Annotated in this window: 60 protein-coding genes and 2 pseudogenes (1 of these 62 running past the window's edge); 34 read left to right on the top strand and 28 right to left on the bottom strand. The window is 60.0% G+C overall.

Annotated features, from left to right (window positions below):
• Window positions 1-23 precede the first annotated feature (23 nt).
• The 10 genes and pseudogenes from MLC70_RS09495 to MLC70_RS09455 all read right to left on the bottom strand — a co-directional run.
• On the bottom strand, window positions 24-830 hold the full coding sequence (locus tag MLC70_RS09495; RefSeq protein WP_008170335.1) for a dienelactone hydrolase family protein: 807 nt from the start codon (window positions 828-830) through the stop codon (window positions 24-26).
• A 78-nt stretch (window positions 831-908) separates the two neighbouring features.
• On the bottom strand, window positions 909-1,475 hold the full coding sequence (locus MLC70_RS09490; protein ID WP_008170337.1) for a TetR/AcrR family transcriptional regulator: 567 nt from the start codon (window positions 1,473-1,475) through the stop codon (window positions 909-911).
• Window positions 1,476-1,518: 43 nt separating this feature from the next.
• Entirely contained in the window at window positions 1,519-2,187 is a 669-nt protein-coding gene (locus MLC70_RS09485; RefSeq protein ID WP_008170339.1) for a cupin domain-containing protein, read from the bottom strand.
• Window positions 2,188-2,250: 63 nt separating this feature from the next.
• On the bottom strand, window positions 2,251-2,871 hold the full coding sequence (locus MLC70_RS09480; protein WP_041654905.1) for a glutathione S-transferase family protein: 621 nt from the start codon (window positions 2,869-2,871) through the stop codon (window positions 2,251-2,253).
• 316 nt (window positions 2,872-3,187) lie between these two features.
• Complete coding sequence (locus MLC70_RS09475) at window positions 3,188-4,186, bottom strand: lipid A deacylase LpxR family protein (RefSeq protein WP_058091237.1); 999 nt, start codon at window positions 4,184-4,186, stop codon at window positions 3,188-3,190.
• 824 nt (window positions 4,187-5,010) lie between these two features.
• Window positions 5,011-5,373 carry a hypothetical protein gene (locus MLC70_RS09470; RefSeq protein ID WP_248183376.1) on the bottom strand — a complete coding sequence of 121 codons (363 nt, stop codon included), beginning with the start codon at window positions 5,371-5,373 and terminating at the stop codon, window positions 5,011-5,013.
• A gap of 258 nt (window positions 5,374-5,631) precedes the next feature.
• Window positions 5,632-6,195 carry a demethoxyubiquinone hydroxylase family protein gene (locus MLC70_RS09465; RefSeq protein ID WP_248183392.1) on the bottom strand — a complete coding sequence of 188 codons (564 nt, stop codon included), beginning with the start codon at window positions 6,193-6,195 and terminating at the stop codon, window positions 5,632-5,634.
• Window positions 6,196-7,250: 1,055 nt separating this feature from the next.
• Window positions 7,251-7,376, bottom strand: a complete 126-nt coding sequence (locus MLC70_RS18560) for a hypothetical protein (RefSeq protein ID WP_282448398.1) — start codon at window positions 7,374-7,376, stop codon at window positions 7,251-7,253.
• A gap of 37 nt (window positions 7,377-7,413) precedes the next feature.
• Complete coding sequence (locus tag MLC70_RS09460; RefSeq protein WP_248183374.1) at window positions 7,414-7,614, bottom strand: hypothetical protein; 201 nt, start codon at window positions 7,612-7,614, stop codon at window positions 7,414-7,416.
• A gap of 248 nt (window positions 7,615-7,862) precedes the next feature.
• A pseudogene (locus MLC70_RS09455) lies at window positions 7,863-8,051 on the bottom strand (IS3 family transposase); the annotation flags it as partial.
• Window positions 8,052-8,240: 189 nt separating this feature from the next.
• On the opposite strand from MLC70_RS09455, the gene nadN reads away from it, so the two are divergent.
• From nadN to MLC70_RS09435, 4 genes are all read left to right on the top strand, one after another.
• Window positions 8,241-10,070, top strand: coding sequence for an NAD nucleotidase (gene nadN / locus MLC70_RS09450; protein WP_248183372.1), 1,830 nt, complete (start codon window positions 8,241-8,243; stop codon window positions 10,068-10,070).
• Between the two features lie 223 nt (window positions 10,071-10,293).
• Entirely contained in the window at window positions 10,294-10,989 is a 696-nt protein-coding gene (locus MLC70_RS09445) for an ABC transporter permease (RefSeq protein ID WP_248183370.1), read from the top strand.
• Window positions 10,982-11,692: an ATP-binding cassette domain-containing protein gene (locus MLC70_RS09440; RefSeq protein WP_248183368.1), complete on the top strand. Its 711-nt coding sequence runs from the start codon at window positions 10,982-10,984 to the stop codon at window positions 11,690-11,692. Before MLC70_RS09445 ends, MLC70_RS09440 begins: the two co-directional genes overlap by 8 nt.
• A gap of 39 nt (window positions 11,693-11,731) precedes the next feature.
• The gene (locus tag MLC70_RS09435; protein ID WP_248183366.1) at window positions 11,732-12,529 is read left to right on the top strand and encodes an ABC transporter substrate-binding protein; all 798 of its coding nucleotides are present in this window, start codon (window positions 11,732-11,734) and stop codon (window positions 12,527-12,529) included.
• Window positions 12,530-12,549: 20 nt separating this feature from the next.
• On the opposite strand, the gene MLC70_RS09430 is transcribed toward MLC70_RS09435, so the two are convergent.
• Together MLC70_RS09430 and MLC70_RS09425 are read right to left on the bottom strand one after the other, a co-directional pair.
• Window positions 12,550-13,677: a molybdate transporter family protein gene (locus MLC70_RS09430; protein WP_248183365.1), complete on the bottom strand. Its 1,128-nt coding sequence runs from the start codon at window positions 13,675-13,677 to the stop codon at window positions 12,550-12,552.
• Window positions 13,678-13,721: 44 nt separating this feature from the next.
• A complete protein-coding gene (locus tag MLC70_RS09425; protein WP_248183363.1) occupies window positions 13,722-14,606 on the bottom strand; it encodes a helix-turn-helix transcriptional regulator in 885 nt (294 codons plus the stop codon).
• 117 nt (window positions 14,607-14,723) lie between these two features.
• Here MLC70_RS09425 and MLC70_RS09420 point away from each other — a divergent pair, with 117 nt between their 5' ends.
• The 7 genes from MLC70_RS09420 (at window position 14,724) to MLC70_RS09390 (ending at window position 20,313) form a co-directional block, all read left to right on the top strand.
• Complete coding sequence (locus MLC70_RS09420; protein ID WP_248183361.1) at window positions 14,724-15,422, top strand: ABC transporter permease; 699 nt, start codon at window positions 14,724-14,726, stop codon at window positions 15,420-15,422.
• Window positions 15,419-16,162 (top strand): ATP-binding cassette domain-containing protein, encoded by a 744-nt coding sequence (locus tag MLC70_RS09415; RefSeq protein WP_248183359.1) that lies wholly within the window; start codon window positions 15,419-15,421, stop codon window positions 16,160-16,162. Before MLC70_RS09420 ends, MLC70_RS09415 begins: the two co-directional genes overlap by 4 nt.
• Window positions 16,163-16,230: 68 nt before the next feature.
• Complete coding sequence (locus MLC70_RS09410) at window positions 16,231-17,037, top strand: ABC transporter substrate-binding protein (protein ID WP_248183357.1); 807 nt, start codon at window positions 16,231-16,233, stop codon at window positions 17,035-17,037.
• A gap of 65 nt (window positions 17,038-17,102) precedes the next feature.
• Window positions 17,103-17,972, top strand: coding sequence for a formate dehydrogenase accessory sulfurtransferase FdhD (locus MLC70_RS09405; RefSeq protein ID WP_248183356.1), 870 nt, complete (start codon window positions 17,103-17,105; stop codon window positions 17,970-17,972).
• Window positions 17,965-18,552: a molybdenum cofactor guanylyltransferase MobA gene (gene mobA / locus MLC70_RS09400; RefSeq protein ID WP_248183354.1), complete on the top strand. Its 588-nt coding sequence runs from the start codon at window positions 17,965-17,967 to the stop codon at window positions 18,550-18,552. Before MLC70_RS09405 ends, mobA begins: the two co-directional genes overlap by 8 nt.
• Window positions 18,549-19,082 carry a molybdopterin-guanine dinucleotide biosynthesis protein B gene (gene mobB / locus MLC70_RS09395; protein ID WP_248183352.1) on the top strand — a complete coding sequence of 178 codons (534 nt, stop codon included), beginning with the start codon at window positions 18,549-18,551 and terminating at the stop codon, window positions 19,080-19,082. The genes mobA and mobB overlap by 4 nt, the downstream gene beginning before the upstream one ends.
• Window positions 19,066-20,313 carry a molybdopterin-binding protein gene (locus MLC70_RS09390; protein ID WP_248183350.1) on the top strand — a complete coding sequence of 416 codons (1,248 nt, stop codon included), beginning with the start codon at window positions 19,066-19,068 and terminating at the stop codon, window positions 20,311-20,313. The genes mobB and MLC70_RS09390 overlap by 17 nt, the downstream gene beginning before the upstream one ends.
• Here the strand turns inward: MLC70_RS09390 and MLC70_RS09385 are convergent, their stop codons facing one another.
• Genes MLC70_RS09385 through MLC70_RS09370 form a run of 4 tightly spaced genes read right to left on the bottom strand, consistent with a single transcriptional unit; the run spans window position 20,314 to window position 24,332 of the window.
• Complete coding sequence (locus tag MLC70_RS09385; protein WP_248183348.1) at window positions 20,314-20,790, bottom strand: DUF6505 family protein; 477 nt, start codon at window positions 20,788-20,790, stop codon at window positions 20,314-20,316.
• The gene (locus MLC70_RS09380) at window positions 20,787-21,491 is read right to left on the bottom strand and encodes a biotin/lipoate--protein ligase family protein (protein ID WP_248183347.1); all 705 of its coding nucleotides are present in this window, start codon (window positions 21,489-21,491) and stop codon (window positions 20,787-20,789) included. Before MLC70_RS09380 ends, MLC70_RS09385 begins: the two co-directional genes overlap by 4 nt.
• Window positions 21,488-22,333, bottom strand: coding sequence for an Mrp/NBP35 family ATP-binding protein (locus tag MLC70_RS09375; protein WP_248183345.1), 846 nt, complete (start codon window positions 22,331-22,333; stop codon window positions 21,488-21,490). The genes MLC70_RS09380 and MLC70_RS09375 overlap by 4 nt, the downstream gene beginning before the upstream one ends.
• Before the next feature lie 19 nt (window positions 22,334-22,352).
• Window positions 22,353-24,332: a 4Fe-4S binding protein gene (locus tag MLC70_RS09370; RefSeq protein ID WP_248183344.1), complete on the bottom strand. Its 1,980-nt coding sequence runs from the start codon at window positions 24,330-24,332 to the stop codon at window positions 22,353-22,355.
• Window positions 24,333-24,479: 147 nt separating this feature from the next.
• Between MLC70_RS09370 and MLC70_RS09365 the strand changes: the two genes are divergently transcribed.
• From MLC70_RS09365 to MLC70_RS09330, 9 genes are all read left to right on the top strand, one after another.
• Window positions 24,480-25,058, top strand: a complete 579-nt coding sequence (locus tag MLC70_RS09365; RefSeq protein ID WP_248183342.1) for a DUF3305 domain-containing protein — start codon at window positions 24,480-24,482, stop codon at window positions 25,056-25,058.
• On the top strand, window positions 25,058-25,672 hold the full coding sequence (locus MLC70_RS09360) for a DUF3306 domain-containing protein (protein ID WP_248183341.1): 615 nt from the start codon (window positions 25,058-25,060) through the stop codon (window positions 25,670-25,672). The genes MLC70_RS09365 and MLC70_RS09360 overlap by 1 nt, the downstream gene beginning before the upstream one ends.
• Window positions 25,673-25,766: 94 nt before the next feature.
• The gene (locus MLC70_RS09355; protein WP_248183339.1) at window positions 25,767-26,378 is read left to right on the top strand and encodes a TorD/DmsD family molecular chaperone; all 612 of its coding nucleotides are present in this window, start codon (window positions 25,767-25,769) and stop codon (window positions 26,376-26,378) included.
• A gap of 41 nt (window positions 26,379-26,419) precedes the next feature.
• Window positions 26,420-26,611 (top strand): ubiquinol-cytochrome c reductase iron-sulfur subunit N-terminal domain-containing protein, encoded by a 192-nt coding sequence (locus MLC70_RS09350; RefSeq protein WP_248183336.1) that lies wholly within the window; start codon window positions 26,420-26,422, stop codon window positions 26,609-26,611.
• 165 nt (window positions 26,612-26,776) lie between these two features.
• Window positions 26,777-29,584, top strand: coding sequence for a formate dehydrogenase subunit alpha (locus MLC70_RS09345; protein ID WP_248183334.1), 2,808 nt, complete (start codon window positions 26,777-26,779; stop codon window positions 29,582-29,584).
• Window positions 29,585-29,599: 15 nt separating this feature from the next.
• On the top strand, window positions 29,600-30,208 hold the full coding sequence (fdh3B, locus tag MLC70_RS09340) for a formate dehydrogenase FDH3 subunit beta (RefSeq protein ID WP_248183333.1): 609 nt from the start codon (window positions 29,600-29,602) through the stop codon (window positions 30,206-30,208).
• A gap of 85 nt (window positions 30,209-30,293) precedes the next feature.
• Entirely contained in the window at window positions 30,294-31,466 is a 1,173-nt protein-coding gene (locus MLC70_RS09335; protein WP_248183332.1) for a formate dehydrogenase subunit gamma, read from the top strand.
• Window positions 31,463-31,591, top strand: a complete 129-nt coding sequence (locus MLC70_RS18555; protein ID WP_282448412.1) for a hypothetical protein — start codon at window positions 31,463-31,465, stop codon at window positions 31,589-31,591. Before MLC70_RS09335 ends, MLC70_RS18555 begins: the two co-directional genes overlap by 4 nt.
• Complete coding sequence (locus tag MLC70_RS09330) at window positions 31,584-31,835, top strand: sulfurtransferase TusA family protein (protein WP_248183331.1); 252 nt, start codon at window positions 31,584-31,586, stop codon at window positions 31,833-31,835. Before MLC70_RS18555 ends, MLC70_RS09330 begins: the two co-directional genes overlap by 8 nt.
• 25 nt (window positions 31,836-31,860) lie before the next feature.
• Here the strand turns inward: MLC70_RS09330 and cypR are convergent, their stop codons facing one another.
• Entirely contained in the window at window positions 31,861-32,889 is a 1,029-nt protein-coding gene (gene cypR / locus MLC70_RS09325) for a transcriptional regulator CypR (RefSeq protein WP_248183328.1), read from the bottom strand.
• 179 nt (window positions 32,890-33,068) lie between these two features.
• Between cypR and MLC70_RS09320 the strand changes: the two genes are divergently transcribed.
• Window positions 33,069-33,389, top strand: coding sequence for a 2Fe-2S iron-sulfur cluster-binding protein (locus tag MLC70_RS09320; protein ID WP_248183326.1), 321 nt, complete (start codon window positions 33,069-33,071; stop codon window positions 33,387-33,389).
• 26 nt (window positions 33,390-33,415) lie between these two features.
• Window positions 33,416-34,825, top strand: coding sequence for a cytochrome P450 (locus MLC70_RS09315; protein ID WP_248183322.1), 1,410 nt, complete (start codon window positions 33,416-33,418; stop codon window positions 34,823-34,825).
• 21 nt (window positions 34,826-34,846) lie between these two features.
• Here MLC70_RS09315 and rlmE read toward each other — a convergent pair whose 3' ends face one another.
• Entirely contained in the window at window positions 34,847-35,470 is a 624-nt protein-coding gene (gene rlmE / locus MLC70_RS09310; RefSeq protein WP_248183320.1) for a 23S rRNA (uridine(2552)-2'-O)-methyltransferase RlmE, read from the bottom strand.
• Window positions 35,471-35,632: 162 nt separating this feature from the next.
• Between rlmE and MLC70_RS09305 the strand changes: the two genes are divergently transcribed.
• Both MLC70_RS09305 and MLC70_RS09300 read left to right on the top strand, forming a co-directional pair.
• Entirely contained in the window at window positions 35,633-37,279 is a 1,647-nt protein-coding gene (locus MLC70_RS09305) for an NAD(P)/FAD-dependent oxidoreductase (RefSeq protein ID WP_248183318.1), read from the top strand.
• Window positions 37,276-38,004: a TrmH family RNA methyltransferase gene (locus tag MLC70_RS09300; protein ID WP_248183317.1), complete on the top strand. Its 729-nt coding sequence runs from the start codon at window positions 37,276-37,278 to the stop codon at window positions 38,002-38,004. The genes MLC70_RS09305 and MLC70_RS09300 overlap by 4 nt, the downstream gene beginning before the upstream one ends.
• Before the next feature lie 7 nt (window positions 38,005-38,011).
• On the opposite strand, the gene MLC70_RS09295 is transcribed toward MLC70_RS09300, so the two are convergent.
• Complete coding sequence (locus MLC70_RS09295) at window positions 38,012-38,932, bottom strand: LysR substrate-binding domain-containing protein (protein WP_248183315.1); 921 nt, start codon at window positions 38,930-38,932, stop codon at window positions 38,012-38,014.
• A gap of 124 nt (window positions 38,933-39,056) precedes the next feature.
• Between MLC70_RS09295 and MLC70_RS09290 the strand changes: the two genes are divergently transcribed.
• The 4 genes and pseudogenes from MLC70_RS09290 (at window position 39,057) to MLC70_RS09275 (ending at window position 42,098) form a co-directional block, all read left to right on the top strand.
• Window positions 39,057-39,929, top strand: a complete 873-nt coding sequence (locus MLC70_RS09290) for a pirin family protein (RefSeq protein ID WP_248183312.1) — start codon at window positions 39,057-39,059, stop codon at window positions 39,927-39,929.
• Window positions 39,930-40,004: 75 nt separating this feature from the next.
• On the top strand, window positions 40,005-40,625 hold the full coding sequence (ycaC, locus tag MLC70_RS09285) for an isochorismate family cysteine hydrolase YcaC (RefSeq protein ID WP_248183309.1): 621 nt from the start codon (window positions 40,005-40,007) through the stop codon (window positions 40,623-40,625).
• 170 nt (window positions 40,626-40,795) lie between these two features.
• A pseudogene (locus tag MLC70_RS09280) lies at window positions 40,796-41,161 on the top strand (MBL fold metallo-hydrolase); the annotation flags it as partial.
• Window positions 41,109-42,098, top strand: coding sequence for an alpha-D-ribose 1-methylphosphonate 5-triphosphate diphosphatase (locus MLC70_RS09275; RefSeq protein WP_248183308.1), 990 nt, complete (start codon window positions 41,109-41,111; stop codon window positions 42,096-42,098). The pseudogene MLC70_RS09280 and the gene MLC70_RS09275, both read left to right, overlap by 53 nt.
• Before the next feature lie 54 nt (window positions 42,099-42,152).
• Here MLC70_RS09275 and MLC70_RS18550 read toward each other — a convergent pair whose 3' ends face one another.
• From MLC70_RS18550 to MLC70_RS09245, 5 genes are all read right to left on the bottom strand, one after another.
• Window positions 42,153-43,460 (bottom strand): methyl-accepting chemotaxis protein, encoded by a 1,308-nt coding sequence (locus MLC70_RS18550; RefSeq protein ID WP_282448396.1) that lies wholly within the window; start codon window positions 43,458-43,460, stop codon window positions 42,153-42,155.
• Window positions 43,461-43,591: 131 nt separating this feature from the next.
• Window positions 43,592-44,308, bottom strand: a complete 717-nt coding sequence (locus tag MLC70_RS09260) for a hypothetical protein (RefSeq protein WP_248183305.1) — start codon at window positions 44,306-44,308, stop codon at window positions 43,592-43,594.
• On the bottom strand, window positions 44,305-45,093 hold the full coding sequence (locus MLC70_RS09255) for a hypothetical protein (protein ID WP_248183303.1): 789 nt from the start codon (window positions 45,091-45,093) through the stop codon (window positions 44,305-44,307). Before MLC70_RS09255 ends, MLC70_RS09260 begins: the two co-directional genes overlap by 4 nt.
• A 24-nt stretch (window positions 45,094-45,117) precedes the next feature.
• Window positions 45,118-46,341: a DUF445 family protein gene (locus MLC70_RS09250; RefSeq protein WP_248183301.1), complete on the bottom strand. Its 1,224-nt coding sequence runs from the start codon at window positions 46,339-46,341 to the stop codon at window positions 45,118-45,120.
• Window positions 46,342-46,383: 42 nt separating this feature from the next.
• Window positions 46,384-47,118, bottom strand: a complete 735-nt coding sequence (locus tag MLC70_RS09245; RefSeq protein ID WP_248183299.1) for a DUF4393 domain-containing protein — start codon at window positions 47,116-47,118, stop codon at window positions 46,384-46,386.
• Window positions 47,119-47,234: 116 nt separating this feature from the next.
• Here MLC70_RS09245 and MLC70_RS09240 point away from each other — a divergent pair, with 116 nt between their 5' ends.
• Both MLC70_RS09240 and MLC70_RS09235 read left to right on the top strand, forming a co-directional pair.
• Window positions 47,235-47,447 carry a hypothetical protein gene (locus tag MLC70_RS09240; RefSeq protein WP_248183297.1) on the top strand — a complete coding sequence of 71 codons (213 nt, stop codon included), beginning with the start codon at window positions 47,235-47,237 and terminating at the stop codon, window positions 47,445-47,447.
• Window positions 47,447-48,889 (top strand): hypothetical protein, encoded by a 1,443-nt coding sequence (locus tag MLC70_RS09235; RefSeq protein WP_248183294.1) that lies wholly within the window; start codon window positions 47,447-47,449, stop codon window positions 48,887-48,889. Before MLC70_RS09240 ends, MLC70_RS09235 begins: the two co-directional genes overlap by 1 nt.
• A 46-nt stretch (window positions 48,890-48,935) precedes the next feature.
• Here the strand turns inward: MLC70_RS09235 and MLC70_RS09230 are convergent, their stop codons facing one another.
• From MLC70_RS09230 to MLC70_RS09220, 3 genes are all read right to left on the bottom strand, one after another.
• Window positions 48,936-49,652 carry a ParA family protein gene (locus MLC70_RS09230; RefSeq protein WP_248183292.1) on the bottom strand — a complete coding sequence of 239 codons (717 nt, stop codon included), beginning with the start codon at window positions 49,650-49,652 and terminating at the stop codon, window positions 48,936-48,938.
• A gap of 145 nt (window positions 49,653-49,797) precedes the next feature.
• Window positions 49,798-50,637, bottom strand: coding sequence for an ethanolamine ammonia-lyase subunit EutC (eutC, locus tag MLC70_RS09225; protein WP_248183290.1), 840 nt, complete (start codon window positions 50,635-50,637; stop codon window positions 49,798-49,800).
• Window positions 50,634-52,034: an ethanolamine ammonia-lyase subunit EutB gene (locus tag MLC70_RS09220; RefSeq protein WP_248183288.1), complete on the bottom strand. Its 1,401-nt coding sequence runs from the start codon at window positions 52,032-52,034 to the stop codon at window positions 50,634-50,636. Before MLC70_RS09220 ends, eutC begins: the two co-directional genes overlap by 4 nt.
• A 116-nt stretch (window positions 52,035-52,150) precedes the next feature.
• Between MLC70_RS09220 and MLC70_RS09215 the strand changes: the two genes are divergently transcribed.
• From MLC70_RS09215 to MLC70_RS09205, 3 genes are read left to right on the top strand one after another with little or no spacing between them, the layout of a single operon-like run.
• Entirely contained in the window at window positions 52,151-52,927 is a 777-nt protein-coding gene (locus MLC70_RS09215) for a crotonase/enoyl-CoA hydratase family protein (protein ID WP_248183286.1), read from the top strand.
• Between the two features lie 40 nt (window positions 52,928-52,967).
• Entirely contained in the window at window positions 52,968-53,597 is a 630-nt protein-coding gene (locus MLC70_RS09210) for a metallophosphatase domain-containing protein (RefSeq protein WP_248183284.1), read from the top strand.
• A 30-nt stretch (window positions 53,598-53,627) separates the two neighbouring features.
• Window positions 53,628-54,611, top strand: coding sequence for an LLM class flavin-dependent oxidoreductase (locus MLC70_RS09205; RefSeq protein WP_248183282.1), 984 nt, complete (start codon window positions 53,628-53,630; stop codon window positions 54,609-54,611).
• Window positions 54,612-54,614: 3 nt separating this feature from the next.
• Here MLC70_RS09205 and MLC70_RS09200 read toward each other — a convergent pair whose 3' ends face one another.
• Entirely contained in the window at window positions 54,615-55,139 is a 525-nt protein-coding gene (locus MLC70_RS09200; RefSeq protein ID WP_248183389.1) for a glutathione peroxidase, read from the bottom strand.
• Between the two features lie 179 nt (window positions 55,140-55,318).
• On the opposite strand from MLC70_RS09200, the gene MLC70_RS09195 reads away from it, so the two are divergent.
• Window positions 55,319-55,599, top strand: partial view of a YqiA/YcfP family alpha/beta fold hydrolase gene (locus MLC70_RS09195; RefSeq protein WP_248183281.1) — the 5' portion only. It continues 244 nt past the right edge of the window; 281 of the gene's 525 nt are visible here — the first part of the coding sequence; it begins with the start codon at window positions 55,319-55,321; its stop codon lies beyond the right edge, outside the window.

Below are 55,599 nucleotides of genomic sequence, written 5' to 3'. Positions count from 1 at the left end.
CGGTTTGTTTGCACTCGCTTGTGTTACTGGGTGAAGATGGCCTTGTAGAAACGCATGGTGCCATCCCAGGAACGGCTGGCAGCCTCTTCATCATAACCAACCGGCATGCCGAACTCCTCGGCGATCTTGTCGGCGCCTGGGTTGGTGAATGAGTGCAGTACTCCGGGAAAGCTCACCAGTGTCAGGTCGACTTCGGCATCCTGCATCTCCTTGACCAGGCCCGCGACCTGATCCGAGGGGACCAGCTTGTCGGCACCGCCGGTGTACACCTGGATCCTGGCTTTCACGGACTCGGGTTCAGCCGTGAGGGGGCTGCCGAGCGCGCCGTGGAAGCTGACAACGCCGTCCAGATCGACGCCCATGCGCGCCATGTTGAGAACCACGGCGCCGCCAAAACAATAACCCTGTGCCGCAATTCGGGACGCATCAACACTTTCGTGGTTCTTCAGGATGTCCATCGCCTTCATGAAGCGCGCCTTGACCTGACTCATGTCCCGAGTGGCTTCCTGCATGAACTTCTGGGCGGTATCGGGATGGTCGGCTTGTTTGCCAGAGCCATACATATCCAGCGCAAACGCCGTATAGCCGGCCGAGGCAAGTCGTTCTGCCTGATTCCGGGCAAATTCATTGTGCCCCCACCATTCATGGACCACCAGAACCCCCGGACGCTTTTGCCCGAATTCATCATCCCAGGCCATGTAGCCGGTGAAGGTCTCGTCGCCGACTTGATACTCGATGGTTCTGGTTTGCGTTTCTGCCAGTACCTGCGTACTTGCAACAGTGAGTGACAGCGTGGCTGCTGCCAGTGCTGTTTTCAGGGTGCTCATCATCTGTTTGCTCCTTTTCGCTCGTTATGAGTCAATTTGCGTAGCGATTCTGTACATCAAAGCGCGATTCCTGTCCCGTCGTTACTGGCAGCGGGCGCGCAGCAGTCGCGTTGCGGCATCAAACACGGCGAGGTCTTCTTCGGTGCGCGCGGCAAGGTGGGCCCCTTCCAGCATCGCCAGGGTCGCCTGCGCTTCATCGGCGGGACCCAGGATGGCCGAGACGGATCCATCCCTTTGTCCCAGTTCAAACGTTGCCGTAATCCACTGCAGAACCATTGCGCGAACGGCGCCGACTCTGGCAATAACGGTGTCGGACAGGCTTTCGCGGCAGGTCGAAAAGGCAACGCACAGACACACGGTCTGGCCATCATGCAACGCCCCGCGGTACAGGGCAATGAGTGCCTTGAGGCGCGCGCCAGCGCTGGCATGGGCTGCGTCTATCTCGGTCAGACCCTGCTGCAGACTGGTCTGATAGCGCTCGATCAAGGCTTCGGAGAGCTTCGCCTTGGTGGGGAAATGATAATGGATCGAGGCCTTTCGAATGCCGATGGCCTCGGCCAGATCCGCGTAGCTGAACCCGTCAAAGCCCCGTGACCGGACGGTGTGCTCGGCAAGATCCATCAGGGCTGTTCTGGTATCACGGTTCATGGTTGTTCACCTGTCTGCCTTTTCAATCCCGCTATTGCCGGGCTTATACCCTCGGTGCCCCGGCAAATCGCAGGTGCCCCGTTTTCATCCAGATCTTGGCGCCGTCGTCCCCGGCCGTCACGGACAACCTGTGTCCTTCAGGGAGGCGCAGCCAGTCATGCCTGGCCAGCACCTCGCCATCCCTGATAGCCGAACCTTCGACCACCAGCAGTTCGATTCCGCCGGGCGCCTCAGAGGTCAGTGTCGCCCCCGCATCGAGCTGGCTGTAGGTCACGATCTCACGATCGTCCTCATGCAGCTTTGCGGTGGCAACGCCGCCCACTGGGGCGCCCAGCTCGGCCTCCATATTCTTGCTGAACTGGGTGCGGTCGGCCAGGTCGAACTGCCACAGTTTCACAAATATCGTACAGCCCGTTTCAGAGCCCGGAATATGTGACGTGGTTGGGGGGTTGCGCACGTAGGTGCCAGCAGGGAAGTCACCGTGCTCGTCCTGGAACACGCCATCGAGTACGATGAATTCTTCTCCACCGGTATGGGTATGCGCCGAGAAATGACTGCCCGGCGCATAACGCACGATGGTCGTGGCGCGGGCAACTTCGTCCCCGATCCGGTCCAGCATGCGCCGCTCCACCCCTTTCATGGGCGAGGGCTGCCATTCAATCTGGTCGGAATGCATAACCACCGGTTTGGAGAAATCTGCATTAATCTCCATGATATTCCTCCCTTTTGTGCCCTTCATGTTTTCAGCGCTTGCATTAAATCCGAAGGTTTCGGATTACCCGGCAATTGAAGGACGGGCTGCGACTTTTGCGCGCCAGGCCTGGAGATTGGTCAGAGACTCGGGAATGTCAACCTTCGCGAAATCCGCAAACCCCAGGCCGGCAAAGGCGGTGATGTCTGCGACCGAGAAGCTGTCGCCTGCGAGAAACTCGTTGTCCGCCAGAACGCTGTCAAGGTAGGCCATGGTTGCGCTGGCAATTTCTTTCTGTTTATTACCCCACTCAGCGCATTGCCAGGTTTCCAGATCCGGACCAAGCCCCGGGGTCGCGTGGTGGAAATAGGCACCCACGGCGTTCATCAGACCGTTTTCTGCCCGCAGATTCATCATTGCGATACGGGCACGCTCCGCTGGGGTTGTACCCATAAGGGACGGACCATCAAAGACGCCGTCGATATATTCGGTGATGGCATTGCACTGGGCGATGCAGGTGCCGTCGTCAAGTTCCAGCATGGGCACGGTGGCATCCGGGTTTTTCGTCTTGAACGCCTCGGAACGGTGCTCGCCGCCCATGACATCGACCGGGACGAATTCCACCTGGTTTGTTGCGCCTTTTTCTGCCAGAGCGATGCGAACGCGGAGCGGGTTCGGGAAGCCTTCGATATCGTAGATTTTCATTGATTGCCTCTGTTGGTCATTAAACATGCGCCAATTAATCTACCTATTAGTAGGTAGATGTGCAAGAGGCAATTTGATTGTTCTGCTTTTCTTTGCGCTGTTGACAAGACATTCCAAACGCCAAGAACAGCCCGGGCCTTCTTGCAGTACATAGCCAAACCAAAAAGCCAGCTTCTCAGTTAGACGATTTGATAAATATCGAAGTGTTTTTGTTGAAAGAAGCGTGTGCGAAAGAGCAGCCGTGAATGTTCGCTTATGTTTAACAGCAGGAACAAGCGCCACCACATCCCGTAAGCAACGGTCAAAACCGACCTTTCTATATTGCCCAAGAAACTGACAGTGTTCCAAAGCTGAAGTTGTCTTTATGGCGCTCGTCTTCGCTGGTCGAGGCACGCAATGTGACCGCGGCCAGCAGGTGATCCCACTGCCAGGTAGCACCCAGACCAAGCTGACCAATCAGCGGCCCTTTGTCGAAACGGTAAGCCCCGGCATTGTCATCGATGTAGGAATAGCCTACATACTCCAGCCCCAGCCCCACATATACTGACCAGCTACTGCCTGAATCCTTGAACGAGCCCGGCAAAGCGATGGTTGAGGATGTACCAGCGTAGTCCGGCACAAAATTTATAGGAAGGTGTCTGCCAAGCTGCCAGACCAACCCGGTTTTAGCGGAAGTCCGAAAACTCGACAGTAGTCCGGATCCAACCACCGACACACGCTGTTCAATGTTGCCGCCCTGCCCGAGTTGCAGGAGTTTTCGGCCATGCGCAGCCTGTATGCCACCCACCACATCGGTTCCAAGCTGATTCCCCCACCCTTGCGGCTTGTCGCTTCCAGTGGCTTCGTGCACCCATTTCTGAACCGACTCGGCACCGCTTTCGGGCCCAATAACGCCAATGTGAGCACCAAAGCCGGTAATCGTATCGGCGTTCCAGCTCCAGAGAGTGCCGCTGAGCGACAGGTGGCCGGCATAGGGAATGTCGTCGAACTGCGGACCTTCAACCGTAATATCTTCAGGCGTAACCATGAATTGCCGCAAACTCAGGCTTACCGCCTGCTTTGAATCAGCAGTTCCAATACCTGGCAGAAAGCGCAGCTCATCACGCAGAATCCGGGCAAATCTTGCCGACTTTCCATCGTTCTCGTCAGCGGTGTCCGTCAGATACGAAAAGCGTACCCCGTTTGTATAGCCGCGATCGGTTCCGGTAAGCAGGTCGTTATCCCAGGACAGGTTCACGACTTCAGCCTTCAGGCTGGTTGGGAAAACACTAATGACGAAAAACAGCAGGAGGGCACATCCGCAGCGACAACTCAAATCCAGTCTCTCCGGTTGATACAAGAGTTAACAAGCATGGCCTATGTCGAGTCATACCGTTACAACGGCCACTCAATCAGATGTGCAGACTAAGTCGCTTTCCCTCGCTTTTCTAGCTCCCTCCCATCGACGCAGTCAGCTTTCCGGATTAACGTGCCGCCGGACGAGATAAGAACACCCGATTACTTGGAAAAGTTCAGCTGTAGTCAATCGACCTGACAGGTACTGGCTCTTTAGCTATTGGTAGTCTGAACGCTACACTAATCGCCCCGAGTGTCAGCTATGTGGTTGCCGAATCCCCCCGTTACTCTTGATAACCTCTGATGCGGCCAACCTTGACTGTTAACGAGTGCCGATGGGTGATACTCTCTCGCAAAATATAGCTTTCTACAGGCGGACTCTCGGACTACCCCGCTCGACAACTGTCCAATTTCGGACAGTTAAAACCAGACATTTTTTCTGAGCTTGAAGTTCGCATAGTAAACTGTGAAACTGGAAAATAAGCAGTTGGAGCAGCGGTCATTCTGTCCTGTTAGAGCCATCTCTAACCTGACAAGTGTGTGCCCAAACCTGGGATAAATCGTGTAACTAGCGGTGTTAAAAGAATTTTTTTGAGCTTCCGCCCGACCTGCAAGTTACTGACGAACAACGATTTAGACCCACCGACCTCACTCCAAACCGCCCCCAATCGGCGCCCTCCGGAGGCAGAGGTCAGAGGTTCGAATCCTCTCGGGCGCGCCATATATATGAAGGACTTGCGTGGAAACGCAGGTCCTTTTTTTATTGCAGAGTAAGCAACCATCCGCTCCACCTGGTTCGGGCAATCAGATCGCCATACTGGTTGGTACGGTCAGCGCTTTGTTTTCGTCACCACCACGAGAAGCCAAGCGGCGCTCTGCCAACAAAAATACCCGGTCATTGCGCACCAAGTAGGCAAACCCTTGGCGACGCCAACTCGACACACACCAATGCACTTGGTCGTTGAGATTATTGCCCTCAGGCATCCAAAGCGTCCGGGCTAGCTGCATTTCGCCAGACAAGATGGCAGCAAGCTCTGATCGATTAAGCCCTTCCCTGCTGAACACGGCCAGCTTGCCATCAACTTTAACGAGGACTCGAATCTCGTAGTTTTCATCCTTGTCTACTGCCTGGAAGATAAGGGGCGCATCGTCTTGGTGTTCTCTCATTGTTTCGGTTAAACACTCGTTGAATGAAAAAAATGAATCTCGGCTTTGGGGTCAAGGCACCAAATTCCGCACGACACAAACAGTGAGCAATACGAGGCGCGATAAAGAACTGCCCAGGCTCGGTGTCATTATCATCGGCATAACCCGACAAGCGTGATCGCCACCCAGGATTGTCCGCACAAGGTGTGACCGTATTTGCCGGATGAGCGCATGGGTACCCACAGACAGTGGTGTGCAACACTCAATAAACAGAACCGATTAAACCGCCGTTGCAAACTTGACTGCAATCTGAGACCCGATGCGAACAAGATGCATCCACAGCCGTAGATAGAGTGGCTTACTCAATGACGATCGCTGCTTGGCGTCGTCTCTGTGGTGGACCTCCTCTAATCGACAATATTCAAACCCAGCCAACACTTCCCTCTCCGGCTCTCGCATAACGTGAGGCATGAGGACATTGATCTGGTCCCGATAGTGCTCATCCACAAACGTCTCAACTGCTTCAATCGTCGCGAAGACGGCCTGGTTTCCAACGAGCGCCGGGAGCCAACCTGTCAAAAATCCTGCAAATCGCCAAAGCGGTAGCAACAAGCTCGGACGATAACAACACTGCAGGTCGTCAAAAAACGTTAGATGCTCGGTTTCTGACCTGAGATGAGCCACCGCAAACTGATGCAATTCTGCGTCAGGGCGCGTCGCCAGAATGCCTCGGTAAATCCAACAGGCGCCAGTCTCGCCGGCATGGCTGCACCTCAGCTCTCGCTGAAATCGGACGCTCACTCCGGTGGTTTCGAGGTGCCTAAGGTGAGTTTTATCAAGCATTAACTCTGACACTCACCGCTCCTCACTTACTGCTGATACAAATAACGACAGGGCTAATCCCGTCATCCGGGTATTCGGTGATCTAAAAGAGCGACCACAACAAAAACCTCCGTCTCACTGAGTCCATGTCTGTGTCTGAATGCGTCGAGCAAGTCGGCGGTTGTTTCCTCTCGGAGCCGTCTCTCGTAGTGGTGAATATGGAGATTCTGAAGAGCAGAGAGGCTCCGCGCCGACAACAGCACGGTGATCACCGACGCTAATAGCAAAAGTGTTGCTGCTGAGAATGCGAAAGGCGCGTCAATCAGGAAGTTGACGTCACTGTATGCGTACACCAACACGCAAGGCACCGCGACCAATCCCACTATCACGCCGAGCCATTTCATACCTGTTGCCCGAATCAGCCGCTGATCCTGGAAATCTCGCAAGCGCGGGAAGGAGCGTTCAGAGGTGTGATCTCGATGGTCCATTGCTTGGCACGACCCAGACAGCTGATACAGTAACCAATACGACCGCTGACCAATTCTGGGTTAGCACTTTTCGGATCAATCGCTGACATGCTTCTGCCGGATTTCCGCATTACCGACCAGTGCTTTCGCACCACAGTGAGCCGCTCAGTATTAGTCAGGTTTGGCTCAATACCCCTGTCCACTTAACGAAAAAAAGCCGCGCTCGGGGGCGCGGCAATTAGAGAACAATCCAGACGTTTAGCACGAATCAAACAACATTACGCTTTCGGCAGTCTGGCGGATCAAAAATGCACCATCACAATGGCCCACTTTTTCATCATGAGCCGCACTCGTGGTAGTTGAGGCGAAAACTGCTCGTCGTATACAGTCCATATCATCGAAATAATGGAAAGCCTTAAACAGCTCGCCCAGCTCAAAGCACCGGCCCTCATCAAGCCTCGCTAACTACACTTCACAAAAATTGGGCCGGACGTAAGTCCGTTTCAAGTTAGGGCGAAACAAAAAAACCCTGCAAATAGGCAGGGCTTTTTTGAGTATAGCTGGAAACGACTCCACGTAGGTGTGAAGACGAATCGCTATATGGGCGTTTTAGGCAGCTTTCTTCAGCTTCTTCTTGAGGCCCTTCAGCTTACCCTCATGCTTAGCAATCTTTTCTTTGCGAGTTTTGATTGCTTTTTTGAGGCTGGTTACTTTCTTTGAAGTTTTCTTAGCCATGTCTTCACTCCTAGTGTGATGCTTGAGTTAAGCGGTCTCAGTCATCGTTATGAGTGCGGATGAAATTGCGAATGAACTTTCTCAACTCTCTGGCTGCGCTTGTATCCAGATCTTCGCACAGGGAGATGAATTCGCCCCGCTCCAAACTGTTAATCCGAATGAGTAGCTGTGAATCTTTTTTGCCCGCTTTCTTCTTTCGGGACTTCAACGGCTTTTCGGAAACACCTTCGTCTGCCATGGAAAATCCAATTCGCTGAGAACCAATTTAAGTATATACACTGTATATCGTAATGATATCGTTTTAGCCAATCGAATATCAAATCCACATAAGTATGACCTATCACAACTCACAGACACGAGGACCTAATGTCACCACTTCCTCAAATGCATCAGGTGACAGATGCCCACACCCAATTGGCAGCGTGACATTCGAATGGCCAAAGACCTGTATACATCCCTAATTCAGTTGCTCTGCTGATTGGAGTTTTCCGCCCGGTGAGTCCGATCGAAGCGCTCAACATACGAAATCTGAGTTGGTATGCCCGGCTTGATGAATACCTGCCAAGCATCGTACTACTCTGCGCGATCTGCCAAGTCAATCGAGATGAATTCCGGACCGTAATCCATGCGGAGTTTTGCGAGGTAACCGTGCCAAGCGATGATGTATTCGCGAACCGGTGTGCCCCCTCGTCGCTGCATTTTTCTGGCTCAAAACGCTGACATACCAGGGTTTCCAGCCACCGATGGGCCAAAACTCTGGGATAAGGTCAACCAATTGGTCATTCTCTTGCAATAAAACCATCACTTTACTGACTCCCAATGCGAGGAACATCAGACTCATCATCAATAAGTTGGAGTCAGCAAATGATTCATAAGTCTGTCTGGTTACTACTTCCTCTCGTAGCCTTGGTCGGCTGCAACAACGATAGCGACGATAACAGCAACACATCGGCTGCGCCGCTGAGCCTGAACATCCTTCACATCAACGATCACCACTCTCATTTGGAGGGCGACTCGCAGTCGCTGACAATTGCCGGACAGGACACTGAGTTTTCCGCCGGCGGGTTCCCCCGTGTTGCCGCCAAGATTGCCGAACGGGAGTCGGCACTGGAAAACGTACTGAAGTTGCACGCGGGTGACGCGATCACGGGTACGCTTTATTTCACCGCTTATGAGGGTGAGGCAGATGCAGAATTGATGAACCTCGTCTGTTTTGATGCGTTTGCTCTGGGCAATCACGAGTTTGACCGAGGTGATGAAGGTCTGAGAAAGTTCCTTGAATTCCTCGCCAATGGAAGCTGCCAAACTCCAGTATTGGCCGCCAACGTGGTCCCTGAGGTGGGCACCCCCCTCGCACCGACCGCTGTCGATGATTTCATTAAGCCATTCATCGTAAAAGAGGTAGCGGGCCAAAAAGTGGGTATTGTAGGCATCGACATTGGCAACAAAACCCGAAACAGCTCCAGCCCGTTGGCCAGTACCCAGTTCCTCGATGAAACCGAAACTGCCCAGTCAGCAATCAATGAACTGGAGGCAGCCGGAGTGAATAAAATCATTCTGCTTACGCATTATCAATATGAGAATGATCTGGCTCTGGCAGAAGCGCTGTCTGGTGTGGATGTGATCATTGGCGGCGACTCTCACACTCTGCTTGGTGATTTTTCCAGTTTCGGTCTGACATCCGCTGGTCCTTTCCCAACCGAGCGCACCAATGCAGACGGCGACAAAGTGTGTATAGCGCAGGCGTGGCAGTATTCTCAAGTCGTTGGCGAACTTAATATTCAGTGGAATGCTGAGGGCGTTGTAGAATCCTGCTCTGGTGTTCCGCACCTTTTATTAAGTGACGATATTATCCGCGAGGACGACCAAGGCAACGAATATTCGCCTCAGGGTACCGAGCGCCGGGAAATCCTGAATGCAATCGATGCCGCACCGCAATTAAGTATAGTGACCGAAGACCCCACAGTGGCTGGTGCACTGGCGAACTACACTCAGCAACTCGATACTTTCCGTAATGAAGTGGTCGGCACCGCTACAGAGGACCTCTGTCTCGAGCGTATCCCCGGCGAAGGCCGCAGCAACCTTCCAAGCTGTGATGGAAACACCGCAGAGCGTAGCGGTGACATTGCAAATATTGTTGCTCAGGCATTCCTGTTCCTCAGCAAGAACGCCGACGTTTCAATACAGAACGCTGGCGGAGTCCGTACCGACATTGAGGCCGGCGACATCACCATCGGTGATGCCTACACGTTGCTGCCGTTTGCGAACACGCTGGTAGACCTGACCATGACCGGAGCAGAAATTCGCCAGGTGTTGAATGAAGCCGTAACTTTCGCACATGCGCCAGACGGGTCCACAGGTGCTTATCCATATGCCGCCGGCCTTCGATGGGATGTGGACATGACCCGCAGCGACGGAAATCAGTTGTTCAACATTGAGGTCAGAGGCCGGAGTGAAACCCAGTGGCGCGCACTGACGGAGACCGAATCCTTGAATGTAGTGACCAATAGTTTTACCGGGGGCGGTCGAGATGGCTACATTACGTTTGGGACAGTAACGGAAGACGGTCGTTCGGTAGACACCTTTTTGGATTATGCCCAGTCCTTCGTAGACTACGTCAGAGCACAAACCACCATCAGCAAGCCGGCACTGGAAGACTACTCAACCCAGTCTTACATTCCGCCTGCCAAGTAATACTTCGACATAACACAATATTTACTAGCCGGCCCACAAGGTCATGGGTCGGCTCCTCGCTCAGCGTAACAGCGCAGGCCTTTTTCGTTATACCCCGGCCAGTCAGCGCCCAACTCCCTCCGCTTTCCTTTTCACCCGGGCTGACTCCGCCTCAAACCCTTGCGAATCTGGCACAAACAGCGTTCAATCGTGACCTTACTCTCGCAGGAACACAGCAATAGCAATGAACGCGTTGGCCGAAGCATTCCGACTCATCATCACGCTTGACGCAGATCTGTTCGAAATTCTCTGGTTGTCTATCCGCGTCAGTCTGATCGCACTGGCCATCTCGGCCGTGATCAGCCTGCCGCTGGGCACCTGGCTGGCGATCACCCGCTTTCCGGGGCGGAAATTCTGCATCCTTGTGCTGAACGCACTGATGGGCATGCCGCCGGTGGTGGTCGGCCTGATAGTGTATCTGCTGCTGTCACGGTCCGGACCACTGGGTTGGATGGGCCTGCTGTATACACCCACCGCGATGATCATTGCGCAGGTGATCCTGATCACCCCGATCATTGCCGCACTGTCGAACCAGGTAATCGAGAACCTCCACCAGGAGTACCACGACACCTTTTACTCCCTGGGCGTCACCGGGCGCCGGGCGGTGGTGGCGTATCTGGTGGATGCGCGCTACGCATTGACCAGTTGCATTCTCGCGGGTTTCGGCCGGGCGATCGCCGAGGTGGGCGCGGTCATCATCGTCGGCGGTAATATTGACCACCTCACTCGTGTGATGACTACCGCTATTGCGCTGGAAACCTCGAAGGGCAACCTCACCCTCGCCCTGGGCCTGGGTGCCGTGCTGCTGGTGTTGTCGTTGCTGATCAATGCGCTGGTGATCAGCGTGCGCGAATACGCGGCGAAGCGTCAGTATGCCTGAGTCACTCCTGCCCATTCGTATTCGCGAGCTGCGCCTGACCAAAGGGGATCGGGCCCTGCTCGCCGGCATAAACCTGACCATTGAGGACCCCGGCATCACCGTGATCATGGGCCCGAACGGTGCCGGGAAATCCCTGATGCTGCGTTGCCTGCACGGTCTGATCATGGCGGATCAGGGACAGATTTCACTGGGCGGCCTGGCGGTGGCAGACAGCCGGAGCCATCAGGCGATGGTGTTCCAGAACCCGGTACTGCTCCGGCGGACCGTGCTCCAGAATCTGGCGTTTGCCGCGCCGGAGGCGGCCAAAGGCAGCCCCTGGCGCTTGATCGACGCACTGGAGGCCGTACACCTTGCCGATCGGGCTGATCAGCCCGCCCGCACCCTTTCGGTTGGAGAACAACAAAGACTGGCTCTCGCCCGCGCGCTTCTCACTGAACCGGCATTACTGTTGCTGGACGAGGCGACAGCCAGCCTGGATCCTGCATCGGTGGTCCTAATCGAATCATTGGTGAAGGCACAGAGCGCCCGGGGCACCAAAGTCATCCTGGTCAGTCACGACCACAGTCAGGCTCGACGCATGGCGGACGAGATTGTATTCGTCTCTGCTGGGCGGGTCGTGGAGCAGCGCCCGGCAACGCAGTTTTTCACCCAACCGGAAACCGCGGCAGCGAAAGCCTATCTGGCCGGAGAAATCCTGTTATAGCCGTTGCATAGCCGGGAATCACATTCGAGGGGTACTGTCATGAAGCAGACCGTTATTCTGATCACACTGATGTTCAGCGTTCCGTCGTTCGCAGGCAGCATCATTCTTCAATCAGCCACCTCCACTCAGAACAGCGGCCTTTACGATTATCTGCTTCCTGTGTTCAAGAAAGACTCTGGCATTCAGGTCAATGTTGTTGCTGTTGGCACCGGGCAGGCCATCAAGAACGCCAAACGCTGTGATGGCGACGTGCTGCTGGTTCACGCCAGATCCGACGAGGAAGCCTTTGTTGCCGCCGGCTATGGTGACTACCGCCAGGACCTGATGTACAACGACTTCATCATTGTCGGCCCGGCCTCCGATCCAGCAGCCGTATCGGGCGCTCTCGATGCCATCACCGCTCTGCAGCGAATCAGCCAGTCCGGCGCACGATTTGTGTCGCGTGGTGATGAATCGGGAACTCATAAAAAGGAACGCGCACTCTGGCAAAGAGCCGGCGTCGAACCTGACACCGGATCCGGCCAATGGTACCTGGAAACTGGCAGCGGTATGGGAGCAACTCTGAACACCAGCGTGGGCCTCGGCGCCTACGCATTGAGCGACCGAGCCACATGGATCGCATTTACCAACAAACAGGACAGCACCATTGTGTTTGACGGAGGCGCCGACCTGCTCAATCAGTATGGCGTCATTCCCGTCAGTGCAGCTGCGTGCCCCAATGTGAACCGTGACGCGGCCGAGACGTTCATCCGCTGGTTGTTGTCCGAAACCGGACAGGCTGCGATCGCAGCCTACCAGTTAGAGGGGCAGCAACTCTTCTTTCCCAATGCCGAATAAGTGAGCCGGTTCTCCCTGCTTCAGGCAATCTCCTGACCCCGCAGCCAGGCAACCCGAAGCGTCTCCGCAGCCATGCCGGCCAAGAGCCCGAAAAACGGATCAGCCCAGACGGTGACCAGCGCTGTTGTCGCAATAACAGGCCAGCAAGATCGACGGGCGGACCAGAGTCGCCGTGACAGGGCGAGTTCCAGGGCGGTCACAAGCAACAGCGCCCCAAGACCCGCCAACGGAATCGCCGATATCGTTGAGAGACCGCCGGGCACGAGCGCAACCAGGAGCAAACCCGAACCGAGCAGAACGGGGGCCATGCCGGTACGCGCACCGAAGCGATAGTGTGCTGCTACGCCACCCGCCCCATGGCACATGGGCAAGGCGCCAAGCGGAACCAGGACAACATTTGCCAGGCCGGTGGACACTGACAGCCGGGCAGGCGACACGCGATACGCCTGGCTGCCGAAGTAATCCCGGGTCACCAACGCAGTCAGCACAATGGCATTGCTCAATGTGAGCGCCAACTGCGGCAACACCAGCGCAGAAACCGCGTCAAACCAGTCCTTCGGACGCGGCACCTCAGGCCACCCAAATGAAAACGAATCGACCATTGAAGGAAGCGCGAGACCCGGCGCCCCCAGCACCGCCCCGATTGCGACAGAACTGACCAGCCCGATCAGAGCCGCCGGCCAGTGAGGACACACTCTCAGAAGGAACGCCAGAATCGCCAGCGTGATCAAACCCAACGGCGCGGATGTCGCCATCAGGTCGATACTCATGCTCGCCAGCATCAAGCCGAGTCCCAGTTGCAGGCCGCTCAACACCGATCGCGGCATCAGTCGGGCCGCCCTGTCAATCCATCCGGTGGCACCGAGAATCAGTAACAGCACTCCTATCAGCACACCGCTGGCCACCAGGGCCTGGGCACTCACCTGGCTCGTAAGCAAGAGCGCCGCAACCGCTTTCATTGGCTGCACGGGGATCGGCAGGCGGTAGTACACTCCCGTTGCAATGTAGAAAACGGCAAAGCCGAGAAGTACCGGCACCGGCGCCAGACCCACCAGCCCGATGGCCCCCACCCCGAGTGGAATCAGAGTTCCTATATCACCCAGCGCACCACCGGCGTCCCTCGCAATCTTCTTTTGTATTGAAGGCACACAGCCTCCTGATGAATTGGCCTGTTTGTTGTTTTAGACGCCGATCAGGCGTTGTATACCACTTCTCCGAGTTCACTGACATCGTATCCGCCCAGGGCTTCAGCCCGGCGGACGAAGCGTTCGCTTCTGGCGAAGGCCAGCAGACGTTGCAGGGCTGGCTCGAAGTAATGGCGCCGACGCATGGCCAGATCAAAATGCTCCTGCTGCAGTGGAATGAATGCCAGGCCCTGGCGTCGCGCCGCCGCCTCAATGCCCACGCCAACATCCGCTTCCCCCTGACGGATCGACAGCGCCAGGTCATCCTCACTGAGCGACGGGTGATCAGCCCAGCGCAGCGTGCGGGCATCCATACCATGGCGAACCAGCAAACTGTGCACCAGATGGGTCACGCCGGCATCAGGCTGGCGATGCGCTACCCGAACACCCGGGCGGGCAAGATCGTCCAGCCCAGCAATCCGGTAGGGGTTATCGCCGGCCACCAGCAATCCCTGTGTGCGCTTCACCCAGCGAATCAACACCAGATCACGCATTCCACCCAGTCCCAGCATCGCGGGATCGTTGTACCGTTGGGATTCCCCATGCCAGATGTGCATCCCGGCGACCATCGCGCGCCCGGCAATCAACCTCTGCACGCCGTCGCCGCTGCCCTGGCACAGCAGCGCCAGTTCGGCGCCGCTCTCCTTCGCGGCCCATTCCAACAACGGGTCCTGGCTGCCCACCAGCACCGGCTGGGTTGGCGCACCAACCCCATCATCACCCTCCAGATGATTCATCAACCACAGATCGATACGCTGACGCGGGAACAACAGCTTTCCCGTTATCCGGACACACGGGATCATGCCCTGGCTGACCAGGTCGTAGACCTTGCGCTCTTTCAGACGCAGATACCCGGCAACTTCTGCCGTGGTGAGGTAAGTAGGGAGAGGCATCGGTCATTCCTGCTCTAGCAACGGTGCGTTTCACTGCATTTGACTGCGTATTTTTCAGGACACTGTGCAAAGCGTAGTCACAAGCGCCACGATGCTCAATATCAAGGAGACGCAGCTGTGGAAAATAATGCGTTTTATGTAGCGATCTCGCTGTTGCTGGATGTCGACGCCGCGCTTTTCAGTATCGTAGCTCTGTCGATGCAGGTTTCATTGCTGGCAGTGCTGGTTGCAGCTCTGCTGGGATTTCCGCTGGGCGCAGCGGTTGCGCTGTGGCGTTTCCCCGGGCGCGGCGGAGTGATTGTTACCCTCAATGCCCTCATGGGGCTGCCGCCGGTGGTGGCGGGCCTGACGGTGTACCTGTTGCTGTCCCGCGCCGGCCCCCTCGGCGAGCTCGGGCTGTTGTTTACCCCGGGCGCGATGGTGATTGCTCAGGTCATACTGGTGCTGCCCATTCTCGCCGCACTCTCGCGCCAGAAAGTTGAAGAATTACTCGGGGAATACCAGGAGCAGTTCATTTCCCTGGGCATGTCCCGTGCGCGCATGATGCCCACACTGCTGTGGGACGCCCGGTTTGCCCTGCTCACCATTTTGCTGGCGGGCTTCGGTCGCGCCAGCGCCGAGGTGGGCGCGGTGATGATGGTTGGCGGCAACATTGAAGGCGTCACGCGGGTGATGACAACCTCCATCGTGCTGGAAACCGGCAAAGGCAATCTGCCCCTGGCACTGGGTCTCGGCATTGTACTGTTGGCGCTGGTCATGCTGGTCAATGCGGGCGCCTATCTGGTGGGCGAGCTGGCCAGGAGGCGAACCGGGTGACCTCACTCAACACGAACATGCTTCCTTTATCTGCCCCGTCCAACACGCCGACTCTGAATTTTGAAGAGGTCGCTTTTTGCGGTCAGGAGAGGACGCTTCTCGCTCCATCCTCGTTCACTCTGGCCAGTGTCGGCCCCACCCTGGTGATGGGTCCTAACGGGGCGGGTAAGAGCCTTCTGCTGAGGCTGGCCCACGGCTTGCTCACCCCGTCTCGCGGCCGCGTCATCTGGTCAGACGGTGAGCGTCCCCGCCAGGCAATGGTGTTCCAGCAACCGGTCATGCTGCGCCGTTCTGCCGTCGCCAATGTCATTCACGCTCTGGCGGTCAACAAGGTACCTCATCGGTCACGGTCGAGGCGCGCACTCGATGCACTGGAACGTTTTGGTCTCGCCACCTGCGCGCACACCCCAGCCCGGCTACTCTCCGGCGGCCAGCAACAGCGGCTCGCTCTTGCCCGCGCCTGGGCACTCTCCCCCAGGGTACTGTTTCTGGATGAGCCGACGTCTGCCCTGGACCCGGCCGCGATCAAAGCGGTGGAGGCGGCGGTACAGGAATTCCATTGTCAGGGCACGCGCATTGTCATGACCACCCACGATATTCACCAGGCCCGTCGCCTCGCCGGCGACGTCCTGTTTCTCTCTGGCGGGCACGTCCGCGAACACACCCCGGCTGACACATTCTTTGACCACCCCGCATCGCGGGAGGCGCAAGCCTTTATCGCCGGAGAGCTGATCGAATAGTCCGGCCCTCAGACGCTTTACACAGCGTTGCCCACAGGCCGCGCTGACGACAACAAGGAGAACAAGAAATGAACAAGGTGTTAAATCTCTCACTGGCAGGCATTACCACCCTTGGCCTGACCTTCAGCGCCTCCGCTGACGAGTACATTACCCTGGCGTCGACGACCTCCACAGAGAATTCGGGGCTTTTTGATTCCATCCTTCCGAAATTTGAAGACGCCACCGGTATCGAGGTGCGAGTGGTCGCCGTGGGCACCGGCCAGGCGTTTGAGCTGGCTCGCCGCGGTGACGCCGACAGCCTTCTGGTTCACGACACTGCCGGTGAACGACGGTTTGTCGATGAGGGCTATGCCACCGCGCGCGCCGATGTCATGTACAACGATTTCGTGGTGATCGGCCCGGAAAATGACCCGGCCAGGGTCGCTGAGGCGCAAAGCGCCGCCGGGGCTTTTGCCGCCATTGCCAGTGCCGAGGCGCCCTTCACCTCACGGGGCGACGACAGTGGCACACACCGCGCCGAGTTACGCTTATGGCAAAACGCCGGCGTTGAGCCCGACGGTGACTGGTACCGTGAACTTGGCAGCGGCATGGGCCCTACCCTCAATACCGCCGCTGCGATGGACGCGTACGTTATGTCGGACCGAGCCACCTGGGTGGCGTTCGGAAACCGCCAGAACCTGACGCTGGTGTTTGAGGGTGACGAAGTGCTGTTCAATCAATACGGCAGCTTGCTGCTGTCCGCAGAGAAACACCCTCACCTCAAACACGAGCTGGCTGAGCAATGGCACAACTGGCTGCTTTCTGACGATGGCCAGCAAGCCGTTGCAGACTTCAGGGTCGACGGGCAACAGCTGTTTTTCCCGAATGGCAAATAGGCTAATCTCTGCCAATTGCCGTAACAATTCCATTCTGCGGCGCCCCTGACACGGCTCAGACAAACATGATGATTGATCCCATACTCCCAGATCCTCAAGACCCCCGGCTGTCGCGCGCAGTGGCGGGCGTTGACGAGACCGGCCAATCCAGATCGATCAGCGTGATCGAGGAGCGCCCGCTGACCATCTACCTGAACAGCCAGGAGATCGTCACCGCAATGACCATTGGCGATCATCCGCAGTATCTGGCCCTCGGTTTCCTGCTGAACCAGGGAATGCTCAAAGATACCGACCAGGTCACCGGGATTGATTACGACGAAGAGCTTGAGGTAGCCGTGGTCCGCACCGCCACAGCCACCGATGTGGAAGCCAAACTGGAAAAGAAAACCCGCACCTCCGGCTGCGCGGTGGGCACGGTGTTTGGTGACATGATGGCAGGGCTCGAGGGGCTAACGCTGCCCGACACGCCGGTACACACCAGCAGCTTTTACGATCTTTCCTACCAGATCAACCACACTCCCAGCCTGTACATGGAAACCGGCGCCATTCACGGCACCGCCCTGTGTCAGGGCCGGGACATCCTGGCTTATATGGAGGATGTCGGGCGCCACAACGCGGTCGACAAGATCGCCGGCTGGATGCACCTGAACGGCATACCGGCGGCCGACAAGGTGCTCTATACCACTGGTCGGCTCACTTCGGAAATGGTGATCAAGACCTCACTGATGGGGATCCCCACGCTGATCAGCCGCTCGGGCTTTACCGCCTGGGGCGTCGACATTGCCCGCCAGGTGGGGTTGACGCTGATCGGGCGCATGCGTGGCAGGAAATTCACCTGCCTCAGCGGCCAGCACCGACTGGTGTTCGATCAGGATCTTTCACAGGTGCCCGATGAGGACAAGAAACTGCGACGCAAAGGAGCGGCCCATGACTGACTGTGCCGTGATCCTGGCAGGCGGCCAGGCCAACCGCATGGGGGGCGGCGACAAGGGCCGGTTGATGCTGGGCGACCAGTCGCTGGTCCAGCGCGTGATTGAGCGGATCAGCCCCCAGGTCGACGCCGTGGTCCTGAACGCGAACGGTGACCCCAGCCGCTTTGATGACCTGGGCCTGCCAGTGGTGGCCGACTCCATCAGCGATTTTCCCGGTCCGCTAGCGGGCGTGCTCGCGGGCATGGACTGGGCGGCGGAACAGGGTCACGACTGGCTGATCAGCGTGGCGGCAGACACCCCCTGCTTTCCCCGGGATCTGGCGGCACGGCTGGCCGGGCATGACACCCCGGTGGTACTGGCCGCCACGCCGGACCCGGAGCGTGGCCGCCTGCCCCAGCCGACTTTTGGCCGCTGGCAGGTCGCCTTGCGGGAAGATCTCAGAGCCGCGCTGAACGACGGCGTGCGCAAGATTCGCCAGTGGACCCAGGCCCAGGGGGAGACGCTGGTGGTGTTCGGAGAAGACGACTTTTTCAACATCAATACGCCGGAAGACCTGGCCTGGGCGGAGCAACACCTGAAGTGAACGTTATCGGCATTGTGGGTTGGAAAAACTGCGGAAAAACCACTCTGGCCAGCGCACTGATTCGCGAGCTGGCCCGCCGGGGGTTAACGGTCAACGCCATCAAGCACGCCCATCATGCGGTGGATGTGGACCAGCCCGGTACCGACAGCTACAGACACCGTGAGGCCGGGGCCCGTGAGGTCATCCTCGCCGGCGGGCAGCGCTTCGCCATCATGCACGAGCTGCGTGGCGCCGGCGAACCCGCACTGGAGGATCTGCTGGCGCGCCTGGGCCCCTGCGACTGGGTTGTGGTCGAAGGCTTCAAAACCCATGCCCACCCCAAGATTGAAGTGCACCGGCGCGAGTGCGTCCGGGCCCCGCTGTATCCGGAAGACCCCAGCGTGGTGGCGGTGGCGGCGGACTATACCGCGGACTTCCAGGGCCCGGTTTTTGACGTGAACGACGTCGCCGGCATCGCTGACTTTCTTCTGAATCCTGCACACCCGGAGCGCTACAACTATGAACGGGAGAGCAATGAATCCGCTTCGTAACGACTGTTTCGCCCTGCCCCCCGGCGTGAACTGGACGCCGGTGGAAGAGGCGCTGGCGCGTTTGCGCTCGCGTTTGCATCCGGTGGTGGACGTGGAACCCGCCGTGCCCCTGTCACAGCTCAATGGTCGGATCCTGGCGAGCGATGTTCTGGCGCCCCGCGCTCACCCTCCCAGCAGCAATTCCGCCGTCGATGGCTATGCCTTTGCCGGCCCCCTGACTGACGTGCCCTGCACCCTGCCACTGGTAGATGGTCGCAGCGCCGCCGGGGAGCCCTACCGCAAGCCGGTGCCACCGGGCCACGCCATCCGCATTCTGACCGGCGCGGTGATTCCGGCGGGCACAGACACGGTGGTGCTGGAGGAGGACTGTGAGGTGGTGAACGGTGAGCTGAAACTGAACGGCACCCTGAAGCTGGGTGCCAACGCCCGCCAGGCCGGCGAGGACATCAAGGCGCAGGACCGGATTCTCAGTGCCGGCACCCGCCTGACGCCAACTCACCTCTCGGTACTGGCCAGCGTGGGCATTTCATCGGTGGACGTGTACCAGCGGCTGCGGGTCGGCGTTCTGTCCACCGGCGACGAGGTCAAAGCCGTTGGCTCGGAGGTCACCGACTGGCAGATTTACGACGCCAACCGCCCGATGTTGAGCGCGCTGGTTACCCGGCTCGGGTATGAGCTGGTGGATCTCGGCCATGCGCTCGACCGCGCCGACGACGTCAGGGCAGCGCTGGAGCGCGGCGCCGAACACTGCGATCTGATCCTGACCAGTGGCGGTGTTTCCGCTGGCGACGAGGACCATGTGTCGAAAACCCTGAAAGCGCACGGCGACATCAGCAACTGGCGCATCGCGATCAAGCCCGGCCGGCCGCTGGCGCTGGCTATGTTCAAGGGCACGCCGGTGGTGGGCCTGCCGGGCAACCCGGTGGCCGCCTGGGTCTGCGCTTTGCGGTTTGGCACGCCGGCGATGGCGCTGTTGGCCGGGGGGCACTGGTTCGAGCCACAGGCGTATGTCATGCCCGCGAACTTTTCCAAGAACAAGAAGCCCGGGCGCAGCGAGATGTTACGTGCCCGGGTCCGTGACGGCCAGGTGGACGTGTTCGGTTCCGAGGGATCGGGCCGGGTGACCGGCCTGGCATGGTCCGAGGGGCTGGTGGAACTGGATGAGGGCGCCCAGCAGATCGAGCCGGGTACCCAGGTGCGGTTTATTCCTTACGGCAGCTTCGGGTTGTAATCATTCCACACTGCCATGCACGGCGAAGGCTTCCAGCGAGGCATCCTGCGGCGCGCGGGAGCGATAGGTTTCCTCCACCCCCAAACCGGTCAGCGTGCGGCTGACCATCAGCAAGGTGTTGTCTTCGAAGTCCTCGCACATACTGCGCATCTGATCGATTTCTTCACAGGCCACCGGATAGGCGGCGTCGATATCCGGCGCGCCATAGCGGTCCACAAACGTCTGCGCCAGCGTCTGCCGCAACCGCTCGAGTTCCGCTTCGGTGATGTCGCACACACCGACAAAACTGGCGCGCCCAGCCGACTCGATGCTGTACCAGCCGTTGCTGAAGGCCTGGCGGGCCTTACCCTTCAGATCCGCTTCGGTCCAGTTGGAGAACTCGAATCCGCCCGATATGGCCCACTCACCACTGGGCGCCGGGCGCTCAAATACGTTGTCGTCGGATATGTCCAGTCTCAGGGTTCGGGCCAGTTTCATACACGCTCCGCGAATTCGATCAAACTCACTGTTTCGGTCATCACATCCCGGCGCAACAGCATCCGGCCTTTTTCATCCAACCCGACAAAGAGCCCGGGCCGGGGCTGGTCAATCTCCTTGCCGAGGGTGTCGCAGCGGGGCCGCCATTCGCTGTGCACGCGCTCGAACCCGCTGTCCATGAAATAGGTCAGCCACAACAGGGTGTGCTTGGACCAGCTCTCAAGCAGTGCCATGGGCTGAATCTCGCCACAACCTTCTTCTATCAGGCAGGTCTGGTTCGGGTTTTCGCCCGGCTCGTCGCTGGCGGGAAGAAAGGGCACATCGATGCCGATCACCAGCCAGTTGGGCGTCGCGGCCGGGTCTGATACATCCGCGGCAAAACGCACACCACCGCAGACCGCGCCATTGACCTTGATGCGATCGGGCCATTGAAAGTGCACGGGCACTTCCGGAGGTGCCAGTGCGCCCAGACTCTCGGCGAGACCGATCTGCGCCACGTAGACCGCCAGAATCGCGTCCTCCAGCGGCGTTTCCGGCGCCAGCACCAGGGCAGCGCGCAGGGTGTCGCCCTTCTCCGAGTAGAACACCGTGCCGGAATCCACCCCGGCAATGGCTCGGCTGACGGCCTTGTCGAACGGGTCGGTGTGCCTGGGTACCACTTCACCCGAGAGCAGCGGCGGAAACTGAGGTGACTCCATCATAGGATCGCCTGTGCGTAGACGTCAGAGGCAATAATGTCATCGGCGATACGCTGGAAAGACCGGGACTGAGGGCTATCAGGCTTCGACACCACAATAGGTACGCCGCCGTCCGACCCGATCCGGATATCCAGGTCGAGAGGAATTTCCCCCAGGAACGGGGCCCCCAGCTTTTCGGCTTCAGCCCGGGCGCCACCGGATCCAAAGGGATGGTGTTCTTTCCCGCAACCGTCGCAGATGAACGAAGCCATGTTCTCTATAATGCCAAACAGCGGCACCTCCATCCGGTTGAACATATCAATGCCCTTGCGCGCGTCCATCAGCGCAATGTCCTGGGGGGTGGAGACCACAACGGCGCCGGCCACGAAGAACTTCTGGCTCAGGGTCATCTGGACATCACCGGTACCCGGGGGCAGGTCCACCAGCAGCACGTCCAGCCGGCCCCAGTCCACCTGGTTCATCATCTGTTCCAGAGCGCCCATCAGCATGGGCCCGCGCCACACGATGGCCTCGTCATCCGGCGCCATCAGGCCCAGAGACATCAGGGTCACGCCGTGATTGCGCAACGGCAGGATGGTGTGCCCGTCGGGACTGGACGGGCGACCGGACACGCCCAGCATGCGAGGCTGGCTGGGGCCATAGACGTCGGCATCCAGCAGGCCCACTTTCAGCCCTTTCGAGGCCAGCGCAACCGCCAGATTGGAGGCGACCGTGGATTTGCCGACCCCGCCTTTACCGGAGGCAATGGCAATGATGCGGGCAATGCCCTTCGGGTTCTTGTCCTGCGGCCGGGGCGCATCAGTGCCGATCAGATTGCTTTTATCGGCGTTAACGTACTGAACCATGTGATGTCCTGTTTGGTTGTTAGCTGTCGAGGTAGTCGTCGCTGGTGCGAACGCGAGGACGCTCACCTCCCGCCATGGGCGAGTTTTCCCCGTGGAACTGGGATTTCACGCGACAGTCGTCACACATTTTGATGAGCTGGACATTATCCGACCTGGTGTACATCCAGTGCTGGTTTTCGAGCTTTTCGATAATCCGGTTAATGGTACTGGCCACGCCAAACGGCGTACCGCACTTGATGCATTCAAACGGCTCCTCACCATGCAGTGCGCGGGCACTCAGGGCGGCTTTCGACACATCCAGCTGAGGCACCAGCGTGATGGCGGTCTCCGGGCAGGTGCTCTCGCAAACGCCACACTGCACGCAGGCATTTTCGGTGAACTGAACCTCCGGGCGGTCCGGGTGATCGCCAAGAGCACCGGTCGGGCACAAGGAGACACAGGCCAGACAGAGCGTGCACTTGTCGGAGTTGATTTCGATGGCGCCGTAAGGCGCGCCTGCGGGCAGAGGAATGGGCGTGTCGATGCGGTCGGCCATGGCACTGACGGTCACCCGCGTAATGTCACGACGGCCGCCCACCAGCAGTACCGGATCACTCACCCGCCCAGCATTGTCGCCGGCGGCACTGAGTTCGTCGGCCGCGATCACCCGCACCCGGTCGGGCGCGTTGTGGGTACCAATGAGCATGGCGCGGGCCAGTTCCACTTCGGCGGTCACGGCTTCACGGTCAGTGTCACTGTCCGCCAGGATCAGCACTTCGGCGTAACCGGCACCGAACGCAGCCATGATCTCGGCGTGGCCGACACGGTCAACGTGCTCCAGCCCCAGCGGCACCAGATCGTCTGCCAACCCGTCGCCGTAGCGGGCCAACCGGGCGATGGCGTCACCGCCCGCACCCAGGGTATGGAACACCAGGCGCGGAGCCTCGCCGGCATGTTCGCGATAGACCCGGGCCATGACATCCATGACCTGGGTCAGGGCCTCGAACGGGGTTTCAGTCATGGTTACCGCAGAGGTCGGGCACACCGCGGCGCAGGAGCCGCAACCGGCACAGATATCCGAATCGATCTCGATGTGATCGCCCATGGAGAAAATCGCCTTCGTGGGGCAGACGTCCAGGCAACGGGTACAGCCGCTTTGGTTGGCGCGTGAGTGCGCGCACAGCGAGGTCTCCAGCCGGAAGTACACGGTTTTTTCGAACTCACCCACCCGCTCCCTGGCGGTCAGCGCAATCCGCTCCAGCTCTCCGGTTTTTGCAGGGTCGGCCCAGAAATAGCCGTTGCGTTTCTGATAACTGGGAAACGCCGGCTCACCGCCGCGCAGGTCGATGAAAACATCACATTCGCTACGGGCAGAGACCTGGACCTCACCGTACCCGAGGGCGCCACGGCCAGCCGGATTGAGCGGTTGCAACCGGGCAAATTCCAGCCGGAAGTTGCCCAACGCGCCCCGGGCGGCGGTTAACTCACCCCGGGCCATGTCATAGTTGGCGGAGGGCAGCTGTACCGGTCCGGCATCATTAACGATGCAGGTGACGCCGAGTTCGTCCCCCACCAGTTCCGCCATTCTGACCGCCTGCTCGGTGGGACCAACAATGCAACACACCCCGGCCGACTGAATGGTTTTCGCAGGTGCCATCGGCGCCGGCAGTTGGGCTGCGGCAACCAGCGCGGCCTGCTTGGCATGCAGGCGCTGCGGTTTCGCCCCGGGCGCGCTCCAGCCGGCGCGATCACGGATGTCGATGGTCGCCAGGGGTGCGGCCTGCTGAGTTTCCGCGTAGACGTCCTCGCCCAGACGCTCGAACAGAGCGGCCTGCTGGCCACAGGCGATGAGCACGTCGTGGCGGCCGCTCAGGTGTTCGGCGGCCGTACGCATCTCTGAGCCACAGAGCTGATCCACAACGACCACCTGCTCAGCGCCTGCGGCCGCCTGCAGTGCCGCCGAATCAATGGACTGGGATTTGTCGCAGGTGCATAACAGTAGGGTTTTAGGTGATGTCATCAGGGTCATACTCTTTTCGTTATTTTTATACGTATACGGTTTTGATACAGCCTGCTTTCGAGCATGCCACAGCGGTTCGGCATTGGACAATTGGATGATTGGATAATTGTTAGCCGTCTGCTAGCTTCAAATAAAAAGAGAGTTGCCATGACCCGTCGCACAGAGAGTTGGAAACGAGAGTTACTCGTGGGTGCCGTTGTTCGCCGCGCGCCGGGCGTGACCCGATGGGCGCGGGATATCTGGAAACCCGTCGCGGTGGTTCCGGGCGCCCCGGAGGCGTTCTGGAAAGAAATGGTGCGCGACGGCGACGTGGTGGATTACCACGCCGGCACCGTGGCCATGGAACTGTTCCGTGCTGACGTGGAGTCCTACCTGGTCTCGTTGAATATGGCCACGCCCTCGGTGTGGATCATCATGGATCGGGATGAAACCCGCCGCTCCCCCTCCGGCTGGTTCGTCAGCGCCATCACCGCCAGTGCCTATGAAGCTCAGGACGCGCTCGACAGTGGCGAGAGCATCGTCGAGGCGGTGCCGATTCCGGAATCCCTGGCGGCCTGGATCAAAGAATTCGTCGACATGCACTACATCGAGGAGCCCTTCAAGAAGCGCCGTCGCGACAAGCACCGCGTGGACGGCATAGAAGACGGCAAGGGCGACGCCCGCATTCGCCAGGAAAGCGATGTGTTCCGGGCTCCGTCCAATATCAAGAAACCGAGAGTGCACTGATGGCCGAATCACGCTTACAGCGCTGGGCCCGCAAAAAGGCCGAAGCCAGCAAAGAGGCCGAACCCGCTTCCTCCTCAACCATTGAAACCGCGGTACCGCCCGACGAACAGGAACTCGCGGTCAACGAAACCCTGTCCGAGCACGAATTGCTGGCAAAGTACGACCTGCCCGACCCGGACGCCATCGAACTGGGCACCGACATTACCGGGTTCATGCGCAAGGAGATTCCCGAGCTGCTGCGGCGCCGGGCGTTGCGCTCGCTCTGGAAATCCAACCCGGTGCTGGCGGTGCTGGACGGCCTGAATGACTACGACGAAGACTTCACCGACGCCGCCACCGCCGTCAAGGGCGTGCAAACGCTCTACAAAGTGGGCGAGGGACTGATCGACAAAAGCGCCCGGCCCGACCCAATGCAAGAACCGCCGACGGCAGAGCAGACACCCGAACCGGCGGAACCTCCCGCACCCCAGATGGCCGCCGCAGAAGTGGATACGCCCGGTCCGGACAACGCGGCCGGGTCCCTCCCCGCCGCCGACCAGGAGGACCCCGCGCTGGCCCGCGCTGAGGCCGAGCCGCCGCCGCGCTATCGCCCACGAATGCGTTTTGACTATTAGCCCGTTAGTCAGAATCTCTGTTGCGTGGCTGTGTGATCAGGGCTATAAATTAATGAACAAAATTTAAACAAAATAACAACACGAGAGAGACACCTTGTCCAACACGGCTGAAGTTCAGTGCCCGCGCTCGGTCAGCAACGAAGACCGGGCGCGCGCCCAGATGTACCAGTTGCTAGGCACCCTGCTCGGTAACCCCCCGTCACGCGAGCTGCTCAAGGGGCTTGCCGCCTTGCAGGGTGACGACACCCCTTTGGGTTCCGCCTCCCGGAACCTGGCCGCACTGGCAGAACGCACTGCCCCCGGCGACGCCGAACGCGAATTCAATAACCTGTTTGTCGGTCTTGGCCGCGGCGAGTTGCTGCCCTATGCCAGTTATTACCTGACCGGTTTCCTCAATGAAAAGCCCCTGGCGGAACTGCGCAGCGATCTGATGGCGCGCGGTATCCAGGCCAATGACGACGTCAAGGAGCCGGAAGATCACATGGGCACCCTGTGTGAAATCATGGCGGGCATCATCACCGGTGAGTTCCCCTGCGACAGTGAGCTGCCCTCCCAGAAAGCCTTCTTCGATGCGCACCTGGCAAAGTGGGCGGCCCTGTTTTTTACCGATCTGGAGAAAGCGCAAGCGGCGGTTTTCTATGCCCCGGTGGGCTCCCTCGGGCGAGCTTTCATGGCCATAGAGGCTGACGCGTTTGCAATTCAATAGCCGGGATCTACCCGATCCCCATACCAAGGTGGAGGTGTCCAATGGACCACCCGAAACGCGATAACAGCCGGCGCAGGTTCCTGCAGCTGGCGGCCACGGCGGTTCCCGCTGCCGTGGCCGCGGCCGTTGCACCCAACGCCGCAGCTGAGGTCGTCAAGAGTGATGCGCCGAAAAGCCGCGGTCTGCGTGACACGGAGCACACACGTAAATATTTCGAGTCGGCTCGCTTCTAGGGACGCGTGTGTCGTTCAAGGTTGCGAAAGGCCCTTGAATGACCGCACTTCCGGCTGAACGAGAACAAAAAAAGAGAGGTATGTGACATGTTAAGGAAGAAAACCAACGGGGTAGCGAAAGGCTCCCGTGCGGGATCTTTACTTTCATCCCTCGCTGCAAAGACGATGGACCGACGCGGTTTTCTGGCTGCCTCAGGGGTGACCGTCGGTGGCCTGGCAGCTTTGTCGATGACGTCCACGCGCGTCAAGGCTGCAACCCCTTCAACGGAAGGTGGCGAGGTTGTTCGCAGAAAGTCAGTGTGCACTCACTGTTCGGTTGGCTGCACGGTTGAAGCCGAGGTTCAGAATGGTGTCTGGACGGGCCAGGAGCCGGGCTGGGACAGCCCCTTCAATATGGGCGCCCACTGCGCCAAGGGTGCCGCCGTGCGTGAGCACGCCCACAACGAGCGTCGCCTGAAATACCCGATGAAAATGGTCGACGGCCAGTGGCAGAAGATTTCCTGGGAACAGGCGATTAACGAAGTCGGCGACAAGATGTTGCAAATCCGCGAAGAGAGCGGCCCGGATTCGGTCTACTGGCTCGGAAGCGCGAAATTCTCCAATGAACAGGCCTACCTGTTCCGCAAGTTCGCCGGTTACTGGGGCACCAACAACGTTGACCACCAGGCGCGGATCTGTCACTCCACCACGGTCGCCGGTGTCGCCAACACCTGGGGCTACGGTGCGATGACCAACTCGTACAACGACATCCACAACTCCAAGGCGATCTTCCTCATCGGGGGCAACCCGGCAGAAGCACACCCGGTGTCGCTGTTGCACATTCTCAAAGCCAAGGAACAGAACAACGCACCGCTGATTGTCTGCGACCCGCGTTTTACCCGCACCGCCGCCCATGCTGACGAATTCGTGCGTTTCCGTCCGGGGTCAGACGTTGCGCTGATCTGGGGTCTGTTGTGGCATATTTTTGAAAACGGCTGGGAAGACAACGAGTTCATCCGCACCCGCGTGTACGGCATGGAGGACATCCGTGAGGAAGTGAAGCGCTGGAACCCGGAAGAAGTCGAGCGGGTTACCGGCGCCCCGGGGGCGCAACTGGAGCGCGTTGCCCGCACATTGGCCAACAACCGCCCGGGCACCGTAATCTGGTGCATGGGGGGGACCCAGCATACCAACGGCAACAACAACACCCGCGCCTACTGCGTGCTGCAGCTTGCACTGGGTAACATGGGCGTCGCCGGCGGCGGCACCAACATCTTCCGGGGTCACTGCAACGTTCAGGGCGCCACCGACCTGGGCGTACTGGCCGATACCCTGCCCGGATACTATGGCCTTGCCGCGGGCTCCTGGGCGCACTGGGCCCGGGTCTGGGAAGAGGATCTGGACTGGCTGAAGGGTCGCTTTGCCACCATGGACAAGGATGGTAAATCCCGCGCCATGATGAACGAGAAGGGCATTCCCGTATCCCGCTGGATCGATGGCGTACTGGAAGCGAAAGAAAACCTGGAGCAGCCGGACAACACCCGGGCCATGGTGCTCTGGGGCCACGCGCCCAACTCACAGACCCGCATGCTCGAGATGAAGGAAGCCATGGAAAAGCTGGACCTTCTGGTGGTGGTGGACCCGTTCCCGACCGTGTCGGCCGTGCTGCACGATCGCAAAGACGGGGCCTATCTGCTGCCCTCGACCACCCAGTTCGAGAATTCCGGTTCTGTTACCGCGTCCAACCGCTCACTGCAGTGGCGTGAAAAGATCGTCGAGCCACTGTTCGACTCGAAGGTCGATCACGAAATCATCAAGCTGTTTGCCGACAAGTTCGGCTTCACCGAGCGCATGTTCCGCAACATTGCCCTTGAGGGCGACATTCCGGTGACCGAAGACATTACCCGCGAGTTCAATCGTGGCATGTGGACCATCGGCTATACCGGACAATCGCCGGAGCGCATCAAGAAACACATGGCGTATCAGCACCACTTCGACAAAACCACACTGCGTGCGGCGGGCGGACCCTGCGATGGCGATGTCTACGGCATGCCGTGGCCATGCTGGGGCACCGCCGAGATGAACCATCCGGGTTCCCCGAACCTGTACGACATGTCGGTACCGGTGTCCAAGGGCGGCCTGACGTTCCGCGCCCGCTTTGGTGTTGAGCACAACGGCCAGAATATCCTGGCAGACGGCGTGTACTCCAAAGACTCCGATATCAAGGACGGCTATCCGGAATTCACCATGCAGATGCTGATGGATCTGGGCTGGGATGGGGACCTGACGGCGGAAGAACGTGCCACCATTGACGGCATTGCGGGTCCCGAGACCAACTGGAAGACGGATTTGTCCGGCGGCATACAACGGGTGGCCATCAAGCACGAATGCGCCCCCTTCGGTAACGCCAAGGCCCGCGCCATCGTGTGGAACTTCCCGGACCCGGTGCCGGTTCACCGCGAACCGCTCTACACCACCCGCCGCGATCTGGTCGAGGATTACCCGACCTACGCCGACAAGCATTTCTGGCGCGTCCCGACCCTGTACGAGTCCATCCAGAAGAAGGACTTCAGCAAGGACTTCCCCATCATTCTGACCTCTGGCCGTCTGGTCGAGTACGAGGGTGGCGGTGACGAAACCCGTTCCAACCCGTGGCTGGCGGAACTGCAGCAGGACATGTTCATCGAGGTGAATCCCCGTGACGCCAACAACCTGAACATTCGTGACGGCGAGGACGTCTGGGTTTCCGGCCCGGAAGGCGGGCGCATCAAGGTGAAGGCCATGATCACCGAGCGGGTTGGCGAAGGCGTGGCCTTCATGCCGTTCCACTTCGGCGGACATCTGGAGGGCAAGGACCTGAGGGACAAGTACCCCAAGGGCGCCGACCCCATCGTCCTGGGCGAATCCACCAACACGATTCAAACATACGGGTATGACTCGGTCACGCAGATGCAAGAGACCAAAGCCACCCTGTGTTCGATTATGCCAGCATAATAAGAGGTGTAGAAAATGGCTCTTGAAGGACAAGCACGCGCAAAATTCCTTTGTGATGCCGAGCGCTGCATCGAATGCAATGCTTGCGTAACGGCCTGTAAAAATGAGCATGAGGTCCCCTGGGGCATCAACCGTCGACGCGTGGTCACCATCGAAGATGGCAAACCCGGAGAGCGTTCGATCTCGGTAGCCTGCATGCACTGTTCAGACGCGCCCTGTATGGCCGTCTGCCCGGTGGATTGCTTCTACCAGACTGAGGACGGTGTGGTGTTGCACTCCAAGGATCTGTGTATCGGTTGTGGGTACTGCTTCTACGCTTGCCCCTTTGGTGCGCCCCAGTTCCCGCAGGCGGGTAACTTCGGCAGCCGGGGCAAGATGGACAAGTGCACGTTCTGTGCCGGTGGTCCGGAAGAGGACAACTCCCAGGCCGAGTTCGCCAAGTATGGGCGCAACCGGATTGCAGAGGGCAAACTGCCCATCTGTGCGGAAATGTGCTCAACCAAAGCCCTGTTGGCCGGTGATGGCAACGAGGTGGCGGATATCTATCGCCAACGCGTGGTGAACCGTGGTTTCGGTTCTGGCGCCTGGGGATGGGGCACAGCCTACGAGAAGAAGGGCGCTTAAGCCCAACTGATGGATCCGGGGCCCTAGTGCCCCGGAATTCCTTCGGGCAACCGCTTCTTATTGTCCATTCCGCTGGAGTGTTCTCATGAACATGAAACTGTTTGGTGCCGCGGTGTTTGCACTGGCGACGCTGCTGGTCAACCCGACGTGGGCGCAGGAGACCGCCGAGGTCGACCGGTCCAGCACCGGGGGTGCTCAGACCCTCGAAGACATCATGGCCCGTCAGCAACAGATGAAAGTTGACGAGTCGTTCCGCTCAGAAAATCTGGGCAACCCTGACAAGGCGCCCGCCATCAGCGAACCGCTCGGCACCCGCGGAGGTGTCTCGGACGCCGACACCTGGCGCGGCATTCGCTATAACGACAGTGACATCACCACCCAGGCCCGCAGCCCGGCCGCTGATGTTCTGATCCAGGACGGCGGCATGCCCTGGTACAAGCTTCGTGAAGGCCCGGTGCTCACCTACGGCGGCCTGGCGCTGCTTGGCATCATCGCGTTGCTGACCGTGTTCTACTTTGTGCGCGGACGCATCAAAATCGATGGCGGACCCGCAGGGACCACCATCGAACGCTTCAAGGCCATCGAACGCTTCGGCCACTGGTTGCTGGCCGGCTCGTTCATTGCCCTCGGCCTCACCGGCTTGATTACCCTGATGGGACGCAGCTTTCTGATCCCGGTGATGGGGCCGGACGCCTTTGCGACTCTGGCAGCAGGCTCCAAGTGGCTCCACAACAACGTGGCCTGGGCGTTCATGCTGGGTCTGGTCATGACGTTCGTCATGTGGGTCGCCCACAACATCCCCAACAAGCTGGACTGGCAATGGCTCAAGGCAGGCGGCGGCATCTTCACCAAATCCCATCCGCCCGCCAAAAAGTTCAACGCCGGCCAGAAGATCATTTTCTGGACAGTGATGATTCTGGGCTTCTCGGTGTCACTGTCTGGCCTGTCACTGCTGTTTCCGTTTGAAATGCCGATGTTTGCCAAGACCTTTGGCGTAATGAACAGCATTTTGGGCACCGATTTCCCGACGGTTCTCGCGCCCCACGAGGAGATGCAGTACGCCAATATCTGGCACTCGATCGTGGCGTTCGTGATGATGGTCGCCATCATCGCTCATATCTACATCGGTTCGGTGGGTATGGAAGGTGCGTTCGATGCCATGGGTAACGGTCAGGTAGATGTCGAATGGGCGCGCCAGCATCATGATCTGTGGGTGGCCGAAGTCGAAGCCAAGCAGGCGAAAGGAGAGTCAACGTGAAGGTCATGATTCTGGCGTTTGCCGCCGCCCTGGTGATTGCTTTTCTCGCCCCGGAAATACTGGAGCAACTCGGCTGGTCCACCGCCGAACAAGGCAGCAGCGCAACGAGTGTGCGGCTTGACTGATCAAACCGCCGCGCTGCAGGAGGTTCACCAGATCGACGCCATCGGACTGGTGTGCCCCCTCCCGATTCTGCGTTTGAAAAAACGCACCCAACATCTGCCCAGCGGAACACGGGTCGATTTTCTCGCCGACGACCCCAGCGGCCGTGGCGACCTGCAGTTACTGTGCGAAGTCACCGGCCACAGGATTGAATGGATCCGCGAGGAAGACGCGGGCGTGATCCGTTATCGCATCTGTCTGGCCTGACGCGACTAAGTTCGTCGGCACACGGTCAGGACAGGTTGTGACGCCGGTATTCATCCGGCGTCACGTCGAACCACTTTTTGAACGCCCGCCGGAAATTGGCGCTGTCGTGATAGTTCAGCAATTCTGCCATCGCCTCGATCGACAGAGTGCCGTCCCGTAGATAACCGATCGCCTGCTGCGAGAGAATTTCGTTTCGCAGTTGTCGAAAACTGCTCCCCTCGCGCTTCAGCCTTCTCGCAAGCGTTCGCTTGCAGACAAACAGCATCGCGGCGGCCTCGTCTTCGCTCAAGGTTCCGGGCGGGTGCGACAGCAGCATTCTCTTGACCTGGTAGGTGCAAGTTTTCTGATCCGGATGCAGTTGGGTAAGCATGGCCTCGCACTGTTGCAACGCCATCCTGTAATTTTCATCGTTAGCGGACGCGTTCGGAATCCGGCACACCGCCAGCGGCATTCTCAGCCTGAACGCCCCGGCCCCGAATTCTACGGGGCCGGGAATATGGTCGGCATACCGGTCTCCGTAGGCCGGCCTCTGGTGAACAAAGCAACTGACCGCCTCCTCCAGGGGGCGGCCCACAATGAACTCGGCACTTTCAAAAAAGATGGTGACGGCGATCTCGCTCAGCACCCGATGCAGTTCTTCCTCGTGCACCCTGTCAAAGCTGCAGGTGACCTCCAGCCAGTCTCCCCGGGTTTCTAACTGCAGCCGGGCAAGGCTCATACGGGTTGGCAAAAATTCCTGGAATGCCCGCAACGCGGTATGCAGATCGGGGCTGCTGTTCACCAGAAACCCCATAGCACCGTGAGTCGGCGAGGTCAGGCGACGCCCTATCCGGAAACCGAAAGCTGCATCATTGGCCATACGCAGACTGTTCTGCAGGATCTGCAATTGCTTTTGGGGTGTCAGCAAGGTGTCCTCCCGCAGAAACTGATCGACAGACAAACCGGTCATCGCCAGCAAATCGGACACGTCCTGCGTCTGAAGGCCCAACTCCCGGGCAATCAGGCGGCTGTAGTTCGAGGGAATACTCGCAATGCCGGAGTCGATGGTGGTCATAGGGCCTTCTTGTTAATCCGTTGGCGTTGATCAGGCGGCCTGCCTCAAACCCATCCCGCCGTACCCGAGTGTCTTTAAATGACTCCCTAATGTCAATTTATGACCTGCCGCCGCCGCACTGCAGCACCTAATCTGGCCGCATCACTGCTAATTCCGGACACAACAGAAGCGAGAGGGTTATGGGTCAGATCACCTTCATTGAGCACAACGGCACAGAACATGTCGTCAACATCGAGGAGGGCCAGTCACTGATGCAGGCGGCTGTCGATAACGACGTACCCGGGATCGACGCCGATTGCGGCGGCGCGTGCGCGTGCGGCACCTGCCACGTAATCGTCGATCAACACTGGATTCAGGCCACCGGCGGCATCCAGGCGGATGAGCAGGGCATGCTGGGACTGACGCCGGAGAAAACCGAGACCTCTCGCCTGTCCTGCCAGGTCACCGTCACGGAGCACCTGGATGGCATGGTTGTGCGCCTGCCCGAATTTCAGATGTGATTACCACAACACTTCAAAGGTGAAGCATGAGCCTACTGCGCCCGTTACTTGAGCCGGTTATCCAGCCGGCGCTGGATAAAGCCACCGCCATTATCCCGATGCACTGGCAGATCAGAGGCGCTCACGCGTTTCAGGGTCTCAAACAACGGGCAGGCCGAGCCCGCCCGATTCCGGTTTTCCGCGAGACCCCACTGCCGGATGTGTCGACGCTGGCGCTCCGGGATATCGATGTCAGCAACCCGTTCCTGTACCGGCAGGGGTTATGGCATTCCTATTTCAGGCGACTGAGGGATGAATGCCCGGTGCACTATCAGGGCAACAGTCCGTTTGGCCCGTTCTGGTCGGTTACCCGTTACGAAGACATCATGTTCGTCGACACCCACCATGATCTGTTCTCTGCCGAGCCGATCATTTCCATCGGGCCACAACCCGAGGGGCTGGAGCTGGAAACCTTTATTGCCATGGATCCGCCAAAACATGATGTACAGCGCCAGGCGGTGCAGGGTGTTGTGGCGCCGAAGAATCTGGCGCAAATGGAAAGCCTGATTCGCAGCCGTACCGCGGATGTCCTGAATCAACTGCCGGTCAATGAGCCGTTTGATTGGGTACAGAAGGTGTCCATTGACCTCACCTCGAGGATGCTCGCCACGCTGCTTGATTTCCCGCTCGATCAGCGTCACAAGCTCGCTTACTGGTCCGACGTAGCCGCAAGCCCGCCGGAAGCCACCGGCGGCCTGTCCAATACGGACGAAGCGTTCGACGTTGCCACCGATATGGCCAGAACCCTGTCATTGCTGTGGCGCGAGAAAGAGGCACGCCTGGCCGCCGGCGAAGAGCCCGGTTTCGACCTGATCAGTTTGCTGCTGGCCAACGACAGCACTCGCACCATGATCAACCGTCCCATGGAGTTCATGGGCAACATGGTACTGTTGATTGTGGGTGGCAACGACACCACCCGTAACTCGATGACCGGCGGTGTGTTGGCGCTCAATCAGTTCCCCGATGAATTCGCCAAACTCAAAAAGAACCCCGCCCTGATACCCAACATGGTGTCCGAGATCATTCGCTGGCAAACGCCGCTGGCCTACATGCGCCGGGTTGCCAAACAGGACGTGACCCTGAACGGGGCAACCATCCGCAAGGGCGACAAGGTTGTCATGTGGTATGCCTCGGGCAATCGCGATGAACGGGCGTTTGATGAAGACCCGGACCGCTTCATCATTGACCGCAAAAATGCCCGCAAACACCTGTCATTCGGCTTTGGCGTCCATCGCTGTATGGGTAATCGGCTGGCGGAAATGCAGTTGCGGATTCTGTGGGAGGAAATCCTGAAGCGCTTTGATCACATTGAGGTGCTGGAGGAGCCGGGCTATGTGCAGTCGAACTTTGTCCGTGGCTACACCCGGATGCAGGTGAAACTCACGGCGAAAACCTAGCGACAGGGGCCGGGGCGAGGCTCACGCGCCCCGGAACCCCTTGGCCACCAGGTACACTTCCCGGGACCGCGCCCGTGAAGAATCCGGCTTGCGGATCACCACCTTGTCGAAGGACTCACGCACGGCTTTGACATACTCGTCGTAGCCTTCACCGTGGAATACCTTGGCGACAAAACTGCCTTTGGGCTTGAGCACCTGACAGGCCATGTCCAGCGCCAGTTCCACCAGATACATGGAGGCGGCCTGGTCGGCCACATTCACACCGCTGATGTTGGGTGCCATGTCGGAGATGACCACGTCGGCACGGGCGCCGTCCAATGTCGTCATGATCTCGTCAAACACCGATTGCTCGGTGAAATCCCCCTGAATGAACTCGACCCCGGCGATGGCATCCATGGGCAGGATGTCCGATGCCACCACGCGGCCTTTGTGGCCCACCAGCTTCGCGGCCACCTGGGACCAGCCGCCCGGCGCAGAGCCCAGATCCACCACCAGTGCCGTGGGCTGGATCAGGCGGTCCTTGTCATTGATCTCCAGCAATTTGTAACTGGCACGGGAGCGGTAACCGTCCTGCTGTGCCTGCTTCACAAAGGGATCGTTGACGTGCTCTTCGAGCCAGCGGTTACTGCTTTTGGAACGGGCCATGGGGTGCCTTCTGCTCACTGCGGGAAAAGCCGCATTGTACGCCTGCCCAAAGCCCACCGCAAAAGCCGCCCAATGCCTGACAAGGCCCCTGCCCGGCAGTACAATGGGCGCACTTCTGCAACTGCAACCTGCCGGGCCATAACCCGGCGGCCAGGAAATCCCATGATTCGCGTTACCGAACTGGCATTACCCCTTGATCATCCGGAGGACGCCCTAAGGGCCGCCCTCCTGCAGCGCCTGCAGCTCCGCGACGCCGATCTGCTGAACTTGACCGTGTTCAAGCGCAGCTACGACGCCCGTAAGAAGAACAGCGAGATCAAATTCGTCTACATCGTCGATCTGACCGTGCAGAACGAGGCCGCAGTACTGGAACGGTTCGCGGAGGATACCCATGTGCGCCCGGCGCCGGATACCGCCTACTATCCGGTGGCGGAAGCCCCCGAGAACCTGACTGAGCGCCCGATTGTCGTCGGGCTCGGGCCCTGCGGATTGTTCGCCGCTTTGCTGCTGGCCCAGATGGGGTTCCGGCCCATTGTGCTGGAACGGGGAAAGGACGTGCGCCGCCGCACCAAGGACACCTGGGCGCTGTGGCGGAAAAAGCAGCTGTCGCCGGAATCCAATGTGCAATTCGGTGAAGGCGGCGCGGGGCTGTTCTCCGACGGCAAACTTTACAGCCAGATCAAGGACCCGAAATTCTACGGCCGCAAGGTGATGGCTGAGTTTGTGAAAGCCGGTGCCCCGGAGGAGATCCTGTTCGTCAGCAAACCCCACATCGGCACCTTCCGGCTGACCGGCGTGGTGTCCCGCATGCGCGACGAAATCATCACGCTGGGTGGCGAAATCCGCTTCCAGCAGAAGGTCACCGACCTGATGGTGGAGAACGGCCAGGTTCAGGGGGTGGAACTGGCCAGTGGCGAACAGTTGCAGAGCCGCCACGTGGTGATGGCGCTGGGCCACAGCGCCCGGGATACCTTCCGTATGCTGCACCGCCGCGGTGTGTTTGTCGAAGCCAAGCCGTTTGCCATCGGTTTCCGCATCGAGCACCCGCAAAGCCTGATCGACCATGCCCGGCTGGGCAAATACGCCGGCCATCCGGCCCTGGGCGCGGCGGACTACAAGCTGGTGTATCACGCCAGTAATGGCCGCGCAGTTTACAGTTTCTGCATGTGCCCGGGCGGCACCGTAGTGGCCGCCACCTCAGAACCCGGGCGGGTGGTGACCAACGGCATGAGCCAGTACTCCCGCAACGAGCGCAATGCCAACTCCGGCATTGTCGTCAATATCGAACCCAAGCAGGACTTCCCGGGCGATGCCCTGGCCGGGGTCGAACTGCAGGAACGGCTGGAAGCCAACGCCTACGTGCTCGGCGGCAGCGACTACTGCGCGCCGGCTCAACTGGTGGGGGACTTTATCGCGGGCCGGCCGTCAGACACGCTGGGTGAGGTAGAGCCCTCTTACCAACCCGGTATCCGCCTGGGGGATCTTGCGCCGTCACTGCCGCCTTACGCCATCGAGGCGATCCGCGAGGCCCTGCCGGCGTTCGGGCGCCAGATCCGTGGCTTTGACCGGGCCGACGCGCTGCTGACCGGCGTGGAAACCCGCACTTCATCTCCAGTCCGTCTCACCCGCGATCGTGAGAGCCTGCAAAGTCTGAACACCCGCGGCCTCTACCCGGCCGGTGAAGGCGCCGGTTATGCCGGCGGCATCCTGTCCGCCGGGGTGGACGGCATCAAAGTCGCCGAAGCCGTCGCCAAAGCCATCATGACGGATCTTCAGCGCAGTGAAGAGAGTCAGGGAAGCGCGCCGTGAAGCTGGACGACATCAAGAAGCTGCATCAAAAGAAATACCGCCAGGCTTTCGGCCATTTTCTGGTGGAGGGCGAACATCTGGTGCAGGAGCTGGAAAAGGCCGCAGCCGGCAACCGCCACTGGCAGCAAGCGCAGCTGTTGGTCACCAGCGCCTACCAGGACTGGCCAGGCTCCTTGCCACGGCAGGTGATCAGCGACCGGCACATGACGCAACTGGCGGACACCAAAACCCCCCAGGGCATCCTCGCGGTGGTGCCCCTGCCGCCACCTGCGGGCACCGGCGAAACGCTCGCGGAGAAAGCCATCTACCTGCATGAGGTTCAGGACCCCGGCAACCTGGGCACCATTCTGCGCACCCTGGCCTGGTTTGGCGGATTCCGTTGCCTGCTCAGCCCCGGCAGCGTCGATCCCTACAACCCGAAAGTGGTGCGTGCCAGCATGGGGGCCATTTTCCATGTACCGGTGGAGACCGACGTCAGCCTGGACACCCTGGCCAGCCGTTACGCCCGGATCGCTTGCCTCGATATCGGCGGTGACGCGATCACCAGCGCGGAATTCCAGAGCCACGACTGCTACCTGTTCGGCAATGAAGCCCGCGGTGTTCCCGGCGAATCGCTCACAGAACTTGGCGCCCGCCGTTTCACCATCCCCGGCGCTGCCGCCATTGAGTCGCTGAACCTGGCATCTGCCGTCAACATGGCGGTGTATGAGCTGAACCGGGGATAAACCACCCTCAGACCGGCTCCAGCATCGAAAAATCCACTTCGTCCATGGAGTTGGCCAGGTAGTCCAGCAACGCCCTCACCGCCGGCAACAGCCCACGCCGCGAGGGGAACACCGCGTGGAGAATCCCGCCTCTGGGCTGCCATCCGGGCAGAACGTTGATCAGCCGCCCCTCCACCAGATCCCGCCCCCCGACAATCAGGGGCATGCGGACCACGCCCAGGCCTTCGAGCGCCGCCTGCCGCAGGGTGAAGACATCGTCGGTCACCAGCCTCGGCGAGTGGTGTACCTGGGCAACCGCACTGTCCGGACCGTCCAGACACCAAACGTGTTTCCCGTCCGGCTGTTCAAAATCCAGGCTGGGCAGGTTAGCCAGGTCCGCGGGGCTTTCCGGTTTGGCGCGGTGATCGAAAAAGTCCCGGGATGCCATCAGGCATTGCGGGCTCTTTGACAGCACTTTCATGGTCAGCCCGCTGTCTTCCAGGGGCGGGAAACGAATCCGTAGCGCCAGGTCAAGACCCTCCTTGAGCACATCGACGCGACGGCTGGTGGCATCAATTTCGACTTTGACCTCGGGGTACTCCGCCATAAACCGTACCAACAGCTGACCCACGTGAAAGTAGATCAGCCCCGGCGGACAACTCAGTTTCACCACCCCCCGGGGCTCGGCCCGGGCCTGGTCGATTACCTCCTGCGCAGCCTCCGCCTCGGTCAGCATGGCCACACAATGGCGATAGTAGTCCTGCCCCAGCTCGGTGACGGTGAACCGCCTCGTGGAACGGTTCACCAGCCGGGTGTCCAGGCGATCCTCCAATACCGCCAGCCGGCGGCTCAGCTTGGATTTCGGCACTCCCAGCGCTCTGCCGGCGGGAGCAAAGCCGCCGTGATTGACCACCTGCACGAAGTAATAGAGGTCGTTGAGATCCTGCATGGTTCATCGTCCTGAAAATAGAACACTGAGTATAGATTTTACCGGCTACCCGGGCCAGAGCTCCCCATCTATGCTGAATATAGAACATCGGCGCAGCGTCGACGGATCTGGATGGGAGATCGCAATGAAAAAGATTCTGGCAACCTACAGCCCGCCCCGTGGTCACTGGGTGGGAAACGGATTTCCGGTGCGCTCGCTGTTCTCCTACGACCGCATGGGCGCCGGCAACATCAGCCCCTTCCTGTTGCTCGACTACGCCGGACCGGCGCACTTCACGCCGGCAAGCCACCGGCGTGGCGTCGGCCAGCATCCCCACAAGGGCTTTGAAACCGTCACCCTGGTTTACCAGGGCGAGCTGGAGCATCGCGACTCCACCGGCAGTGGCGGGCTGATTGCTGAGGGCGATGTGCAATGGATGACCGCCGGCGCGGGCATCGTGCACGAGGAGTTTCACTCGCCCGCCTTCACCGAGCGCGGCGGTGCCCTGGAAATGGTCCAGCTCTGGGTCAACCTGCCGGCCCGTGACAAGAATGCCAAGCCGGCGTATCAGACCCTGTTGGACCGGGATATTCCGAGGATTTCCCTGGAGCACCTGAATGGCGAGTTGAGAGTTATCGCCGGTGACTATCTGGGCCACCGCGGCCCCGCCCGAACCTTCACATCGCTCAACGTCTGGGATGTCGCCCTGGAGGCCGGCGCCGAAACCTCGCTGGCTTTGCCGGAAGGCGACACGGCGTTTCTGGCGGTGCTCAAGGGCACGATTCAGGTCAACGGAACCACGGTTCTTCGCGACGCCGAACTGGTCAGTTTTGACCGACAAGGCACCGACATCCAGCTGATGGCCAACAACAGTGCCCGGCTCCTGGTGCTCAGTGGCGAACCGATCAACGAACCGGTTGTGGGGCATGGCCCCTTTGTCATGAACACAGCCGGTGAGATTCAGGAAGCCATCCGTGACTTCCAGAACGGCAGGTTTGGCGCTCTGGAGCAACGGTAACCGCGAAACCTGCTGGCAAGACCCCGGCAGCTTCTGCCGGGCACCTCAACATGACCGTAATAAAGGAGAGTAAACATGGCGTTCAAATACAACCGACTGAACAAGGACGATGTCGCACTGCTGATGGTCGATCACCAGTCCGGCCTGTTGTCACTGGTGCGGGATTTCTCGCCGGATGACTTCAAGAACAACGTGCTGGCGCTGGCAGACATTGCCAAGTTCTTTGACATCCCGACCATTCTGACCACCAGTTTCGAAGATGGCCCGAATGGCCCGATGGTGCCGGAACTGAAGGAGATGTTCCCCGATGCGCCTTATTTCGCCCGCCCGGGCCAGATCAATGCGTGGGACAACGAAGAGTTTGTCAACGCCGTCAAGGCAACAGGCAAGAAACAGCTGCTGATTGCCGGGGTGGTGACCGACGTGTGCGTGGCCTTCCCGACCCTGTCTGCATTGGAAGAAGGCTACGAAGTCTTCGTGGTGACCGATGCCTCCGGTACCTTCAACCTGACCACACGGGACGCCGCATGGAGCCGCATGGAGCAGGCCGGTGCCCAGCTGATGAACTGGTTCAATGTCGGCTGTGAACTGCACCGCGACTGGCGCAATGACATCGAGGGCTTTGGCGGCATCCTGGCCAAGCACCTGCCCCACTACGCCAACCTGATTCAAAGCTATACCGCTCAGAAGGGCTGATACTCGGTCATCCTGTCCACATTCCCGGTGGGCAGGATGACCGTAATACCTCCCGCCCCCAACCTTCCTGCTGTCACAAAACAGTCATTCCACGCCGCTAGGCTTGTGCGATATTCATGGCGCTGGCAACTCATCAAGCCTGCCTCGCTCCCTGACGTCTGGAAGCCCTCATGCGCATAACCTTTCTCGGCACCGGTGCCGCCGGTGGCGTACCGCTTTACGGCTGCAGGTGCGAAGCCTGTACGCTGGCCACGGAGAATCCGGCCCTCAGACGGGCGCCTTGCTCCGCCCTGATCGAGACAGGCGACACCCGCATTCTCATTGATGGCGGCCTGATGGATCTGCACACCCGCTTCGCCCCGGGTGAACTGGACGCCATCCTGCTGACCCACTTTCACCCGGATCATGTGCAGGGGCTGTTTCACCTGCGCTGGGGCAAAGGCCCACGGATTCCGGTACTCATCCCTCCCGACCCCGACGGCTGTGCCGACCTGTTCCGGCATCCCGGCATTCTGGATTTCCAGCCTCAAACCGCGGGCCGGTACCACCTTTCCACTGGACCTTGCCCTGGCCGCCAACGATGCCAGTCTCATTGCCAATGGCATAACAACGTTTTACTACAGCATCACCGATGGGTTCGAGCCGGGCCCCCGCAGCCGCGACACTGTGCGCGAGCTCCTGCTCGCACTCGAGGCACTGTCGCCGCGATTCAGCTGTCAGGCACGGGTGCACATTCGTCATGAACGGGTAAACACCGAGCTTCACGAAGAACTGATGGGCTGGCTGGCAGACGGGCGCGTCCATATGCTGTCGCTGAACGACCACTTACCCGAGCTGGACAACCCTGCCGCCACCGAGCGTTACCTGGCAGGACTGCGGCGCCGGGTCACCATGGACGCCGCTGAAACCCAACGGTTTCTCGAGGGCCTGCAGAATCGGAGAGACCTTGGTGACCGGCAGACCGGAGAGCTGGCGCGGCAGGCACGGCAAGCCGGAGTCAGCCTGTCGTCCCATGATGATCACGGGCTCGACGATGTAGAGCGTAATCGCGTGCTCGGCACCTCCATTGCGGAGTTCCCCATGGATGCAGAAACCGCGAGCGCCAGCCGGGAAGCCGGCGTTGCCGTACTCATGGGCGCGCCCAACCTGGTGCGCGGGGGCTCCCATGTCGGGGCCATCAGTGTGCGGGATGCCATTACCGGGAATCTGGTGGACATTCTGTGCAGCGATTACCACTACCCCAGCCTGTTCCGCGCACCGTTTGTCGCGGCGGAGCACGACCTGCTGCCGCTGGAGGAGGCCTGGAAGATGGTCAGCGAGAACCCTGCAAAAGCCGCCGGCCTTGGCGCCAGCAAGGGGCAGATCGCCCCCGGCTTCGACGCCGACCTGCTGCTGTTGAGCGAACTCGACGGCTCACCGCTCTCGCTGCAGTCCACGCTGGTGGGTGGCAGGCTGGTGTTCCGCAGGGGATGATGCGGTCGCCGGGGGCCAGACGCATGGCAACCGGCGACGTGAGGCCTGCGGCTATTACTCGCTGCGGGTCAGGCTCGCCACCACGGCCGCCAGGTCGGTCATGCCTTTTTCGACCTCCTGGATACCTGTGGCCACATTGGAGATTTCGCCAGAGCTGCGGCGAGACAGGTCGGAGACACCGTCCATGCTGGAGCGCAGAGAACCGATCAGCTGGCTGTTCTTGCACACCACCGCCGAGATTTCTTCCAAGGACTGGGCGGTTTTGGCGGCCAACTGACGAACCTCGTCCGCCACCACGGCGAATCCACGGCCCATCTCTCCGGCGCGGGCCGCCTCGATGGCCGCATTCAACGCCAACAGATTGGTCTGATCGGCCACCGACCGGATGGTGCTGACGATACTGCCAATCCGCTCCGCCTGGGCTTCAAGATCCCTGCTCACCTCGGCGGCGCTGGCCACCTCGGCCAGGGTCGATTCCGAGGTTTCCACCGCCACCGCCAGGGCACGGTTGGCCTCGGCTGCAATCTGCGAGGTCTCTTCCGAGGTGGACGCGGCGATTTCGGCCGCCTCCTTGGCACTGTTTACCCGTGCGGTGATGTCGGCGGCAAACTTGATGACCTTGTAGACCGTTCCGTCCGCGTCGAGCACCGGGCTGTAAGTCGCCTCCAGCCAGATACTCTTGCCGTTCTTCTCTCTACGCTCGAACTGGCCGGAGAAGCTTTCGCCGCGGGCCAGCCGGCCCCAGAAGTCCGGGTTGTCGCGATAAAAATCGTCGAAGCAGAACATCTTGTGGTGCTGGTGAAGAATCTCTTCCTTGCTGTAACCGGTGGTGGACAGGAAATTGTCGTTCGCTTCCAGTATCTCGCCGTCCGGGGTGAACTTGATCACCGCCATGTAACGGTCGATGGCGGTCAGCATCGCAGTGTCGTCAGCGACCCTGTCCTGCGCGGCGGTGGCATCCCAGGCGATCTTGACCACCTTACAGATGTTGCCGTCCTCACCGGTGACCGGGAAATAGGTGGCCTCCAGCCAGACCCGGCGACCGTCTTTGGCATAGCGGGGGAAGGTGCCCTGTTGTGGCGTACCGCGCCCCAGCTCTTCCCAGAAACGCAGGTATTCGGGGGAGGCGGCATAGCGGGAATCACACAGTGCGCGGTGATGTTTGCCAACAACCTCCTCGCGCTGATAACCCACCAGTGCCAGCAGATTGTCGTTCGCAGCCTCCACAATCCCGGAACGGCTGAACTCGATGTACCCAACCTGAGCGCTGATGGCGTCGAGGATCTGGCGCATCCTGGTGTAATCGTTACGTGAGATTTCAAGTTCTTGCGTCAGTTCTGCAATGCGGTGGCGGCCAAACATGTTGCCTTCCCCTGTGTATTATTTGAGCGGTCCATAACTTTGAGTATAGTCAGCCCACCCGAAAAACAGCGTAGAAAAAAGTATGTTTAGGGAAACGATTTGTAAGCAAAGACGACAGTTTGGGAAAGCACTTACTGGATAGGTACGCGACCGCCACCCGCCCGGAAGAACCCCAAATCCTGTAGTGGAAGCTCGAGCACCGAGTCGTCCAGAATGATCGGCACGGAACGCTCCTTCGGGATCACCGTGGCCGAAAAGCCATTCAGCACCGGGGATTCAATATCGAGATCAAGGTCCAGCGTGGTGGTCAGTTTCGTGTCCACCGACGGCGTGACCACCTGATCGATCGCCGCCAGCACCTGGCCACTGAACTGCAATTGCACCATGGTCTCCACCGGCACCAGAATGTCTACCGGCAAAGCGAAGCGCACCGGCAATACGCCCTTGACCGGCAGTTCCGGCAGCCAGGAATAGATCATGCCGGTGTCGGCAGACACTGCCAGGTCGGTCTCCACCATCAACGTATCGCGGTAGCGGATATCCATCCGCAGGGGCACCCAGGTATCCAGTTCGAGGTGAGTTCGGTACTGCCCTTTCAGCGGCAGTGGAAGGGCTTCGTGACGAAAAGGCACCTCCACATCCACCCGGCCCAGTAACGTCAGCTCGGCGTTCTGATCGGTGTGGGCATCCACGCGCAGCTCGGCCGGCAGCCGCAGCAATGCAAACTGATCGGTCAGCGACACCCCGATGACCACCCGGGTGTACAACAAAAAGCCACCCGCAAGTCCCAGCACAACGATCAACAGAAACAGCCAGCCGAACAGGATCCAGCGCCCGAGGGTACTCATGGAGCGGTGGGCTCTGACGTCGGCTCAATCTCCGCTCCGGGCGCGGTGGGTTCGCCACTGTCAGACTCCGGGCCTTCTTTCGGTGCCCAGGACAGGCCAATCTCCCGAATCGGCAGTTCCAGGTCCATTTCCGCCAGCAGGGCGTCCGCCGGTTCGAGGATGGTCGCGTAGGCGTTGATGCGAGAGCGCACGGGCACCGACATGCGGGTTTTCAGGGGGATGTCCGTGGCAATGTCCACTTTGAGCGGCACCTCCAGTGAGTCCAGCAACTCCACCTGGGCCGGCGCGGTGAACTTGAGATCGACCATCTGGTCAATCTCGATCTCCTCGTTCAGCGGAATAGTCGCTTTCACCGGCAGTTCGCCCCGCAGTGGCAACTCGAACCACTGGCCCAGTGCTTTGACCTCCACCTCGCCATCCACCGCGATGGTCTGGTCCAGCAGGATATTCTGGCGCAACGGCACCACCATGCGGATCGGCACGGCACTGTCAAAGGTCACGGACACGTTCAGGGTATCCCGGATCGGCAGGGTCAGGGTCTGGTCGATCGGCACCGTGGTGGACAGCACCGTGTCCAGCTCAATGTCGAGGCTGTCGAGAATATCGATGCCGACGGCCATAGGCTCGGGAATCGCCACCTTGGCCTGCTGGTTACGCAGTAACAATTCGGCACCCAGGTTTTTCCACAGCCAGAAGGCGCCCAGGGCACCCAGCACCAGCGCCAGAGTCAGCACGGTTCCAGCGATGGCCAGCCATGTCTTGCGAATCGTGATCTGTATGGGCATAGCGGTTTCCCCGGGCCAGCGCTGTTATCCGAACATGAAGGTCAGCTGGAACAGCCCCACCAGACAACCCAGCGCCGCACCGACGGCAATCAGTATCCACTCGTCCTGCTCGAAAGCCGGTCGGAGCATCCCTTCGAACTCGGTGGGTTTCAGGCTCTGCAGCCGGGTCGAGAGAGTGTGCTCAAGGTCGAGGGCCTCATCGGCGTAGTCTTCAATGTGTTTCAGGGTCGCCGGTAAACGCTGGATCAGCCGCTTCACCGCACTGGCCTTCATGTCCCGGTAGGTCTGGGTGCCCACCGCGAAGGTCACAAACGGTTTGGCCAGGTTGGTCTGCTCATCAACCGCACGCTGCACGTGCCGCCCGATCATATCGAACACCTTGTCGGCGTAGGGTCCTTTCAGAATACCCTCGATGATGTTGGCCGGCGTCAGCACGTAGGATGACACCAGGCGGCCGTAGTCGCTGGCCACCTCATTCTGGCGTTTCATGAACAGACCCTGGATATTGAACGGCCCGATACGCATCAGCTCCTTGGGATTGAAGATCATCTGCAGGGCAATGGCGTTGGTGGCGTAACCCACCAGCAGGCCGAACGCCGGCAACAGCCAGCCCTGCTGGAAAAACAGCCACACCGCCATCTGCACCAGACCGAACAGGAAGCCGAAATACAGGCCCGAACGCCCGATGAAGCGGAACTCCGTTGCCCCCACCTCCTGGAAGATCTTGTTCAGCAGAGCCTTGTCGCGACTGAGGTTGGTCACCACCATGTCTTCCAGGTCGTACATCTGGGAAATGTTGACCTTGAGCTGGGCCATGATGTCATTGATCAGTTGTGGCGCATCACGTTTGACCCGCTTGTAGATCTGCCGCTTAACCACTTCCGGCAGCGACTCCCACAGCCTGGGCTCGTACTCCAGCATCACCTGATCGACAATTTCCTCGATCATGCCGTTCAGTGCCGGTTCCAGGGCGCTGGCCACCTTGTCGGCATCGAGGCGGGAGAAAATCTCCTCCTGGGTGATCAGGTGCGTGGTGATGGTCTCCACGGAAATCGCCGCCATCTTGGCCGCCCGCCGGGGAATGATGCCCTGCCACCCCAGGAACGGAGGCTTGCCCACGAACTCCAGCGGCTGGAACATCATCTTGATGGCGATGACGTTGGTGACGTACCCCACCGCCCCGCTGATCACCGGCATCGACAGATACAGCCAGAGGTTTGACACGAAGTCATTTACTACCGCTTCCATACATACTTCCAGTCGTTGTTGTTTGCCCGTCTGGGCCGGTGTCTAGTCGCTGTCGCGGCAGTCGAGGGCTTTCGCCCAGAGAGTCTTGCCCAGATCGGAGATTGCGAAGGACAGGCGCTGAAACCGCACCTTCGCGCCGGCCTGGCGCTCCATATCGGCGGCCAGCGCCCGCACGGCGAGGCCGTTCTCGATGCTTTCGTAGTTGCGTTCGAGGGTTTTCACCACCGGTCCTGTGTCCAGCAGGCCCAGTTGGATCATGTGGTTGAGGTAGTGGGGTGCCCACTGCGCCAGCATCAGCCCGGACTCCTGGCCTATCCGGCTCAGATGGCCCCGCAAGCGATAGCCGGGTTTGCCCATGCGACCGGCCACATCCAGATGACACATGGCATGGGGCCCCTCATCGGACACCAGCGCCAGCACCCGTAACTCGTCCGGCACCAATTGCTGCACGATGGTGCGGATAAGGTCCTCGGTGGCGGACTCTCGGGTCTGGTAAATCGAGCGCTGATGAAGATCCCGGAGCATGCCAGCGGTGTCTGCGCCGATCAGGGTTGGCAGGGTGTCGGCGCTGTCGTCGTGGGATTGCGACGGTGTCCCATCAAGGCGTTGCAGGCGATGGCTGAGCGCCAGAAGTAGCTGGTTCTCGACCCCGGAGGCAACCGCCGCTGCCCGTTGCACCGGGGGCAACTCTCCGAGCACGGATCGCAGGCGGTAAAGAGTCCCGCTGCGGGGCACCAGGGGTGCCGGTAATGCTGACGTAAGCTTTCGCTTGTCCATTGCGCTCGCCTGACAATCTTGTTGTTATGTTGCTGACAATTTACGTGACATATGTCACATTTTTAAAATAAAGTTGCAAGAGCAAATTAACAAGAACAAGCGAAAAAAGGCTCACCATGACACCTGCCGCGAACCTGCCCGACATTCTCGACACTCTGCCCGATGAACTGGCCGGCGCCATCCGCGACGGAGCCGACAGCGCCGTGGCCCGCCATCGTCAGGACATTGCCAGCGAACTGGCGGCCGCACGCCTCAGGCTGCCCTTGCCGTCACGGCTGGTATTCAGCATGGCGACTGGCAAACCCGACACGGCAGAGGGTGACGCGTGATGACGATTTCCTCACTGCAGACCCTCGCCGAGCTCGAGAAACTCGAGGCCCTGATCGGCGAACTGCCCGCTCCCACCCGAGAGTTGGCGGATGCCTGCCAACCCGGTCAGATTCGCCAGACCCGTGACGCCATTCTGGATGAGCTGCACCGCTCTGCAGCCCCCACCTTCGGCCGCCTTGGCCGTCTGGTCAGCGCATTACCGACAAAGCGTTCCGCGGCATTGGCGGAGCATTGCGGGGCAACGGTCGCAGCCGGCACGCTGCCGTTTGTTGACGCGCTGAAGGTAGGAAAAATTGCCCGTCGTCTGCCGGTGGCATTCCTCACCGAGATCACGCTGATTTCAGATCCGAGGGCGCTGCGCGGCCTGATCAGGCACATTCCCGCCGAACAGCTGACCGGAGTGGCGGTAGCGCTTATTGAGCAACGGCAATACGTGCGGGCGGGCCAATTGGCGGACGCGCTGCCAGCGGCGGTCATTCGTCAGGTACTGGCACTGGTCAGCGACGATGCCGCCCTGCTGCGCACCATTTTCTACATGGACGAGCCCGAAAAACTCGGGGACATCATCCGTCTGATTGATAACGATCGGCTCAACCGCATCATTCTCTCGGGGCTTGGGAACCCGGACACCTGGCCGATCCTGATCTGGGTGATCGACCAGGTGGGACGGGACATCAAAAGCCGGATCACCAACCTGATCGTGGAGCGTGACCCGGGCACCCTCAACGAACTGATCAATGTCGCCAATGCTCACGCCTGGTGGGGGCCGATCCTGCGCTCTCTGGACACCATCAAGGAACGCCATCAGCGTTCACTGGTGCATCTGCAGGCATTGCGGGACGAGCAGGTTCTGGAAGGCCTGATGAAGGCCGCCCATGACGAGGGGCTGATGGCCAATACCCTGCCCCTGATCGCCGCGATGAACAGCGATTTGCAGGCTTTCGTGGCCAAAGTGGGGTTGCGACAGGGTGCCGATATCCTGGAATCGTTTATCCGCGACGCGGTGCGGCAAGAACACGCCGATCTGGTACTCACTCTGATTGGCAGAATGTCGGACGAGGAACTCCGGGAACTGACCACCCTCGACGTTTTCACCGACAACATCATTCTGCGGGCCATGGTGGCATCGGGCATAACCACCGGGCAGATTCGGGTGCTGATCCGCTTTGCACGACGACTGCCACGCAAGGGGCAGGAGTTGATCGCCAGCCTGATGGCCGCGGACCACGGTGCGCTGCTGGAACGGCTGCTCAATCGCTCGGAATTGCTCGGCAATAATGACTGGAACGAGTTGGTCACCCTGATTTCGCGGGTCCGGCTGCCGGACCAGGCCCGGGAGATCGCCGACGTGATCCGCTACCAGTCCCGCCAGGCGTCACAGGCACTGAAAACCCATGCCGAGAACATGGGCACAGATCTGCTCAAGGCGCTACGACAGTAGCGCCGTCAGCGGTCCGAGCACCAGCACACTGAGCTCTTTCGGTTCGTTACAGCAGCCCGTTGATTTCCCGCCACAACCGGCGGTAGGCGTCGGCGGCAACCGAGTGTGGCGCCAGCAATTCCACCGGCACCCCCTGTTCACCCATGCGCTCCACCACGCTGGCGTTGGGGATAATGGTGTTCAGGCTAGCCGGCAAGTGTCGCTCCTGATCATCAATCAGTTCCCGATGCAGGCTCTTGCGTCGGTCCGCCATGGCGTAGAACGGGCGCAACCGCGAGGGTTTGATTTTGTGATCTTTGGCAAAGGTCCGCAGTTGCTCCCAGCTGTTCAGGGATAGCCAGGTGGGAATGACCGGCACGAACACCCGGTCAGCCGCTTTCAGCACCTGCTCCGACAGCCGTGACAGCGATGGCGGGCAATCCAGCACCACCAGACTGGTCTCCTCCGACAACGGTGCCAGCCACTCCTTGATCAGGTTGACGTCGAGATTACGGAAGCTGGTGTGCGAGGGGATGAAATCCAGGTTGTCATAGCGACTTGCATGAATGAAGTCAGCGATCGGGCTTTTGCCCTTCATCAATGCCGACAACTTATGCCCCTTGATGCGATCGGCCCCGGCCAGGTACCAGCTGGAGGCGCCCTGAGGGTCCAGATCCCAGAGCAGCGTGGAATAGCCCGCCTGACTGGCAAGGTAGGCGATGTTCACTGCCGACGCGGTTTTGCCCACACCGCCCTTGAGACTGTAGAACGCGATTGTTTTCATTCTGCGGCTCCCGACCTGCAGGCATAAAAAAACCGGGGCGACCCCCGGTTAAAGCTTAGACACGATTTTCAAAACCCTACAGATCGTCCTGAAGTTTTGATCATGGCACTGAGTCGTGACAGTTTGATGACAGCACTCTCCCTTGTTACCCACCCGTCCGCGGCCTCAATAGAAAATTGCCGTACCCCTGTTCAATCACGGCCTGGGCGGATCGATCCTTCAACCCGACTCCGGACAGGTTGAGGCGACGCGCTTCATTCAGCAGATACCGCAACCGCCGGCTGGCCTCATCGACATCCAGGCCGCCAGGACGGATGTTGGAGATGCAGTTGCGGTTGGCATCGGTCAGCCCCGGTTGCGGCGCCCAGGTCAGATAGAGGCCCAGGCTGTCGGGCGAGCTCAGCCCGGGCCGCTCGCCGATCAGCACCACCACACAACGGGCATTGAGCCGCTGCGCGATGTCGTCACCGATCGCCACCCGCGCCTGGGTCACCACGCACAGAGGGGCCCGCTGCCCGCCGGCAGGCGCCAACTCAGGCAACGCCAGAAATGCCTGCAGCAGTGGCACCGCATTCTGTTGTACCGCCCGCGAGGACAGCCCATCGGCCACCACCAGCGCGAGATCTACCGGGCTTTGGTGGGTGTGCCCGGAGCGATCCAGATGTTTGCAGGATGTCGCATCAAGACGTCGGCCCAGATCCGGGCGTTGCAGGTACGTGACCCGGTCCGCCGCCTCACTGTGCAGCAAAAGCGGCGGCGGCAGGCCCCAGGCCGCCGACAGGGTCGTCAGTGCTTCAAGCAACGCCCCGGTATCCAGCGGCAGGTGCACCGCGTCCCGGGCCCGCGCGTGATCCAGCTGGAATGCCAGTAACTCGCGGGTCGGCAAGCTGGTGCCGGCACGGCCAAGACCAATCCGGGCATCGGTATAGGCCCGCAGGCGGCGCCAGGGGTTATCCGTCACCAGTTCCGGCGTTGAATCGGTCATTGGTCATCTCCTTCCGGCAGACGGGACAGGCTCGCGCTGAAGGCCTCCGGCAGGGTGTCAGCGGGCCATTGTCCGCGGCTGTCGCGGAATATCCCCATCCGTGCCAGCCATTGCTCGAACTCCGGCGCCGGGCGCTTGTTCAACACCCGCCGCAGATAGAGCGCATCGTGGAACGACGTGGTCTGGTAATTCAGCATGATGTCGTCGGAACCGGGAATGCCCATGATGAAATTGCAGCCCGCCACGCCGAGCAGGGTCAAAAGGTTGTCCATGTCATTCTGGTCGGCCTCGGCGTGATTGGTGTAGCAAATGTCACAACCCATGGGGAGACCCAGTAGCTTGCCGCAGAAATGATCCTCCAGGCCGGCGCGGGTGATTTCCCGGCCGTCGTACAGGTACTCCGGACCAATAAAGCCCACCACCGTGTTCACCAGCAACGGATCAAACTTGCGCGCCACCCCATAGGCCCGGGCCTCGCAGGTTTGCTGGTCAACACCGTGGTGCGCATTCGCTGACAGGGCGCTGCCCTGGCCGGTTTCAAAATACATCACGTTGTTGCCCACCGAACCGCGCTGCAATGACAGCGCGGCGCTTTGTGCTTCTGCCAGGGTCGCCAGGTCGAAACCGAAACTGCGATTGGTGGCCTCGGTGCCACCGATGGACTGGAACACCAGATCCACCGGTGCATTCTGTTCGATGGCCTCAAGGGTGTTGGTCACATGGGTCAGGACACAGGACTGGGTGGGAATGTCGTACTGGCGGATCACTTCGTCCATCATCTTCATCAGCCGCACACTCTGGGCCACGTTGTCGGTAGCCGGGTTGATACCGATCACCGCATCGCCGCTGCCATACAGCAGGCCATCAAGAATGCTGGCGGCAATGCCGGTGATGTCGTCGGTGGGATGATTGGGCTGCAATCGGGTCGAGAGCCGGCCCGGAGTGCCGATGGTGTTGCGAAACGCGGTGGTGACCTGGCAACGGGACGCCACCAGAATCAGATCCTGATTACGCATGATCTTGGAGACGGCGGCGGCCATTTCCGGGGTGATGCCCTGGCGGATGCCTGCGAGCGCCTCCGGTGTTGCCTGATCGCCCAACAGCCAATTACGAAAGTCACCCACCGTGAGATGGGCGATGGGCGCGAACGCATGCTTGTCGTGATCGTCCAGAATCAGTCGGGTGACCTCATCGCTTTCGTAAGGCACCAGCGCGTCATTCAGAAAGGTGTTCAGCGGCAGCTCCGCCAGCGCCATCTGCGCCACCACCCGCTCCTCCGCGGTAGACGCCATTACTCCGGCCAGGCGGTCACCGGAGCGGGCAGGTGTTGCCTTCGCCATCAACTCTGCCAGCGTCTGAAACTGCCAGGTCTGAACACCCAGGGTGTATCGGTACATGCCTCGCCCTCACTTCGCATCGTATTCTTTTTTCACGCAATGGTTATGCCACCGTCTGGTGCTATCTTGGTGTAACGGTTCTGCCCCACTCCCTTTTGATCAACAGGACATCCACCATGACTGACCAACTCGTGCTGACCTCCGTGGATGATGGCGTTCTCACCATCACCCTCAATCGCCCTGACAAGCGCAATGCCGTGGACCGCCCCACCGCCAGCGCGCTGCGCCGGGCGTTTACCGAATTCGAGGAAAACCGTGCTTTAAAAGTAGCGGTTCTTTGCGGTGCCGGTGGAAACTTTTGCGCCGGCGCGGATCTGGCAGCCTTGGACGACCCCGAGCGCCGCAACGAGATCGATCCCCACGGCACCGGCCACGGACCGATGGGCCCCACCCGCATGACACTGAGCAAACCGGTGATTGCGGCGGTCTCCGGTTATGCCGTGGCTGGGGGGCTGGAACTGGCATTGATGTGTGATCTGCGGGTGGTCGAAAAATCCGCGGTGTTCGGTGTGTTTTGCCGGCGCTGGGGCGTGCCGCTGATCGATGGTGGCACCGTACGACTGCCAAGAGTCGTCGGCCACGGCCGTGCCATGGACATGATCCTGACCGGCCGGCCGGTGCAGGCGGAGGAAGCCCTTGCCATGGGTCTGGCCAACCGGGTGGTTGATGATGGGAAGGCATTGGACAGCGCCCGGACTCTTGCCCGTGAACTGGCCGCGTTTCCCCAGCGCTGCCTGCTGGCAGACCGAGCCTCGGCCCTGCGCCAGTGGGATCTGGAACTGCACAACGCACTGGTTGCCGAGGGAGCCGCGGGGTACCCTGTAGTTTTTGAGGAGTCCATTGAAGGCGCAAAAAGGTTCAAGAACGGTGCCGGTCGTCACGGTCAGTTCTGAAACTGACCTTCCACCCACATCTCCAGGCGGATACCCATACATGAGGCTGGTCTGTATTTCCGACACCCACAGCATGCATCGACAGATTGACGTGCCCGAGGGAGACATCCTGATCCATTCCGGCGATTGCCTCGGCGTGGGGACACTGGAGGAGCTGGAAGACCTCGATGACTGGCTTGCGGAACAACCCCACACTCACAAGATTCTGATCGCTGGCAATCACGACTGGTGTTTCCAGGACGAACCCCAGGACGCCCGTGCCCTGGTGCGCCACGCCCACTATCTGCAGGACACAGGGCTGGAGCTGGCCGGCCTTAAATTCTGGGGCAGCCCGTGGACCCCGGTGTTCTTTAACTGGGCGTTCAATCTGGACCGTGGCCCGGCCATGGCCGAGCGCTGGTCCCGGATTCCCCGTGACACCGATGTGCTGATTACCCACGGCCCGCCCGCCGGCATCCTGGATGCCGTTCCGACCGGCACCGGTTTTCAGAGTGTCGGCTGTAACGATCTTGCCGACACGGTTGAAAGCCTGAACCTCAGGCTCCATATTTTCGGGCACATTCATGAGAGCTTTGGTCAGCACCAGATCGGCCAGTGCCTTTACGTGAATGCGAGCACCTGTACCGGCGCCTTCAAACCGCTGAATCCACCCATCGTGATCGACCTGTAAACCCCAGGCCCGATGCCACCGGAGCACACCATGCCGCAACGCCCGCCCCTTTCGCTGCTGGAACTGGCCTCCGTCCGTGAGGGTGATTCCGTAGGCACCACGCTGGCCAACAGCGTGGCCTTCGCCCAGCACGCCGAAAAGCTGGGGTTCAGCCGCTTCTGGCTGGCCGAACATCACAATATGGAGGGCATCAGCAGTTCGGCCACCTCGGTGTTGATCGGCCACATTGCGGGCAAAACCGAGCGGCTGCGGGTCGGTTCCGGCGGGGTGATGCTGCCGAATCATCCGCCACTGGTCATTGCCGAGCAGTTCGGCACCCTGGAGAGCCTCTACCCCGGGCGCATTGATCTCGGCCTCGGACGCGCACCCGGCACCGACCCGATCACCAGCCGTGCGTTGCGGCGTGACGGACTCGGGGCCGAGCAGTTCCCGGAAGACGTCGCCCGCCTGCAGACTCTGCTGGGGCCGCTGCAGCCCGGGCAGCCGGTCAAAGCGATTCCCGGTGCCGGCACCCACGTGCCGATCTGGCTCCTCGGATCCAGTCTCTACAGTGCCCAGTTGGCAGCCATGCGGGGCCTGCCCTACGCCTTCGCCGGTCACTTTGCACCGCGGCTGTATCGTGAGGCGTTGAAGGTCTACCGCGATCATTTCCAGCCCTCGGAACAGCTACAGGAACCTTACGCCATGCTGTCTGTTCCGGCCGTCGTCGCCGATACCGACGAGGAAGCCCGATGGCTGGCAACCACCAGCTACCAGCGCATTCTGGCGCTGTTCCGGGGCCAACCGCTGTGGATGAAGCCGCCGGTGGACACCATGGCCGGCCTGTGGAATGCAGGTGAGGAAGCCAGTGTGCGGGATTTTCTGTCGTTGCAGATTCTCGGTGGCCCGGCGTCAGCGAAACAGCAACTGGACCGGTTACTGAGCACGGTCGAGGTGGATGAGCTGATGTTTACCATTGACATTTACGACCCGCAGAAAAGACGTCACGCCCTGGATATCCTGAGACGGGCCTGATCGCTACAGCAGCTCTTCGATCGCGGAGGTCAGCCGGGTATCCTGCGGGCGCACCTGGCTGGGGAAAGACGCCACTACGTTACCTTCCCGATCAAGCAGGTACTTGGTGAAGTTCCAGCGTGGCGGCTGGCTCTGAGCGTTGATGGCGCTGAACACCGGATTGGCGTCGGCGCCGGTGACGGCACCCGGGGCAATCATCGTGAAAGTGACACCGAAGTTCACGAAGCACACCTTGGCGGCTTCCTCCTCGCTGTCAGCCTCCTGACGGAAATCATCGCTGGCAAAGCCGACCACCACCAGCCCTTCCTCCCGGTACCGATTGTGCAACGCCTCGAGCCCTTCGAACTGTCCGGTAAAACCGCATCGGCTGGCGGTGTTGACCACCAGCATCGGCTTACCGGCCGCCACATCGCACAGGTTCACGGTGTCACGGGAATGCAGTTTGCGCTGATCATGATCGAGAAACGCGGGGCATTCGCGTTGCTGCGGTTCTGCACCAACGGCGGCTATGCCTGGCGCCAAGAACATCAGTGCTGTCAACCAACCCGATAACCTGACCATGACCGTTCCTGCCTGCTGCTGTGATAACTCTGAAGTGTTACGGGGACACGATGAAAACAGGTCACAGTCCGCTGTCTGGACATCGCTGGCGGGCCGCAGCATGATGCCTGAACATCGTATCTCGTCTGAAACAGGGACCTTTAGCCATGACTCAGCGCACCACCCACGTTTTCCTGTCCCATGGCCTGGAGAGTGGTCCGGGGAGCACCAAGATCCAGGCCATGAAAGCTGCGGCAGAGGACGTTCCCGGGGTGATCGCCGAGGCGGTCGACCATCGCAGCAGCAAGGATCCGGCAACCCGGCTGGCACAAATGCGTCACGCCATGGCGCAGGCTGGAGCCGTTCCGCAGCGCACCATTCTCGCCGGCTCCAGCATGGGCGGCTGGGTGTGTGCGCAAACCAGCGCCGAGCAACCGGTGCTCGGCTG

The sequence above is a fragment of the Marinobacter goseongensis genome (genome assembly GCF_023156235.1).
Taxonomy (GTDB): domain Bacteria; phylum Pseudomonadota; class Gammaproteobacteria; order Pseudomonadales; family Oleiphilaceae; genus Marinobacter; species Marinobacter goseongensis.
The sequence above is the reverse complement of the archived record's forward strand: the minus strand, read 5'-3'. Positions and strand labels throughout refer to the sequence as shown.

Excerpts from the sequence above, each read along its gene's own strand:
- MLC70_RS09365 (WP_248183342.1), top strand. The coding sequence starts at position 24,480 with ATGACCCGTCGCACAGAGAGTTGGAAACGAGAGTTACTCGTGGGTGCC.
- MLC70_RS09380 (WP_248183347.1), bottom strand. The coding sequence starts at position 21,491 with ATGATGGAGTCACCTCAGTTTCCGCCGCTGCTCTCGGGTGAAGTGGTA.
- MLC70_RS09255 (WP_248183303.1), bottom strand. The coding sequence starts at position 45,093 with ATGCCCATACAGATCACGATTCGCAAGACATGGCTGGCCATCGCTGGA.
- MLC70_RS09390 (WP_248183350.1), top strand. The coding sequence starts at position 19,066 with ATGAATCCGCTTCGTAACGACTGTTTCGCCCTGCCCCCCGGCGTGAAC.
- MLC70_RS09345 (WP_248183334.1), top strand. The coding sequence starts at position 26,777 with ATGGACCGACGCGGTTTTCTGGCTGCCTCAGGGGTGACCGTCGGTGGC.
- MLC70_RS09235 (WP_248183294.1), top strand. The coding sequence starts at position 47,447 with ATGACGATTTCCTCACTGCAGACCCTCGCCGAGCTCGAGAAACTCGAG.
- eutC (WP_248183290.1), bottom strand. The coding sequence starts at position 50,637 with ATGACCGATTCAACGCCGGAACTGGTGACGGATAACCCCTGGCGCCGC.
- MLC70_RS09205 (WP_248183282.1), top strand. The coding sequence starts at position 53,628 with ATGCCGCAACGCCCGCCCCTTTCGCTGCTGGAACTGGCCTCCGTCCGT.
- MLC70_RS09460 (WP_248183374.1), bottom strand. The coding sequence starts at position 7,614 with ATGGCAGACGAAGGTGTTTCCGAAAAGCCGTTGAAGTCCCGAAAGAAG.
- rlmE (WP_248183320.1), bottom strand. The coding sequence starts at position 35,470 with ATGGCCCGTTCCAAAAGCAGTAACCGCTGGCTCGAAGAGCACGTCAAC.
- MLC70_RS09200 (WP_248183389.1), bottom strand. The coding sequence starts at position 55,139 with ATGTTCTTGGCGCCAGGCATAGCCGCCGTTGGTGCAGAACCGCAGCAA.
- MLC70_RS09240 (WP_248183297.1), top strand. The coding sequence starts at position 47,235 with ATGACACCTGCCGCGAACCTGCCCGACATTCTCGACACTCTGCCCGAT.
- MLC70_RS09385 (WP_248183348.1), bottom strand. The coding sequence starts at position 20,790 with ATGAAACTGGCCCGAACCCTGAGACTGGACATATCCGACGACAACGTA.
- MLC70_RS09250 (WP_248183301.1), bottom strand. The coding sequence starts at position 46,341 with ATGGAAGCGGTAGTAAATGACTTCGTGTCAAACCTCTGGCTGTATCTG.
- MLC70_RS09230 (WP_248183292.1), bottom strand. The coding sequence starts at position 49,652 with ATGAAAACAATCGCGTTCTACAGTCTCAAGGGCGGTGTGGGCAAAACC.
- MLC70_RS09490 (WP_008170337.1), bottom strand. The coding sequence starts at position 1,475 with ATGAACCGTGATACCAGAACAGCCCTGATGGATCTTGCCGAGCACACC.
- MLC70_RS09425 (WP_248183363.1), bottom strand. The coding sequence starts at position 14,606 with ATGCCTCTCCCTACTTACCTCACCACGGCAGAAGTTGCCGGGTATCTG.
- MLC70_RS09410 (WP_248183357.1), top strand. The coding sequence starts at position 16,231 with ATGAACAAGGTGTTAAATCTCTCACTGGCAGGCATTACCACCCTTGGC.
- MLC70_RS09350 (WP_248183336.1), top strand. The coding sequence starts at position 26,420 with ATGGACCACCCGAAACGCGATAACAGCCGGCGCAGGTTCCTGCAGCTG.
- MLC70_RS09290 (WP_248183312.1), top strand. The coding sequence starts at position 39,057 with ATGAAAAAGATTCTGGCAACCTACAGCCCGCCCCGTGGTCACTGGGTG.
- MLC70_RS09470 (WP_248183376.1), bottom strand. The coding sequence starts at position 5,373 with ATGAGAGAACACCAAGACGATGCGCCCCTTATCTTCCAGGCAGTAGAC.
- fdh3B (WP_248183333.1), top strand. The coding sequence starts at position 29,600 with ATGGCTCTTGAAGGACAAGCACGCGCAAAATTCCTTTGTGATGCCGAG.
- MLC70_RS09295 (WP_248183315.1), bottom strand. The coding sequence starts at position 38,932 with ATGCAGGATCTCAACGACCTCTATTACTTCGTGCAGGTGGTCAATCAC.
- MLC70_RS09210 (WP_248183284.1), top strand. The coding sequence starts at position 52,968 with ATGAGGCTGGTCTGTATTTCCGACACCCACAGCATGCATCGACAGATT.
- ycaC (WP_248183309.1), top strand. The coding sequence starts at position 40,005 with ATGGCGTTCAAATACAACCGACTGAACAAGGACGATGTCGCACTGCTG.
- nadN (WP_248183372.1), top strand. The coding sequence starts at position 8,241 with ATGATTCATAAGTCTGTCTGGTTACTACTTCCTCTCGTAGCCTTGGTC.
- MLC70_RS09480 (WP_041654905.1), bottom strand. The coding sequence starts at position 2,871 with ATGAAAATCTACGATATCGAAGGCTTCCCGAACCCGCTCCGCGTTCGC.
- MLC70_RS09405 (WP_248183356.1), top strand. The coding sequence starts at position 17,103 with ATGATGATTGATCCCATACTCCCAGATCCTCAAGACCCCCGGCTGTCG.
- MLC70_RS09215 (WP_248183286.1), top strand. The coding sequence starts at position 52,151 with ATGACTGACCAACTCGTGCTGACCTCCGTGGATGATGGCGTTCTCACC.
- MLC70_RS09335 (WP_248183332.1), top strand. The coding sequence starts at position 30,294 with ATGAACATGAAACTGTTTGGTGCCGCGGTGTTTGCACTGGCGACGCTG.
- MLC70_RS09370 (WP_248183344.1), bottom strand. The coding sequence starts at position 24,332 with ATGACATCACCTAAAACCCTACTGTTATGCACCTGCGACAAATCCCAG.
- MLC70_RS09445 (WP_248183370.1), top strand. The coding sequence starts at position 10,294 with ATGAACGCGTTGGCCGAAGCATTCCGACTCATCATCACGCTTGACGCA.
- MLC70_RS09220 (WP_248183288.1), bottom strand. The coding sequence starts at position 52,034 with ATGTACCGATACACCCTGGGTGTTCAGACCTGGCAGTTTCAGACGCTG.
- MLC70_RS09485 (WP_008170339.1), bottom strand. The coding sequence starts at position 2,187 with ATGGAGATTAATGCAGATTTCTCCAAACCGGTGGTTATGCATTCCGAC.
- MLC70_RS18550 (WP_282448396.1), bottom strand. The coding sequence starts at position 43,460 with ATGTTTGGCCGCCACCGCATTGCAGAACTGACGCAAGAACTTGAAATC.
- MLC70_RS09245 (WP_248183299.1), bottom strand. The coding sequence starts at position 47,118 with ATGGACAAGCGAAAGCTTACGTCAGCATTACCGGCACCCCTGGTGCCC.
- mobA (WP_248183354.1), top strand. The coding sequence starts at position 17,965 with ATGACTGACTGTGCCGTGATCCTGGCAGGCGGCCAGGCCAACCGCATG.
- MLC70_RS09320 (WP_248183326.1), top strand. The coding sequence starts at position 33,069 with ATGGGTCAGATCACCTTCATTGAGCACAACGGCACAGAACATGTCGTC.
- MLC70_RS09435 (WP_248183366.1), top strand. The coding sequence starts at position 11,732 with ATGAAGCAGACCGTTATTCTGATCACACTGATGTTCAGCGTTCCGTCG.
- MLC70_RS09305 (WP_248183318.1), top strand. The coding sequence starts at position 35,633 with ATGATTCGCGTTACCGAACTGGCATTACCCCTTGATCATCCGGAGGAC.
- cypR (WP_248183328.1), bottom strand. The coding sequence starts at position 32,889 with ATGACCACCATCGACTCCGGCATTGCGAGTATTCCCTCGAACTACAGC.
- MLC70_RS09440 (WP_248183368.1), top strand. The coding sequence starts at position 10,982 with ATGCCTGAGTCACTCCTGCCCATTCGTATTCGCGAGCTGCGCCTGACC.
- MLC70_RS09360 (WP_248183341.1), top strand. The coding sequence starts at position 25,058 with ATGGCCGAATCACGCTTACAGCGCTGGGCCCGCAAAAAGGCCGAAGCC.
- MLC70_RS09465 (WP_248183392.1), bottom strand. The coding sequence starts at position 6,195 with ATGCTTGATAAAACTCACCTTAGGCACCTCGAAACCACCGGAGTGAGC.
- MLC70_RS18560 (WP_282448398.1), bottom strand. The coding sequence starts at position 7,376 with ATGGCTAAGAAAACTTCAAAGAAAGTAACCAGCCTCAAAAAAGCAATC.
- MLC70_RS09495 (WP_008170335.1), bottom strand. The coding sequence starts at position 830 with ATGATGAGCACCCTGAAAACAGCACTGGCAGCAGCCACGCTGTCACTC.
- MLC70_RS09375 (WP_248183345.1), bottom strand. The coding sequence starts at position 22,333 with ATGGTTCAGTACGTTAACGCCGATAAAAGCAATCTGATCGGCACTGAT.
- MLC70_RS09260 (WP_248183305.1), bottom strand. The coding sequence starts at position 44,308 with ATGAGTACCCTCGGGCGCTGGATCCTGTTCGGCTGGCTGTTTCTGTTG.
- MLC70_RS09315 (WP_248183322.1), top strand. The coding sequence starts at position 33,416 with ATGAGCCTACTGCGCCCGTTACTTGAGCCGGTTATCCAGCCGGCGCTG.